This is a genomic window from Halomonas sp. 3F2F (genome assembly GCF_014897805.1).
GTDB lineage: Bacteria > Pseudomonadota > Gammaproteobacteria > Pseudomonadales > Halomonadaceae > Vreelandella.
In genome coordinates this window covers 97,864-148,000 of the sequence record NZ_JABUZE010000132.1, presented here as the reverse complement: position 1 = coordinate 148,000, position 50,137 = coordinate 97,864, and the positions used below count along the sequence as shown (strand labels likewise).

Annotated in this window: 49 protein-coding genes; 36 read left to right on the top strand and 13 right to left on the bottom strand. The window is 54.8% G+C overall.

All coding sequences use genetic code 11. From position 1 onward, the window contains the following. The first annotated feature begins 189 nt into the window (after positions 1 to 189). From queA to secF, 5 genes are all read left to right on the top strand, one after another. A complete protein-coding gene (gene queA / locus INT21_RS14390; RefSeq protein WP_193068538.1) occupies positions 190 to 1,221 on the top strand; it encodes a tRNA preQ1(34) S-adenosylmethionine ribosyltransferase-isomerase QueA in 1,032 nt (343 codons plus the stop codon). Positions 1,222 to 1,285: 64 nt separating this feature from the next. Beyond that, positions 1,286 to 2,404: a tRNA guanosine(34) transglycosylase Tgt gene (gene tgt, locus INT21_RS14385; protein WP_125753431.1), complete on the top strand. Its 1,119-nt coding sequence runs from the start codon at positions 1,286 to 1,288 to the stop codon at positions 2,402 to 2,404. Positions 2,405 to 2,475: 71 nt separating this feature from the next. Next, positions 2,476 to 2,802: a preprotein translocase subunit YajC gene (gene yajC, locus INT21_RS14380; protein WP_009722127.1), complete on the top strand. Its 327-nt coding sequence runs from the start codon at positions 2,476 to 2,478 to the stop codon at positions 2,800 to 2,802. 135 nt (positions 2,803 to 2,937) lie between these two features. Further along, a complete protein-coding gene (secD, locus tag INT21_RS14375; protein ID WP_089039135.1) occupies positions 2,938 to 4,791 on the top strand; it encodes a protein translocase subunit SecD in 1,854 nt (617 codons plus the stop codon). Positions 4,792 to 4,869: 78 nt separating this feature from the next. Beyond that, complete coding sequence (gene secF / locus INT21_RS14370) at positions 4,870 to 5,796, top strand: protein translocase subunit SecF (protein ID WP_038481479.1); 927 nt, start codon at positions 4,870 to 4,872, stop codon at positions 5,794 to 5,796. A gap of 119 nt (positions 5,797 to 5,915) precedes the next feature. Here the strand turns inward: secF and INT21_RS14365 are convergent, their stop codons facing one another. Then, positions 5,916 to 6,710 (bottom strand): inositol monophosphatase family protein, encoded by a 795-nt coding sequence (locus tag INT21_RS14365; protein ID WP_089039136.1) that lies wholly within the window; start codon positions 6,708 to 6,710, stop codon positions 5,916 to 5,918. A 142-nt stretch (positions 6,711 to 6,852) separates the two neighbouring features. Between INT21_RS14365 and trmJ the strand changes: the two genes are divergently transcribed. The 15 genes from trmJ (at position 6,853) to INT21_RS14290 (ending at position 21,258) form a co-directional block, all read left to right on the top strand. Next, entirely contained in the window at positions 6,853 to 7,599 is a 747-nt protein-coding gene (trmJ, locus tag INT21_RS14360) for a tRNA (cytosine(32)/uridine(32)-2'-O)-methyltransferase TrmJ (protein WP_193068536.1), read from the top strand. Positions 7,600 to 7,747: 148 nt separating this feature from the next. After that, the gene (gene cysE / locus INT21_RS14355) at positions 7,748 to 8,701 is read left to right on the top strand and encodes a serine O-acetyltransferase (protein ID WP_193068535.1); all 954 of its coding nucleotides are present in this window, start codon (positions 7,748 to 7,750) and stop codon (positions 8,699 to 8,701) included. Between the two features lie 76 nt (positions 8,702 to 8,777). Then, complete coding sequence (gene iscR / locus INT21_RS14350) at positions 8,778 to 9,245, top strand: Fe-S cluster assembly transcriptional regulator IscR (protein ID WP_038481467.1); 468 nt, start codon at positions 8,778 to 8,780, stop codon at positions 9,243 to 9,245. 31 nt (positions 9,246 to 9,276) lie between these two features. Beyond that, entirely contained in the window at positions 9,277 to 10,443 is a 1,167-nt protein-coding gene (locus INT21_RS14345; protein ID WP_193068534.1) for an aminotransferase class V-fold PLP-dependent enzyme, read from the top strand. A 56-nt stretch (positions 10,444 to 10,499) separates the two neighbouring features. Beyond that, positions 10,500 to 10,826 carry a HesB/IscA family protein gene (locus tag INT21_RS14340; protein WP_193068533.1) on the top strand — a complete coding sequence of 109 codons (327 nt, stop codon included), beginning with the start codon at positions 10,500 to 10,502 and terminating at the stop codon, positions 10,824 to 10,826. A gap of 165 nt (positions 10,827 to 10,991) precedes the next feature. Continuing rightward, positions 10,992 to 11,417, top strand: coding sequence for a nucleoside-diphosphate kinase (gene ndk / locus INT21_RS14335; protein WP_038481458.1), 426 nt, complete (start codon positions 10,992 to 10,994; stop codon positions 11,415 to 11,417). An 85-nt stretch (positions 11,418 to 11,502) separates the two neighbouring features. Further along, complete coding sequence (rlmN, locus tag INT21_RS14330; protein ID WP_089039140.1) at positions 11,503 to 12,687, top strand: 23S rRNA (adenine(2503)-C(2))-methyltransferase RlmN; 1,185 nt, start codon at positions 11,503 to 11,505, stop codon at positions 12,685 to 12,687. Between the two features lie 188 nt (positions 12,688 to 12,875). Next, the gene (pilW, locus tag INT21_RS14325) at positions 12,876 to 13,610 is read left to right on the top strand and encodes a type IV pilus biogenesis/stability protein PilW (RefSeq protein WP_089039141.1); all 735 of its coding nucleotides are present in this window, start codon (positions 12,876 to 12,878) and stop codon (positions 13,608 to 13,610) included. A gap of 39 nt (positions 13,611 to 13,649) precedes the next feature. Then, a complete protein-coding gene (locus INT21_RS14320) occupies positions 13,650 to 14,645 on the top strand; it encodes a RodZ domain-containing protein (RefSeq protein ID WP_089039142.1) in 996 nt (331 codons plus the stop codon). Positions 14,646 to 14,653: 8 nt separating this feature from the next. Beyond that, on the top strand, positions 14,654 to 15,769 hold the full coding sequence (ispG, locus tag INT21_RS14315) for a flavodoxin-dependent (E)-4-hydroxy-3-methylbut-2-enyl-diphosphate synthase (RefSeq protein ID WP_089039143.1): 1,116 nt from the start codon (positions 14,654 to 14,656) through the stop codon (positions 15,767 to 15,769). Between the two features lie 87 nt (positions 15,770 to 15,856). After that, positions 15,857 to 17,152 carry a histidine--tRNA ligase gene (gene hisS, locus INT21_RS14310; RefSeq protein ID WP_089039144.1) on the top strand — a complete coding sequence of 432 codons (1,296 nt, stop codon included), beginning with the start codon at positions 15,857 to 15,859 and terminating at the stop codon, positions 17,150 to 17,152. A 76-nt stretch (positions 17,153 to 17,228) separates the two neighbouring features. After that, positions 17,229 to 17,888 (top strand): YfgM family protein, encoded by a 660-nt coding sequence (locus INT21_RS14305; RefSeq protein WP_193068531.1) that lies wholly within the window; start codon positions 17,229 to 17,231, stop codon positions 17,886 to 17,888. Further along, positions 17,885 to 19,069, top strand: coding sequence for an outer membrane protein assembly factor BamB (bamB, locus tag INT21_RS14300; RefSeq protein ID WP_089039146.1), 1,185 nt, complete (start codon positions 17,885 to 17,887; stop codon positions 19,067 to 19,069). The genes INT21_RS14305 and bamB overlap by 4 nt, the downstream gene beginning before the upstream one ends. Continuing rightward, entirely contained in the window at positions 19,066 to 20,469 is a 1,404-nt protein-coding gene (gene der, locus INT21_RS14295; RefSeq protein ID WP_089039147.1) for a ribosome biogenesis GTPase Der, read from the top strand. The genes bamB and der overlap by 4 nt, the downstream gene beginning before the upstream one ends. Before the next feature lie 174 nt (positions 20,470 to 20,643). Next, a complete protein-coding gene (locus INT21_RS14290) occupies positions 20,644 to 21,258 on the top strand; it encodes a hypothetical protein (RefSeq protein WP_193060753.1) in 615 nt (204 codons plus the stop codon). Here INT21_RS14290 and INT21_RS14285 read toward each other — a convergent pair. Next, the gene (locus INT21_RS14285; protein WP_193085373.1) at positions 21,255 to 22,133 is read right to left on the bottom strand and encodes an ATP-binding protein; all 879 of its coding nucleotides are present in this window, start codon (positions 22,131 to 22,133) and stop codon (positions 21,255 to 21,257) included. The genes INT21_RS14290 and INT21_RS14285 overlap by 4 nt on opposite strands. Before the next feature lie 97 nt (positions 22,134 to 22,230). On the opposite strand from INT21_RS14285, the gene INT21_RS14280 reads away from it, so the two are divergent. Next, positions 22,231 to 23,034 (top strand): M48 family metallopeptidase, encoded by an 804-nt coding sequence (locus INT21_RS14280; protein WP_193085372.1) that lies wholly within the window; start codon positions 22,231 to 22,233, stop codon positions 23,032 to 23,034. Between the two features lie 22 nt (positions 23,035 to 23,056). Next, positions 23,057 to 23,314, top strand: a complete 258-nt coding sequence (locus INT21_RS14275) for a hypothetical protein (protein WP_193085371.1) — start codon at positions 23,057 to 23,059, stop codon at positions 23,312 to 23,314. 81 nt (positions 23,315 to 23,395) lie between these two features. Here the strand turns inward: INT21_RS14275 and aroE are convergent, their stop codons facing one another. The 5 genes from aroE to INT21_RS14250 all read right to left on the bottom strand — a co-directional run bounded on the left by aroE (position 23,396) and on the right by INT21_RS14250 (position 27,890). Next, a complete protein-coding gene (aroE, locus tag INT21_RS14270) occupies positions 23,396 to 24,223 on the bottom strand; it encodes a shikimate dehydrogenase (protein ID WP_193085370.1) in 828 nt (275 codons plus the stop codon). 9 nt (positions 24,224 to 24,232) lie between these two features. Continuing rightward, positions 24,233 to 25,165, bottom strand: a complete 933-nt coding sequence (gene hemF / locus INT21_RS14265) for an oxygen-dependent coproporphyrinogen oxidase (RefSeq protein ID WP_193068526.1) — start codon at positions 25,163 to 25,165, stop codon at positions 24,233 to 24,235. Between the two features lie 73 nt (positions 25,166 to 25,238). Then, positions 25,239 to 25,796 carry an L-threonylcarbamoyladenylate synthase gene (locus INT21_RS14260; protein WP_193068525.1) on the bottom strand — a complete coding sequence of 186 codons (558 nt, stop codon included), beginning with the start codon at positions 25,794 to 25,796 and terminating at the stop codon, positions 25,239 to 25,241. Between the two features lie 81 nt (positions 25,797 to 25,877). After that, a complete protein-coding gene (gene dprA / locus INT21_RS14255; protein WP_193068524.1) occupies positions 25,878 to 26,999 on the bottom strand; it encodes a DNA-processing protein DprA in 1,122 nt (373 codons plus the stop codon). 27 nt (positions 27,000 to 27,026) lie between these two features. Continuing rightward, positions 27,027 to 27,890 carry a peptidoglycan-binding protein gene (locus INT21_RS14250; RefSeq protein WP_193068523.1) on the bottom strand — a complete coding sequence of 288 codons (864 nt, stop codon included), beginning with the start codon at positions 27,888 to 27,890 and terminating at the stop codon, positions 27,027 to 27,029. A gap of 177 nt (positions 27,891 to 28,067) precedes the next feature. Here INT21_RS14250 and def point away from each other — a divergent pair, with 177 nt between their 5' ends. From def to INT21_RS14210, 8 genes are all read left to right on the top strand, one after another. Beyond that, positions 28,068 to 28,580 (top strand): peptide deformylase, encoded by a 513-nt coding sequence (gene def / locus INT21_RS14245; protein ID WP_125745592.1) that lies wholly within the window; start codon positions 28,068 to 28,070, stop codon positions 28,578 to 28,580. Between the two features lie 154 nt (positions 28,581 to 28,734). After that, entirely contained in the window at positions 28,735 to 29,721 is a 987-nt protein-coding gene (gene fmt, locus INT21_RS14240; RefSeq protein ID WP_089039155.1) for a methionyl-tRNA formyltransferase, read from the top strand. Then, positions 29,718 to 31,052: a 16S rRNA (cytosine(967)-C(5))-methyltransferase RsmB gene (gene rsmB, locus INT21_RS14235; RefSeq protein WP_193085369.1), complete on the top strand. Its 1,335-nt coding sequence runs from the start codon at positions 29,718 to 29,720 to the stop codon at positions 31,050 to 31,052. Before fmt ends, rsmB begins: the two co-directional genes overlap by 4 nt. Before the next feature lie 49 nt (positions 31,053 to 31,101). After that, complete coding sequence (locus INT21_RS14230; protein WP_038481393.1) at positions 31,102 to 31,308, top strand: dodecin; 207 nt, start codon at positions 31,102 to 31,104, stop codon at positions 31,306 to 31,308. Between the two features lie 113 nt (positions 31,309 to 31,421). Beyond that, positions 31,422 to 32,795, top strand: a complete 1,374-nt coding sequence (gene trkA / locus INT21_RS14225) for a Trk system potassium transporter TrkA (RefSeq protein ID WP_089039157.1) — start codon at positions 31,422 to 31,424, stop codon at positions 32,793 to 32,795. Positions 32,796 to 32,858: 63 nt separating this feature from the next. Then, positions 32,859 to 34,307: a TrkH family potassium uptake protein gene (locus INT21_RS14220; RefSeq protein ID WP_193068521.1), complete on the top strand. Its 1,449-nt coding sequence runs from the start codon at positions 32,859 to 32,861 to the stop codon at positions 34,305 to 34,307. A 39-nt stretch (positions 34,308 to 34,346) separates the two neighbouring features. Further along, entirely contained in the window at positions 34,347 to 35,600 is a 1,254-nt protein-coding gene (locus tag INT21_RS14215; RefSeq protein WP_193068520.1) for a TraB/GumN family protein, read from the top strand. Further along, positions 35,597 to 36,502: a DMT family transporter gene (locus INT21_RS14210; RefSeq protein WP_089039160.1), complete on the top strand. Its 906-nt coding sequence runs from the start codon at positions 35,597 to 35,599 to the stop codon at positions 36,500 to 36,502. The genes INT21_RS14215 and INT21_RS14210 overlap by 4 nt, the downstream gene beginning before the upstream one ends. On the opposite strand, the gene INT21_RS14205 is transcribed toward INT21_RS14210, so the two are convergent. Continuing rightward, positions 36,499 to 37,260 (bottom strand): tRNA-uridine aminocarboxypropyltransferase, encoded by a 762-nt coding sequence (locus INT21_RS14205; RefSeq protein WP_089039161.1) that lies wholly within the window; start codon positions 37,258 to 37,260, stop codon positions 36,499 to 36,501. The two genes, INT21_RS14210 and INT21_RS14205, sit on opposite strands and share 4 nt — an antisense overlap. Positions 37,261 to 37,470: 210 nt before the next feature. Here INT21_RS14205 and bioB point away from each other — a divergent pair, with 210 nt between their 5' ends. From bioB to bioA, 6 genes are read left to right on the top strand one after another with little or no spacing between them, the layout of a single operon-like run. Beyond that, positions 37,471 to 38,547 carry a biotin synthase BioB gene (gene bioB, locus INT21_RS14200; RefSeq protein ID WP_193085368.1) on the top strand — a complete coding sequence of 359 codons (1,077 nt, stop codon included), beginning with the start codon at positions 37,471 to 37,473 and terminating at the stop codon, positions 38,545 to 38,547. Next, complete coding sequence (gene bioF, locus INT21_RS14195) at positions 38,534 to 39,688, top strand: 8-amino-7-oxononanoate synthase (RefSeq protein ID WP_193085367.1); 1,155 nt, start codon at positions 38,534 to 38,536, stop codon at positions 39,686 to 39,688. The genes bioB and bioF overlap by 14 nt, the downstream gene beginning before the upstream one ends. Further along, positions 39,676 to 40,413, top strand: coding sequence for an alpha/beta fold hydrolase (locus INT21_RS14190; protein ID WP_193068559.1), 738 nt, complete (start codon positions 39,676 to 39,678; stop codon positions 40,411 to 40,413). The genes bioF and INT21_RS14190 overlap by 13 nt, the downstream gene beginning before the upstream one ends. Beyond that, positions 40,404 to 41,183, top strand: coding sequence for a malonyl-ACP O-methyltransferase BioC (gene bioC / locus INT21_RS14185; protein ID WP_193068560.1), 780 nt, complete (start codon positions 40,404 to 40,406; stop codon positions 41,181 to 41,183). Before INT21_RS14190 ends, bioC begins: the two co-directional genes overlap by 10 nt. Further along, complete coding sequence (gene bioD / locus INT21_RS14180; protein WP_089039166.1) at positions 41,180 to 41,905, top strand: dethiobiotin synthase; 726 nt, start codon at positions 41,180 to 41,182, stop codon at positions 41,903 to 41,905. The genes bioC and bioD overlap by 4 nt, the downstream gene beginning before the upstream one ends. Continuing rightward, positions 41,902 to 43,173 carry an adenosylmethionine--8-amino-7-oxononanoate transaminase gene (bioA, locus tag INT21_RS14175; RefSeq protein WP_193085366.1) on the top strand — a complete coding sequence of 424 codons (1,272 nt, stop codon included), beginning with the start codon at positions 41,902 to 41,904 and terminating at the stop codon, positions 43,171 to 43,173. The genes bioD and bioA overlap by 4 nt, the downstream gene beginning before the upstream one ends. A 29-nt stretch (positions 43,174 to 43,202) precedes the next feature. On the opposite strand, the gene INT21_RS14170 is transcribed toward bioA, so the two are convergent. The 5 genes from INT21_RS14170 to INT21_RS14150 all read right to left on the bottom strand — a co-directional run bounded on the left by INT21_RS14170 (position 43,203) and on the right by INT21_RS14150 (position 49,944). Continuing rightward, a complete protein-coding gene (locus INT21_RS14170; protein WP_193068562.1) occupies positions 43,203 to 43,916 on the bottom strand; it encodes an SIR2 family NAD-dependent protein deacylase in 714 nt (237 codons plus the stop codon). Positions 43,917 to 44,093: 177 nt separating this feature from the next. Continuing rightward, positions 44,094 to 45,860, bottom strand: coding sequence for a bifunctional isocitrate dehydrogenase kinase/phosphatase (aceK, locus tag INT21_RS14165; protein ID WP_193085365.1), 1,767 nt, complete (start codon positions 45,858 to 45,860; stop codon positions 44,094 to 44,096). 187 nt (positions 45,861 to 46,047) lie between these two features. Next, a complete protein-coding gene (gene eat, locus INT21_RS14160) occupies positions 46,048 to 47,481 on the bottom strand; it encodes an ethanolamine permease (RefSeq protein WP_193085364.1) in 1,434 nt (477 codons plus the stop codon). 212 nt (positions 47,482 to 47,693) lie between these two features. Beyond that, the gene (gene eutC / locus INT21_RS14155; RefSeq protein WP_193068564.1) at positions 47,694 to 48,536 is read right to left on the bottom strand and encodes an ethanolamine ammonia-lyase subunit EutC; all 843 of its coding nucleotides are present in this window, start codon (positions 48,534 to 48,536) and stop codon (positions 47,694 to 47,696) included. Further along, positions 48,529 to 49,944, bottom strand: a complete 1,416-nt coding sequence (locus tag INT21_RS14150) for an ethanolamine ammonia-lyase subunit EutB (RefSeq protein WP_089039172.1) — start codon at positions 49,942 to 49,944, stop codon at positions 48,529 to 48,531. Before INT21_RS14150 ends, eutC begins: the two co-directional genes overlap by 8 nt. Positions 49,945 to 50,137 lie beyond the last annotated feature (193 nt).

Below are 50,137 nucleotides of genomic sequence, written 5' to 3'. Positions count from 1 at the left end.
GCCAGACTCGAACTGGCACACCCGTAAAGGCGGCGGATTTTGAATCCGCTGCGTCTACCAATTCCGCCACACCGGCAATGGCTGCGCATTATACGTAGATAACCTCACAGGTCAATCACATTGACTGACTTTATCTATCTAAAGCGCTATCCTATGCCGCCTGTTTGACCACTGATAAGAGCCATTTCCATGCAGCGCGCGGATTTTCATTTCGAGCTACCCGACGAGCTAATTGCTCGCTACCCTTCTGAGCAGCGCAGCGACTGCCGTTTGCTATGCGTGGATGGCCAAAGCGGCGCGCTTGAGCATCGCCAGTTTGCTGATTTACTTGAACTACTCGAACCCGGCGACTTGCTGGTATTCAATGATACGCGCGTCATTCCAGCACGCTTGCACGGTCACAAGGCTAGCGGCGGTAAAGTAGAAATGCTGCTGGAGCGCCCGCTGGATAGCCACCGCGGTTTGGCACATATCCGTTCGAGTAAATCACCTAAGCCTGGCACCGAGCTGATCTTTGAAGGCGACATTCATGCGGTGGTTGAAGGCCGCCGCGATGCACTGTTTGAGCTGCGCTTTTTAGGCGACACGCCAATGATTGCGCTGCTTGAAAAGCATGGCCATATGCCACTGCCGCCCTATATCACCCGTGACGATGAGCTGAGTGATCGGGAACGCTATCAAACCGTGTATGCCCGCCGCGACGGTGCAGTAGCAGCGCCTACCGCGGGGCTTCACTTTGACCAACCGTTGTTGGATGCCCTGGCCGAGAAAGGCGTTAACAGTGCCTTTGTGACCTTGCACGTCGGCGCTGGCACCTTTCAGCCAGTGCGCGTCGACAACATCCTTGAACACCATATGCATAGCGAGTGGATTGAGGTGTCTGAGACCGCCTGTCAACAAGTGCGTGACACTCAGGCTGCGGGGAAACGGATCATTGCCGTCGGCACTACCAGCGTGCGCTGCTTAGAAAGCGCTTGCCTGAAAAGTAGCGACGGCCAGATTGCCCCCTACAGCGGCGACACCGATATCTTTATCTACCCTGGCTACGAATGGCGCTGTGTAGATGCTCTGATAACTAATTTCCACCTGCCCGAGTCGACCCTGCTGATGCTGGTCTCTGCATTTGCCGGCTATGACCACATGATGCGGGCATACCGCACGGCAGTTGACGAGCGCTACGCGTTCTTTAGTTATGGCGATGCCATGCTGCTGACCCGCTAAACACGATACGTCCAGCGCCTTAACCGATTATTGACGAGTTATTTAGATGCGAAACGAATGTTTTATGCGCTTTGAGCGCCTAGCCGACGATGGCCGTGCACGCCGGGGGCGCTTGCACTTCCCCCGCGGTACCGTCGAAACCCCGGCCTTTATGCCGGTGGGCACCTACGGCACGGTGAAGGGCATGACACCTGACTCCGTGAAAGAGATTGGCGCAGAAATCATTCTCGGCAACACCTTTCACCTATGGCTGCGCCCAGGCACCGACGTGATTGAAGCCCATGGCGACTTGCATGATTTTGCCCAATGGGACAAACCTATCCTGACCGATTCCGGCGGTTTTCAGGTTTTTTCCTTAGGCGAAATGCGCAAAATTACCGAGCAAGGCGTTCACTTCCGCTCACCGGTCGATGGCAGCAAGGTATTTATGGGGCCAGAAGAATCCATGGCCGTGCAGCGCTCGTTGGGCTCTGACGTAGTGATGATTTTCGACGAGTGCACGCCGTACCCAGCCACTTTTGAAGAAGCCGAAAAATCCATGGAGCTTTCGCTACGCTGGGCGAAACGCTCACGCGAGGCTCATGGTGATTCGCCTTCGGCGCTGTTCGGCATTATTCAAGGCGGCATGCACCCTGAACTTCGCGAACGCTCATTAAAAGGGCTGCTCGAAATTGGCTTTGATGGCTTAGCCATTGGTGGCTTGTCGGTAGGCGAACCCAAAGAAGAGATGATCAAGGTACTCGATTATCTACCGACGTGGATGCCTGACGACACCCCGCGCTACCTGATGGGCGTTGGCAAACCAGAAGACTTGGTAGAGGGTGTGCGTCGCGGCGTCGACATGTTCGATTGCGTAATGCCTACTCGTAATGCACGTAACGGCCACCTGTTCACCTCCGAGGGTACGGTCAAGATCCGTAACGCTAAGCACCGCTTTGATACCCAACCGCTTGATGCTGAGTGTGACTGCTATACCTGCAAAAATTTCTCACGGGGCTACTTGCACCACCTGGATCGTTGTAACGAAATGCTCGGCTCCATGCTCAATACCATCCATAACTTACGCTACTATCAGCGGGTAATGGCTGATTTGCGCGCGGCAATCGAAGCGGGTACATTGACGACCTTTGTGGAAGGCTTTTATGCCCAACGCGGCCTGCCAGTGCCTCCCCTAGCGAATTAATCGCCATCCGCCATTGGCGGGTGGTTTAATCGGTTCACCCATTGAGTTTTCTAACCCAGGAGTTCTCTGCAATGCTGGATTTCTTCATCTCACCAGCCCATGCCCAAGAAGCCGCTGCCGGCGGTGGCATCGCGCAAATTGTCATGCTGGTTGGTTTTGTGCTGATTTTTTACTTCCTGCTGTGGCGCCCCCAGGCAAAGCGCGCTAAGCAGCACAAACAGCTGGTTACTGGCTTGGCCAAAGGCGATGAAGTCGTCATCGGTGGCGGTCTTGTTGGTCGTGTTACCAAAGTTAATGATGAGTTCCTAACGCTGGAAGTTTCTGAAGGCACCGAAGTTAACGTGCAGAAAAATGCCGTTGCTGCCGTACTTCCTAAAGGCACTATTAAGTCCATCTAACGCCTGCATCTCCCCCCTGCCGATCCAGTGCCAGCCACCCCGGCAGGGGTGACATGGTAGCCACGATGGTGAACTTTGCTGTGCGCGGTCTGTCCGTGCACAGCAATTCCGTTTGTAATTGAAGGCAGGGCTTGCATGCTCAACCGTTACCCCCTGTGGAAGTATCTGCTGATACTGGTCGTCCTGGTGGTTGGCCTTATCTATTCGCTTCCCAATTTATTCCCCGCAGATCCCGCCATCCAGGTTAGCGATGCCCAGGGCGACTCGCTGGATGAACGGCAAATATCCCGCGTTGAAGAAGCGCTCATTGATAGCGATATCGGCATTAAAGCCATTGAAGAAACGAATGGCCAATGGCTGATTCGCCTTCAGAGTGATGATGATCAGCTAGACGCCCGCGATATTGCCGCAGATGTATTGGGTAGTGACGCGACTGTCGCACTCAACCTCGCTGACGCCACCCCTGGTTGGCTGCAAGCCTTTTCCGCATCCCCCATGACACTGGGCCTCGATTTACGTGGAGGCGTGCACTTCTTACTCGAAGTAGATATGGATGCCGCCCTTACCCAGCGCTTGGAAGTGAATGCCAGCGCCATGCGTGAACTGCTACGTGGGGAGCGCATTCGCTATCGCAACACCACCATCGACGAGCGTTCACTTTCAATCGCCTTTGGCAGTGCAGAAGACCGCGATACTGCCCGGCGCTTGATCAGCCGCGACTTCCCTAATTTTGAATACAGCAATGAAGGCGATGGTCGTGCTTCCAACCTAGTCATGACGCTCAGCGACCAAACGGTTAACGAGATTCAGGACTATGCGATCAATCAAAACTTAACCACGCTACGCAACCGCGTTAACGAGTTGGGTGTCGCTGAGCCGATGGTTCAACGCCAAGGGCCTAGCCAAATCGTGGTTGAGCTGCCCGGCGTTCAAGATACCGTGGCTGCAAAGCGTATTGTGGGTGCAACGGCAAACCTAGAGTTTCGCCTGGAAGCTCGCAACGATACGCCTGACACGGAAACCGAACGTCTAGAATTCCGTAACGACCCTGCACGCTCGGCAGAGCTGATGCGCGATGTCATTATTACCGGTGATAGCGTATCCAGTGCCAGCAATAGCTTTGATGAAAATGGTCGTCCGCAGGTCAACATTAACTTGGACGGCACCGGCGGTACATTAATGAACCGCGCCACGCGAACCAACATCGGTCGCAATATGGCGGTATTGTTCATTGAACATAAAAGCGAAGATCGCGTAGAAATCGACCCCGAAACGGGCGAAGAAACGATTATTCGCGAGCCCTACGTCGAACGCGGCTTGATCAGCCTTGCTACCATCCAAAGTGCACTAGGTAACAGCTTCCGCATTACCGGCTTAGACTCACCGACTGAAGCTGCTGAGCTTGCTCTTCTGCTCCGCTCTGGTTCACTGGCCGCCCCTATCTACTTTGTCCAGGAACGCACCATTGGACCAAGCCTGGGTGCCGAAAACATTGAACGTGGCCTGCTATCAGTACAAATCGGCTTGTTACTGGTCGTGCTGTTTATGCTGGTGCGCTACAAAGTGTTTGGGGTATTTGCCAACATCGCCCTAGCGCTAAACCTAACGCTGCTCGTCGCGGTTATGTCGATGCTGGGCGCTACGTTAACACTACCAGGCATTGCCGGGATTGTGCTGACGCTAGGCATGGCAGTTGATGCCAACGTGCTGATATTCGAGCGTATACGCGAAGAATTGCGCAACGGCATGTCGATTCAGCAAGCAATCCATGCGGGCTACGAGCGCGCTTTCACTTCTATCGTGGATGCCAACATCACCACGCTGCTGGTAGCGGTGATTCTGTTCTCGATCGGTACCGGCCCAGTGAAAGGGTTTGCCGTTACGCTCTCCATTGGCATTTTGACATCCATGTTCACAGCACTACTGGTAACGCGCGCCATGGTCAACCTGACCTATGGCAGCAAGCCCGTCAAAAAGCTGTGGATTTAAACACATGGATCTAAATGGCATAGATTTGAAAAGCATGGATCTGAACCACGTGCTTAGCCCAGAATTTAAGAGGTGGTAATGAAACCCCTATCACAACTGCGAATCGACTTTATGGGGCGGCGCAACCTTGCGTTTATCGTCTCTGCCTTGATGCTAATCATCTCGATTGGCGCGATTATTTTTCAGCAGCTAAATCTCGGACTGGACTTCACCGGCGGCACCCTGGTGGAAGTGCGCTACGGCGCAGTCCCGTCCTTAGACGCGATTCGCCAATTGCTCGAAGACAGTGGTTTCCAAGACGTGTCGGTGCAAACGTTTGGCGCATCAACAGAAATACTTATCCGCATTCAGCAAGCGTTCGATGCGGATGTCGGTAACGATGTTGTCAGCCTGCTACGTGCCAATGGCGATAGCGTTAATCTTGTGCGGGCCGAATTTGTCGGTGCACAGGTAGGCGACCAACTTCGCGACCAAAGCGGCTTAGGCCTTCTAGTGGCATTGGGCGTGGTGATGCTTTACGTTGCCTTCCGCTTTCAATATAAGTTTGCTCTTGGTGCCCTGCTAGCCTTGCTGCACGATGTCATCATTGTTGTTGGCGTCTTCGCGCTGTTCAAGCTTGAGTTCGATCTAACAGTACTGGCAGCGATTTTGGCCGTTATCGGTTACTCGCTAAACGATACGATTGTTGTCTATGACCGTATCCGCGAGACCATTCGAACATCGCGTATTGATGATATGCCGCAAATCTTCAACGAAGCGATCAATGCCACCCTGTCCCGCACGCTCGCCACCTCTGGTACTACGGTACTGGTGTTGCTGGCGCTGCTGCTATTAGGCGGCGACATGATCGAGAACTTCGCTATTGCGCTGTTAATTGGCATCGTGGTGGGTACGTTCTCATCAATTTATATCTCAGGTGCGTTACTGATTCCGCTCAAGCTTTCACGGGAAGACCTTATCCCCACCAAGAAAGAGACGGACGAAGAGGAAGAAGAGCTGCCGTAAACCAGCAAAAGCAATCCGCAACAAAAAGGCTCTGCCGATAAAATCGACAGAGCCTTTTTAATGCGTGGTCATCGAGCAGACTGTATCAATCGCTTTTACCACTTACCATTTTTACGAACTTAAAAATGCGGTGCCAATTGTTTAATCAAGGCTTTGTACAAACGCGGGCCAGCGGCCATCAGCTGACCTTCAGCGGCCACTGTCGGCTTGCCGTCAGGCGTACCCATCAATGCACCGGCTTCTTTCAGCAATAGCGTTCCCACCTGCATATCTTGCTCTTCAAGTCCCAGAACAAAGACGCTGTCCACACGCCCACAGGCCAGCTCACAAATATCCAGCAGGCCGCTACCAGATGCCAACATGGCGTCTACTTGGGGGGCTAACTGCTGAGTAATGGTCAGGTAAGCTGGCAAATGGCTGGGGCGCAACCAGGTTTCTGGCAGGCTCATCGCTATCCGCGTACCGCTAATCGCGGTAGGTTTGCTTACACGCATGCGCTTATCGTTATGCTGAGCACCGCGGCCGCGGCTGGCGATATACTCATCGTCAGAAAACGGACAGATAATTACCGCGTGTTCGGGGCGATCTTTAACGAGACACACCACTGAGAGAGCAAAGCCCTTACCTGCCACCGCTAAATTGGAATAGCCGTGCATTGGTTCAATTTTCCAGACGATATCAGCGCCTTCGCCTTCACCCGCTTTATGGGGCGTATAGCGGCCACTGAAGCCGTGCAGGGGATACCCACGCTGCAGCTGCTGAACAATGGTGGCCTCTGCTTTGCGAGCGGTGTCTTCTAGCAAGCGGTCGAGGTTAAATTCATCGTGAGCATTTTCAATGCGTTCACGAACACGTAAAAAGTGTTCAACAGCGCCACGCGCAGCGCGCAGCGTAAATTGGACCATAGGATTCATGATCGGGCCTTGTCACAGTGATGTTAAAGAACGGAGGCAGTGGCAGGACTGCTTTGGCGGGCAATTCTAACAGAGCCCCCTCGGGCATGCTATCGACTCATGCTAAACTGCGCGTTTTCCGTACTTGATTACCGAGCCCATTATGCTTGAGCGCATCCGTATTGTTCTTATTGGCACTAGCCATCCTGGTAATATTGGCGGCGTCGCCCGCGCCATGCACAACATGGGCTTAGCCGATTTAGCCCTGGTGGCGCCGCGCTGTGAGGTGATTACCCAAGACAGCATTTCCCGCGCTTCGGGAGCCGACCACCTGCTGCATCAGGCAAAAGTCCACGCCTCTCTTGAAGACGCCGTTGCTGACTGCACGCTTGCGGTGGGCGCTAGCGCCCGTTCGCGCACGCTGCCCTGGCCAATGATTTCCCCACGCGAGCTGGCCGAGCGCCTGCCCAGCGAATGCCAGCCCGACAGTGCACGTGTCGCGCTGGTGTTTGGCCGCGAGGACAGCGGCTTAACCAATGCCGAGCTGCAGCGTTGTCATGCCCACGTGCATATTCCCACCAATGCAGATTTCAGCTCGCTAAACCTGGCTGCCGCCGTTCAGGTGATTGCCTATGAGTGCCGTATGGCATGGCTAACTCAACAGGATAGCGCCAGCACCGCTGAAGAGCCGGATGATGCGCTGGCCACCCATGCCGAACTAGAGCGCTACTTTGAGCACTTGGAGCGCACGCTGATTGCCATTGAATTTCATGACCCCGCACAGCCGCGCCAACTGATGGCGAGATTGCGTCGCCTGTACCTACGTGCTCGTCCTGAAAAAATGGAGATGAATATTCTGCGTGGCATTCTTTCGGCAACCGAAAAAGCGACAGACAAACATCGTCCATAGCGCTGGCCACCGCTGCGGCTTGGGCAACCGAAACTTGAAGTCGTATCGGTGCGCCCCAACATCGTTTTTTTGAGCGCTGCATTGCACTAGGCACTAGCCATATTCCAAGAACTTATGATTGCCGCCCTTTAACGCCCAAGGATCACCCATGTTTCAACGCTTGCGTGAAGACATTAATAGCGTATTCGACCGCGACCCAGCGGCACGTAACTCTCTTGAGGTGCTGACCAACTATCCCGGCCTGCACGCCCTGCTGCTTCACCGCTGCAGCCACTGGCTATGGAAGAAAAATTTTAAATGGTTGGCGCGAACGCTATCGACGTTTTCCCGCTGGCTGACCGGCATTGAGATTCACCCAGGCGCCACTATTGGCCGCCGTTTCTTTATTGATCACGGCATGGGCGTGGTGATTGGTGAAACAGCGCTAGTCGGCGATAACGTGACCCTTTATCAAGGTGTTACCTTAGGCGGCACCAGTTGGAATAAGGGTAAGCGTCACCCTACGTTAGAAGATGGCGTCATTGTTGGCGCTGGCGCTAAGATCCTTGGCCCGTTCACCGTAGGCGCGGGAGCTAAAATTGGCTCTAATGCCGTGGTCACCAAAGAAGTGCCATCCGGCGCTACGGTGGTGGGCATTCCTGGCAAAATCGTTAAACGCGCCGACCCCGATGTCGAGGAAGCGTTAGATGTCGACCCGGCTCGCCGCGAGGCAATTTGCCAAAAATTTGGCTTCGATGCTTACGGTGTAAGCCAGGATATGCCCGACCCTGTGGCACGTTCGATGCAGGCGATGCTTGATCACATGCACGCCGTGGATGAACGCATTGAGCGTATGTGCTCGACACTGCGTCAATTGGATGCCAACTATCGCGACGGCCAACTCCCGGCTCTGCGCGATGAAGATTTCGCCGACATTCTTGATGAAAACGATACGGGCTGCCCAGGGGTTGGCAAACACAGTTCCGAGCCAAAAGCCGACGCCGAGGCGACCGAGACAGCAGCCGCCAGGACACAGCAAAGTGCTCCTGATTCAACGCCTAACTCGCCATCTGATGCAGCGGCTGATTCAACCTCTGACTCAACGACATCGCGCAATAGTTGACCAAAGCACTCAGGATTTCCATAATGGCGTTACATTTGCCGTAAGTGCGCTGAGGTTCAGCGTCGAGGTGCCTGTCATGCGCTTGACCACTAAAGGCCGTTACGCCGTTACCGCCATGCTCGATTTGGCGATAAATACCCCCCAAGGCCCGACCAGCTTGGGGGATATTTCTCAGCGTCAGGAAATTTCGCTCTCTTATCTTGAGCAACTATTTGCACGCCTGCGCCGAGCGGGTCTAGTTAGCAGCGTGCGTGGCCCTGGTGGCGGCTATTTGCTGGCTAAACCAGCCGAAGACATCAGCGTTTCCCAAGTGATTGATGCTGTTAATGAGACCGTGGATGCAACACGCTGCCAAGGGCTTTCAGACTGCCAACAAGGCGACACCTGCCTAACCCATCACCTGTGGTGTGATCTATCAGGGCAGATTCGTAACTTCCTTGATGACACCAGCCTTGCACAACTGATGCAGCGCCCCGATGTTATACGCATTGCCTCTCGGCAAAAGCAGCGCGTAGAAGCTGGCATTCTCGCCTCATCCCCTTAACGGCTTTCACTGCACGTTGGACTCTATGACGATGACCTCCACCCCTTCGCTGCCGATTTATTTGGACTATGCCGCGACCACGCCGGTCGATACCCGTGTGGCCGACGTCATGCAGCGCTATTTAACTGTTGATCAGCTGTTCGCCAACCCTGCCTCGCGCAGTCACATGCTGGGCTGGCAGGCGGAACAGGTGGTAGAGCAGGCTCGCCGTCAAGTCGCCGATACCATTAACGCAGACCCACGTGAAGTGGTTTGGACCAGCGGCGCCACTGAGGCCAACAATCTAGCGCTGATCGGCTACATGCGCGCCAATCGTGAGCGCGGCATGCACCTGGTAACGTCCACCATTGAGCATAAAGCGATAGTGGATACTGCCAACGCCCTGGAAAGCGAAGGTTTTGAAGTGACGTGGCTCACGCCTGGGCGAGACGGGCGTACCACGCCAGAACAGCTGCGCGCTGCCATGCGAGACGACACGGCACTCGTGTCATTAATGGCGGTCAATAACGAATTGGGTAGCATTAATGATATTGCCGCGCTGGCAGAGGTTGCCCATGAGTTCGGGGCTGTTTTTCATACTGATGCGGCCCAAGCTGTAGGACGTATTCCGTTAGATGTGGTGGCGCAACAAATTGATCTAATGTCGCTGTCTGGACATAAAGTTTATGGCCCCAAAGGCGTTGGTGCGCTTTACGTCAAACGCCATCCAGATATACGCATAGAAGCACTTATCCATGGTGGCGGCCACGAGCGAGGCATGCGCTCTGGCACACTTCCGACCCATCAAATTGCCGGCATGGGTGAAGCGTTTGCGCTAATGCAACACCATCACCAGGAAGATCAAGCTCATATCGCCCAGCTACACGCACGCTTCCTAAAAGGGCTAGAAGATGTTGATGGTGTCTTCGCCAACTCTCCGCCGGAAAATGCCGTTCCCAATATTTTAAACCTGGCATTTAAAGGGGTAGACGGTGAATCTCTATTGATGGCGCTGCGCGATGTTGCTGTGTCAACCGGGTCTGCCTGCAACTCTGCTAGCGTTGACCCTTCCTACGTTTTATTGGGAATCGGCACACCGCGCGCCCTTGCACTCTCATCGCTACGTTTTAGTTTTGGGCGTTTCACCACTGACGCCGACATTGATCATGCGCTGACACTACTGCGCCACGCGTTGAGCGGACTACGCTCAACGCGTTAAACGGCTGATGCCACATTTGGCAATCAACCTACCGACTTCTTGAAGGAGGACGCCCGATGGCAACTCTCAATATTACCCCCGCTGCTGCTCAGCAAATCCGTCACGTTCTCGACGAGCGTGGCCAGGGGTTTGGGCTGCGCGTTTCTGTAAAACCTAGCGGCTGCTCAGGCTATAGTTACGTACTCGACTTTGCCGATGACGTAAGCGATGACGAAATTCGCTTTGAAGAGCACGGCGCCAGCGTGTATATCGCGCCAGACGCGCTAGAAATACTCAACGGCAGTGAAGTGGACTATGTCAGCGAAGGGCTGAATCGCTTTTTCCGCTTCAACAATCCCAACGTAAAAGATGAGTGTGGCTGTGGCGAAAGCTTCACGGTCTAAACGTTTAGCGCTGCATCACCGGTATTCATCACCCCCTTGAGGCGCTATAATCGCGGCCACTCGGCAATCGGTAATGCACAGCAGCCCTGCCGACTCTTTTTTCCTGCGCCGCCTCGGCTTTCCGGGGCGGCACTTCTGCTTTATGCCTCTTAAGGAGATTCCACCATGGCAATTGAACGTACTCTTTCTATTATCAAGCCTGATGCCGTTGCTAAAAATGCGATTGGCGACATCATTTCTCGCTTTGAAAAAGCAGGCTTGAAAGTTGTTGCTGCGAAGATGGTTCATCTTTCTGAAGAAAAAGCAGGCGGTTTCTACGCCGAACACAAAGAGCGTCCTTTCTTTAAAGACCTGGTTGGCTTCATGACCTCTGGCCCGGTTGTTGTTCAGGTACTGGAAGGCGAAGGCGCTATCGCTAAAAACCGCGACCTGATGGGTGCTACTAACCCGAAAGAAGCGGCCCCCGGCACTATCCGCGCTGACTTTGCGGAAACAATCGACGCAAACGCTGTCCATGGTTCTGATTCTCCGGAAAGCGCTGAGCGCGAAATTAGCTACTTCTTCGGTAACGACGAAATTTGCCCGCGCTAAACCAAGCGTGCCGCCGATTCAACATCCGTTGCCGGCCATTTTCGCGGGGGCTATGCCCCCGCCTTTTCTCTGAACGCTGACCGCCATGACCACTACCGTAGCTCAACATACGCCTACCTCTCTCTCCTCGACCGAAAGCGAACCTGCCGCCACTAACGCGCCAGAGCGCCAGAACCTGCTGGGCATGTCTCGCGAGCAGATGGAGGACTTCTTTTTGTCGATTGGCGAAAAGAAGTTTCGCGCTGCCCAGCTAATGAAGTGGATTCACCAGGAAGGTAGCGATGATTTTGCTGCCATGACGAATCTATCCAAACCGCTGCGAGAAAAACTGGCTCGGCTGGCTGAGATTCGTGGCCCTGGGGTTGTCTATGAAGGTACCTCCAGCGACGGCACACGCAAGTGGGTCCTGGAAGTAGAAGATGGCAGCTACGTGGAAACGGTGCTGATTCCTGCGGAGAATGGCAAACGCCGAACGCTATGCGTCTCTTCCCAGGTAGGCTGCTCGTTAGACTGCAGTTTTTGCTCAACGGGCAAACAAGGCTTCCAGCGTAATCTGACCGCTGCCGAAATTATCGGCCAGGTTTGGGTCGCCCAGCGTAGCGTAGGCCCGCGCCGCGATACCGCTAATCGTCCGGTGACTAACGTAGTCATGATGGGCATGGGCGAGCCGCTGCTCAACTTTGATAACGTCGTGCCAGCAATGAAGCTGATGCTCGACGACAATGGCTATGGGCTTTCCAAACGCCGCGTCACGCTTTCCACATCCGGCGTTGTGCCGATGATAGATAAGCTTGGCGATGAGATCGATGTAAGCTTAGCCATTTCGTTGCACGCTTCTACTGATGAGCTACGCAACGAGCTGGTACCGATTAACCGTAAATATAATATTCGCGCGCTGCTGGATGCCTGCCACCGTTATCTATCCAAATGCCCGGATAACCGTCAGGTTACCATCGAATATACGCTCATTAGAGATGTGAATGATCAGCAGGAACATGCTGAACAACTGGCGGCACTGCTAAAAGAGCTGCCCTGCAAAATCAACCTGATACCTTTCAACCCATTTCCTAATTCAGGCTACGAAAAGCCCTCACGTAACCAAGTGATGCGCTTTCAGCAATGGCTATACGACCTGGGTTATAACGCCACCGTACGCATCACGCGGGGCGATGATATCGACGCTGCTTGTGGCCAACTGGTAGGAAAGGTGAAAGACCGCACTAAGCGAAGTGCGCGCTATATTCAGTCTGTACAGCTTGATGCGGACTAAACCGCCGTTATCTTGACTTCCGTCGAGTGCGGCGCTTTGATGGACACGTTTTCAAACCGCCACAAGTGCAGCTCTATCAAATGACGATGCATCTGATGATCACTGCAAGATGGTTATTAGAAGAGAGTTATTAGAAGATAGTTATTAGAAGATTGTTATTAGCAGATAGCGACTACAAGAGGGTGTACATGATCGGTCACCGCTGGCGACGTTACCCATCCCGGGTTCACATGCTGTGCGTGCTAGTAAGCAGCATGTTGTTAGCTGGCTGTGCCACGTCAGGTAGCACGTCTTCTCAGGCTGACGATGACGCTGCAGACGCTTACACCCAACTAGGCGTTGCTTACCTAGAACGCGACAACCTAACCCGTGCGCTCAGCGCGCTTGATCGTGCGCTTGAAATTAATCCACGCAATGCCGAGGCACTTCAGGCGCTTGCGCTGGTCTATCAACAGCAGAGTGAAAATGAGCTTGCAAATCGCTATTTTCAGCAAGCGATTAACACCGCACCTTCTTTGACACGTGCGCGTAATAATTACGCGGCGTTTTTATATCAGCAGGGGCAGTTCAACGCCGCTTGCGAACAGTTAGAAATAGCATCTCACGATGCCCAATATGCCAATCGCGCCCAGCTATTTACTAATCTAGGGCAGTGCTATTTGGCAGCCGATAACATTGATGAAGCGCGCAAACGCTTATTGCGCGCAGTGAGCATTGATCCACGTAGCCCGCGTGGATATTTATTATTAGCCGAACTTGAAGCTTCACAGGGCAATTATGGTCAAGCCTGGGAGCCGCTGCAGCGCTATTTGCAGCTGGCCGGGCAAGATCCAGTCGCGTTGGAAATGGCGATCGATATCGCCCACGCCCGTGGTGATCACGCTGCGGCTGCGAACTACCAGCGCTTATTGAATATTGACTAACGGTGCCCTGACCACCTAATTATTGAAGGATGCTCAGCTATGAGCGATACACAATCATACGATAATGTTACGACCTCTAGCCCCATTGCCACACCCGGCGAGCTTCTCTCACGCCAACGCGAAGCACTCGGCGTACCGCTTACCGATGCCGCACGGGCGCTTAATTTACGCCCTGCGGTTGTCGACGGTTTAGAACAAGATAACTACGAAGAAATCCCTGTTGCCGCTTATCGCCGGGGCTATTTACGTGCTTATGCAAAATACCTGGGCATGGATGATCGTCTAGTACTTGAGGCCTACCAAGCTAACCATGGGAGTACAGAGACAGATCGTCGGGTGGCTCCAGTCTCAGTCACCCGGCCACCATCGCGTATTGGTGCATGGTTATTTAAGCTAGTCACCCTGCTAGTGATTGTTGCCTTGATTGCCGTCACGGTCATGTGGTGGCAAAGCCGTGGCGGCAGCGAACCCCCCAGCATGGGGAGCAATCCTTCACTAGAAGAAGGCGGCTCCAGCGATACGCCAGCCGACAATGCAACACCGACTGAACAAACGCTGGCAGCTACCCCTCAGTTGCCTAGCAACGCAACAGCACAACAAACCGGCACAGCTGAGGGAGTCGATGAGGGAGCGGCTAACGCCGCAACGGCTGCCATTGAGTCGGCATCTGAGTCGTCTACGTCTGCCGAAGGGGCAGAAGCTGCTGAGCTCACCGCTGCAGATACCGCTGAACAAGCGGACGCCGCCACTGACAGTGAAGACAACACGGTCGAAACAGCGCCCGCAACAAATCCAAACCTGCTTGAACTTACGTTTAACGAGCAGTCGTGGACTGAAATTTTTGATGCCAATAACCAGCGAGTGTTCGTTGGTCTGCAAACGCCTGGCACCACAGCAAGTGTTGAGGGCGAACCGCCTTTTCGTTTAACTATCGGCAATGCCACCGGCGTAGAGCTGCGCTATGAAGGCGAGGACGTTAACCTTGTCCAGCGCGCCGGTGCCAATAATGTTGCCCGCTTTACCCTGGGAGAGTGACCCGTCTTATGCACGCCCCTTCTCCGATTAAACGCCGCTTCTCGCGTCAAATTCACGTTGGCAATGTGGCCGTAGGTGGTGATGCACCTATTGCTGTTCAGAGCATGACCAACACAAATACGCTGGACGTCGATGCCACCGTGGCGCAAATTCAGCAGTTAGAAAAAGCGGGAGCCGATATTGTCCGCGTTTCGGTACCCGATATGGACGCCGCTGAAAGTTTTGGCAAAATTAAGCAGCGTGTCGATGTCCCACTGGTGGCAGACATTCATTTTGACTACAAAATTGCCCTGCGTGTCGCCGAACTAGGTGTCGACTGCTTGCGTATTAACCCAGGTAACATTGGCCGCGAAGATCGCGTACGTGCGGTTGTTAATGCTGCCCGCGATAATGGCATACCGATTCGTATTGGCGTCAATGCCGGGTCGCTGGAAAAAGATCTACAGAAAAAGTATGGCGAGCCTACTCCCGCAGCGTTAGTGGAGTCGGCCATGCGCCATATTGATTACCTGGATCGTCTTGATTTCCAGGAATTTAAAGTCAGCGTCAAAGCCTCAGATGTGTTTATGGCGGTAGCCGCGTACCGCGACCTGGCTACCCGTATCGAGCAGCCACTCCATCTAGGCATTACCGAAGCTGGCGGCCTGCGTTCAGGTACGGTGAAGTCGTCGATTGGCCTTGGCATGCTGCTAATGGATGGCATTGGCGACACAATTCGCGTATCGCTCGCCGCCGATCCGGTGGAAGAAATTAAAGTCGGCTTTGACATGCTTAAAAGCCTAAGGCTGCGAGCCAAAGGCATTAATTTTATTGCCTGCCCCAGCTGCTCACGGCAGAATTTTGATGTTATTAGCACCATGAACCAGCTAGAAGAGCGGCTTGAAGACGTCATGACCCCACTGGACGTATCAGTGATTGGTTGCGTCGTTAATGGCCCAGGTGAAGCGAAAGAAACCGATATTGGCCTAACCGGCGGCTCCCCTGCCAACTTGGTGTACATCGATGGCAAACCTGCTAGCAAGCTGCGTAATGACCACTTGGTGGATGACCTTGAAAAGCTGATTCGCGATAAAGTACGCCAAAAACAGCAGCAAGAAGACGATATGATTGCGCGCAGCGTTTAAAAAAGCCGAGCAAGCGATACCCAACCTGGAGGCGGGCATAACCTTTTTTCCCCGCCCCAGTGTTGTCTCCCATACAAGGAGTTTTCATTGAGCAAGTCCGCCGCAAAAAAAATTCAAGCTATCCGTGGTATGAATGATTTATTGCCCAGCGAAAGCCCCCGCTGGCAATTTTTTGAAGCCAAGGTGCGTCAGTTGATGCATCGCTATGGCTTTGATGAAATCCGTACGCCCATTGTTGAACAAACGGCGCTATTTGCTCGCTCTATTGGTGAAGTCACCGATATTGTCGAAAAAGAGATGTATACGTTCGACGACCGCAACGGCGACAGCCTGACGCTGCGCCCCGAAGGTACGGCTAGCTGTGTACGGGCAGCGATGGAACATGGCTTGCTGCATAACCAAACGCAACGGTTGTGGTATCAGGGCCCAATGTTCCGCCACGAGCGTCCGCAAAAAGGCCGCTATCGTCAATTTCATCAGGTAGGCGTAGAAACGTACGGCTTTGATGGACCGGATATCGATGCGGAAGTCATTCTGCTTTCAGCGCGTCTATGGCAAGAGCTGGGCTTACTGGAGCATGTGACGCTAGAGCTTAACTCCCTAGGCTCCACAGAGGCGCGCGCGGCCTATCGCGATAAACTCGTCGCTTATTTTGATCAGCATCACGACGTCCTTGATGATGACTCTAAGCGCCGACTCACCAGCAACCCACTGCGCATTTTGGATTCCAAGAATCCAGCGATGGCGGAAATGCTCAACGGTGCGCCGCAGTTGATGGATCATTTGGACGATGAGTCGCGGACACATTTTGAACAACTCAAAGCAATGCTGGATGCAGCAGGAATTGACTACGTTGTTAACCCACGCCTAGTACGCGGTCTTGATTACTACTGCCGTACGGTATTTGAGTGGACGACCACGGCCCTAGGCAGCCAAGGCACGGTATGTGCAGGCGGCCGCTACGATGGCCTGGTCGAACAACTAGGCGGAAAGCCCACGCCAGCGGTTGGTTTTGCCATGGGTATCGAGCGCTTAATATTGCTGCTGGAAACATTAGACCTGATTCCAGAAGAAGCGCTAGGTGGCTGCGATGTTTATCTGCTACCCATGGATGACAACGCTACTATTGTCGCCCTCACCCTGGCTGAAAAGCTCCGTAGTGAGCTGCCAACCCTTAGGTTGCAGTTACACTGTGGTGGTGGCAGTTTTAAAAGCCGTATGAAAAAAGCGGACAAAAGCAACGCACCGATTGCCGTCTTATTGGGCGAAGATGAGCTAGCAGAGCAAGCCGTAACGCTTAAGTTCCTGCGTGATGATCGCGAACAGTTGCGCGTATCTCAGGCTGAGCTCACCGCGACACTGCAAAACCTAGTGCCCCACTAACCTTACTGCCTACTCTCTGGCAGACGAACACTCGCCAGCCGCCCTTGCGGCTGAGCTAAAGAACAGGAGGCCGCCCGTGGCGGAGCTGAGAAGCGAAGAAGAACAGCTAGAGGTAATTAAACGCTGGTGGAAAGAGAACGGAACCTCTCTCATAGCAGGGGCTGTTCTTGCTGCAGCGGGTGTGTTTGGCTGGAATGCATGGCAAAACTATCAAGAAGGCCAAGCAGAAGCCGCCTCCGTGCGTTATCAGCAACTCGTCAGTATGACCGCTGGTAACACTTTGGCAGATGATCAGTTAGCCAATGCCCGTGAGCTCATTGATGAAATCACCAGTGACCATGGCGACACCCTCTACGCAGAGTTAGCACAGCTGCTGGAAGCACGTTTAGCCGTTCAACAGGGCGATCTTGATGCAGCGAAAAGTGCGCTTGAGAACGTGGCTAGCGACTCCTCTCGCCGCTATGTGCAAAGCCTTGCATGGCTGAGATTAGCGCGCATTGAGATTGCAAACGGCAATCCACAAGCCGCCCTGAGTTTGTTAGATGAGTCGATTAGCGATGCTCTGGCAGCTCAACAGGCCAACGTGCGCGGCGACGCTTACGCTGCGCTAGACCAAACAGAACAAGCGCGAGACGCTTGGCAAACTGCGCTAGAACTGGCTCAAACCCAGAATCAGCCGCTTTACGGCGTACAGTTCAAGCTTGATGATCTCGGCGTCGAAGAGGTGACACAATGATCATGACCAGTCTTCCCAAATCGCTATTTTCAAAGCCTTCTGTGCGCATTACCGTCGGAGCCGTGGCACTCGCCTTGCTAGCAGGCTGTGCCAGTAAAGGCGAACCGGCTGACTCGCCTAAAGAGCTGCGTAGTTTTACAGCAACCTCAACGCTTAATGAGGTATGGGACAGAGACGTAGGCGATGGTCTTGGTCGTGCCCGTTACCCCATTGCTCCGGCTCGTGAAGGCGACAGCGTATTTGCTGCGGATGCCAATGGATTGGTCGCCGCCTTTAACGCCAATAACGGCAACCGCGAGTGGGAAATCGAGCTGGATACGCCTATTTCAAGCGCGCTTAACGCCATTGCAGGTCAAGTCTATTTAGGCACCCGTAACGGTGAAGTTATTTCCCTGGATCAGCGCGACGGTAGTGTCAATTGGCGCTCACGGGTTTCCAGTGAAGTGCTGGCAGCACCTCAAGCGAATCAACAGCTACTACTGGTGCAGAGCGTTGACGGCCAAATCACCGCGCTCGACCGTGTCACTGGCGAGGAGCGTTGGGTATATGCCAGCTCACAACCTTCGCTCACCCTTCGTGGTACCGGCACGCCAATGGTCATTGATCCTGTAAGCTTTGTTGGCTTTGCTAACGGACGACTAGCAACATTAGACAACCGCAATGGTCAACCACTGTGGGAGTTACAAATTGCTACTCCCCGCGGACGTAGCGACGTCGACAGGTTGGTTGATCTTGCCGGTCAGCCAGTAGTAACGCCTGATGGTCGACTTTTCGTTACTAGCTATAACGGTAGCGTTGTCGCTTTAGAAGCAACCCGCGGTGGCGTTCTATGGGAAAGCAACTTATCTAGCCGCCATACGCCTATTTTGGTAGGTAACATTCTGCTAGTGGTCACTGATGATAGCCACGTCGTTGGCCTGAATGCCGACAACGGACAGGAAGTGTGGCGTAACGATGACTTGGAAGACCGCCGGTTAACAGCACCTGCGTTTGCAGATGGCCGCGTGGTCGTCGGTGACTTCGAAGGCTACGTTCATCTACTTGATGCCCGCGAAGGCACGTTAGTAGGCCGTACGCGCGTGCACAAATCTGGCATCAGCGTGCGTCCTGCCACTGAAGGCAGCACCATTCATGTCCAGGCCAATAATGGTCGCCTGGAAACCCTGGAAGTAACTCCATGACACCCGTCATTGCTTTAGTCGGTCGGCCCAATGTGGGCAAATCGACGTTGTTTAACCGCCTAACCCGCTCACGCGATGCGCTCGTAGCGGACTTTCCTGGCCTTACCCGAGACCGTAAATACGGGAACGGAATGCTAGGCGGCAAAGCGTATACGGTGATTGATACCGGCGGCATCAGCGGTGACGAAGAAGGGATTGATGCGGCAATGGCCGAGCAGTCCCTGGCCGCCATTGATGAAGCCGATATTGTACTGTTTCTAGTAGACGCGCGCGCAGGGCTTAACGTGGCTGATGAAGCCATTGCGAACCATCTGCGCGTTAATCAGAAAAAAACCTGGCTGGTGGTCAACAAAACCGATGGTTTGGAAGAGCATTCGGCCATGGCCGACTTCTGGACTTTAGGGCTTGGCGACCCATGGCCGATTGCTGCCGCCCATGGCCGCAATGTCTCACTGCTCATTGACACAGTGTTGGAGCCGTTTCCAGAACGCGATCCTAGTATTCCTGGGGACACGGGCACGAAAGGCATTCGTATCGGTGTTATTGGCCGTCCCAACGTGGGTAAATCCACATTGGTTAATCGGCTGTTGGGCGAAGAGCGCGTTGTTGTATTCGATGAGGCGGGCACTACCCGCGATGCGATTGAAATCCCGTTCGAGCGTCGTGGTAAGCCCTACGTATTGGTTGATACTGCGGGTATTCGGCGGCGTAAGAACGTTCGCGAGATTGCTGAAAAGTTTTCCATTATCAAAACCCTGGATGCGATCAAAGAGTGTCACGTCGCCGTGATGGTACTCGATGCGCGCAGCGGGTTAGTTGAGCAAGATCTCCACCTGCTTGATTACGTGCTAACCACTGGCCGCGCGCTGGTGCTGGCCATCAACAAATGGGATGGACTGGAAAGCGACGCAAAAGAGAAAATGCGCGCAGAAATTAAGCGCCGCCTGGGCTTTGCTGAGTATGCCGAGATGCATTTTATCTCCGCCCTACACGGCACCGCTGTGGGTGACCTTTATCCTTCGATCGAACGAGCTTTCAATGCCGCGAACGCTCACTGGTCGACCAACCGATTGACCACTCTGCTTCAAGATGCGGTCAGCCAGCACCCGCCGCCCATGGTAAACGGCCGGCGTATCAAACTGCGCATGGCACACCAAGGTGGTAGCAATCCGCCTATCATCGTCGTGCATGGCAATCAGACTGAATCACTGCCGGAAGCCTATCGCCGCTATCTAACCAACACCTTCCGTAAAGTGTTGAAGGTTCGCGGTACGCCAATGCGCTTTGAGTTCCGTTCAGGCAGCAATCCGTTTGACCACATGGCCGGGGCAAGCGATAAAGAGAAAGCCAAAAAACGCGAGCTCAACCGTACTAAAGAAGCACGTAAAAGCCGCCGTTAATGCTAGCTCATTGATCTATCAAACGCCTGCTGACCTTCATCAGCAGGCGTTTTGGTTGATGGCCCCCATTATCGAGTAATTTTGCTTGACTGCTATCCGCACTAGCCCTCACAAATAGCCGCGTTTTTCGGCAATCGCCACTCATACCTATTGCCCTTCTTAGGAGGGATATTAATGCACTACGCAATTAAACGCGGGCGCGGCTTGCTCTTGCTGCTGATGGCAAGCTTGCTAGCAGGTTGCCTTGCCCTGCCCCAAACAGGCTTATTTGCCTTTCGCTTGGCGGTAACATCGCTGGGCATTGAAGAGGTGCGTATTGGCCCTTATAACGTGCAAGCAGGGCTTGATACTAGCGACCTGACAAGTTTGCTTGCGTCTAGCCTTGGCGCTGGCAGCTTGCCCGTCCAGGCCACCTTAGCGATGGGCCTTGGCCTACCCACCGGTATGCCCGCTGTTGAGATGTCTGGTTTCCGTTGGATGCTCGATATGCCGGGGGTCGATCCAGTGCAAGGCCAATATCAAGAGGATGTAACACTAACATCAGGGGCAGACTCAACGTTACGTCTACCGGTATCGTTTGACATCCTGGCTACCGACACCCAGCGTATGATGCCAATGCTAGAACTCGCCAGTCAGTTAGCCACCCAGGGCTCACTACCGCCTGGCAGTGAGCTTGCTATCACGCCAGGAGACCTGCGTGGACTGGGTATGACATTACCTGCAGGGCTTTTAACGCCGACCATTCGCCTGAACGTAGGCGCCGACGGCCAGTTAACGCCTGTGCGTTAAGCCTGACGACTTCCTCCATGAAGCCGTTTGCGGCCCACCCACTGGGCTGCAAACTGCCAAGCCGTTCGGCCACTGCGCCCTCCTCTTAGCGTGGCAAAACGAACCGCTTCTGCCCGTGCGGCCTCGCTCCAATCCTGCTTATCACCAATACGAGCTACCCAGTGCTCACAGACCTCTAAGTAAGTCGCTTGGCTGAAAGGATGAAAACCTAACCATAAGCCGAAGCGATCCGACAACGAGATCTTTTCCTCAACAGCGTCACCGTGATGTAGCTCTTCACCCACAAGACGCGTACCGCTATTGTCGTCCATGGATTCCGGCAGTAAATGGCGGCGGTTAGAAGTGGCATACAACAAGACGTTTTCCGGCGGCCCCGTTAAGGCGCCGTCTAAGACGCTTTTTAGCGCCTTGTAAGCATCGTCATTGCCTTCAAACGAAAGATCGTCGCAATACACCACGAAACGATGTGGCGTATCGCGCAACTGCTCTACCAATATCGGCAGACTACCCAAATCGTGGCGATCCACTTGAATCAAGCGCAGCCCATCATCCGCCAACGAGTTAAGTAGCGCGCGGATCACCGATGACTTCCCGCTGCCACGTGATCCCCACAGCAAGCCATGGTTAGCAGGTAGCCCCTGCAAAAATGCACGGGTGTTATCGACTAAGGCTAATTTTTGACGCTCGATGCCTAACAGATCATCCAGTGTCATCGTGTCGCGCGGTGGCACGGGAACCAAGCGACCATCTAACGGATGGCGCTGCCAAATAGCCGCCACATGCTTGTCCCAATCCACCTGGGTCGGTACAGGCGGCAACCAATGTTCTACGTGGTCCAACAACCGCGTTAAGCGGTGGCTCAATTCAGCATCCATGATTGTCCTCAGAGTGCGTTATGATATGAGTTGATTTACCACTGACAGTGGTTATCTTGTGTGCAAAGATCCCTACTCGTCTATAAGGAAACCGCTTATGCGCTGGCTTCGTCCCTTGGCTGTTGCTGCACTGTGTGCTGCTGTCGCAGCATGCTCCACGTCACCTACCGGTCGCTCTCAGTTGCTGCTGCTTTCAGATGATCAGCTTAATCAAATGGGCCAGCAAGCCTTTGCGCAGTATCAACAAGATATTCCCACCGCAGGTCAGGCAAGCCACCGCTATGTACAGTGCATCGCAGATGCCATTGTAGAAGTATTGCCAGCCGAACAGCGTAATCTTGATTGGCAAATCCGTGTCTTTGAATCTGAACAGCCCAACGCCTTTGCGCTGCCCGGTGGCTACATGGGTGTGAATACGGGCATGCTTGATATCGCCACCAATCAAAACCAGCTTGCCTCGGTTGTCGGCCACGAAATTGGTCACGTCATTGCGAATCATGCCAACGAACGCGCCTCAACAAAAAGCGCAACGTCACTTGGTTTATCGGTGCTTGCCAGCACCTCAGGCATGCAAACTCCTGGTGGCCAACAGCTAATGGGGGTACTGGGGATGGGAGCGGAATACGGAATTGCGCTGCCATTCTCCCGTCGCCACGAAAGTGAAGCCGACGTTATCGGTCTCCAGTTGATGGCTCAGGCAGGTTTTGACCCACGAGAAAGCGTTACCGTTTGGGAAAATATGCAGGCGGCCTCCGGCGGTGGCGCTCCGCCCGCCTGGATGTCGACGCACCCAAGTGAAGGCCAGCGCATCGAAGGGCTTCAAGCCAGCATGAATAACGCCATGGCAAGCTACGAGCAGGCACGCAATAACGGCCGCACCCCCAACTGCCCACGCCCCTAAGTACCTTAATATTGAGGTTTGAATGATTCGACTTGGTTTATTGCTGCTTGTCTTGCCGATTTTAGTGTTACTCGGCGTCTATTTCTGGGAGCTTGGTGACGTACGCGCTTGCCAGCTCGACGGGGGGCACTGGGACTACCTGACAAATGCGTGCCGTGACACACCGCAGCCCTTTGTATCGTGGCTTGAGCGCTCACCGCTGCTGGTCAACGGCGGTATGCTGGTCTCTGTGGCTGGTCTCGTTATGTGCATGATTGGCTTTTACACCAAATCTCGCTAAACACGCGAGAACACAACCAGCATTAACCAGTAAAGGCAGCCGCAAGGGCTGCCTTTTCTTTGTTGAGCACTCGAAAGCTAGCTAGTCACTGGCAACGTTCAACGATTGCCTTAACAGCGTGCGCACCGGGGCGGTTTCAGGCCGCAGGTTACGCCATAAAAAGAAAGATTCGGCGGCTTGCTCTACCAGCATACCCAGGCCATCGAGCAACTTGGCGCCGCGTGGCCCTGCCCACTGCAAAAACACCGTGGGTTCCGAGCCATACATCATGTCGTAGGCCCAAGCACCCTGGTTAAATAAGTTATCCGGCAGCGGCGGCAAATCACCAGAAAGACTGGCACTAGTGCCATTGATCACCAAATCAAACTGGCCTTCTAACGTCTCAAATCCACCGCCATGAAGAGTGCCTAAGTCGGCAAATGCGTCTGCTAATTGGACGGCTTTTTCCGCCGTTCGATTGACGATAACAACGTCACGAGGTTGCTCGGCAAGCAACGGCTCAAGCACGCCACGCACTGCACCACCGGCACCGATCACCAGCACGCGTTTATCCTTAATGGGTACGTGATGGTATCCAAGGTCACGCACAAGTCCAATGCCATCCGTGGTGTCACCGTAAGTACGGCCATTGCCGCCGACAATTAGTGTATTCACTGCCTGAGCACGCTTGGCGCGGTGGCTCAGGGTATCGCACAGCGCAAAGGCATCGCCTTTGAACGGGACGGTCACGTTCGCCCCTCGACCACCCGCTGCCACAAACTCTCGCCAGGCACTGACAAAACCTTCCACCGGTGCAAGTTCGGCGGTATAGGTCATAGGTTGCTGAGTTTGGTTAGCAAACTCTTCGTGAATTAATGGCGACTTAGAGTGCTTAATCGGGTTTCCAAAGACACAGTAACGGTCGGTCATACAGGCTCCTTACACTTTACCCAACTGGGTGGCTTCGGCTAGCCAATCGCGTGGTACCAAGTAGTCGTGCAATTTAGCCTCTCGGCTGCCCTCGGGCGGTGTAAATGCGTACTCCCAACGGGCTAGCGGCGGCATCGACATCAAGATGGATTCGGTGCGCCCGCCGCTTTGCAAGCCAAACAGAGTGCCCCTATCCCACACTAAGTTAAATTCCACATAGCGGCCACGGCGATAAAGCTGAAAATCACGCTCTTTTTCACCCCAAGCATCACCCTTACGGCGCTCTACAATCGGTACGTAGGCGTCCAGAAAGCTGTCGCCCACCGCACGCTGAAAAGCAAAACAGTCGTCGAAACTGCCTTCATTTAAATCATCGAAAAACAGTCCACCAACACCACGTGTCTCGTCGCGATGCTTAAGATAGAAGTACTCATCGCACCATGCTTTGTAGCGCGGATACACCTCTTCGCCAAATGGCACGCAGGCAGCCTGGGCAACCCGATGCCAGTGCACAACATCTTCAAACACCGGGTAGTAAGGCGTTAGATCAAAGCCGCCACCAAACCACCATACCGGCGCTTCACCCGTTTTTTCAGCAATAAAGAAACGGACATTTCCGTGGCTTGTCGGCACATTAGGATTTTCAGGATGGAGCACCCAGGAAACACCCACCGCATGAAAGCTGCGTCCGGCTAGTTCCGGTCGTGCAGCCGTCGCCGAGGGGGGCAACTGAGCCCCGTAAACATGCGAGAAATTAACACCACCTTTCTCGAAAACAGCGCCTTCTTCGATGACCCTTGAACGTCCGCCACCGCCTTCTTCACGCTGCCAGCTATCTTCTTTAAATGTCGCTTTTCCATCAGCAGCGGCAAGCCCGGCGCACAACCGTTCCTGAAGATCCAGAAGGTAATGTTTAACGTCGTCTAGGTGCTCGTGAGCCACAGTAACTCCAAAGAGGTTGGGTATAAGTGTGATTGGTAAGTAGTCAACGGCAGAGACAGCTCAAGGCGCTTCGCTATGAACGCATTACTTTGCCCGTCACCAGGTCTTTGATAGTGCTGGGCTTTGCGTTTCCTCCAAGCTCACCCGCGACAATCGCGGCGACCTCCTCACCGAAAATGGTCGCGACTTCGTCAGCGCTCATGGCGGGTGGGTCGCCCGCGCGATTAGCGGAGGTAGAGACTAGCGGGCCACCAAAGGCCTCACAGAGCGCCTTCATCAGCGGATGGTCGGTCACCCGCAGAGCCACACTCTGATGGGCACCGCGCACTAAACCGTGACTACGGCCATTGTCAGGCACTAGCCAGGTATTAGGGCCAGGCCAGCTGGCCGCTAAGGGTGCATGCAGCGCAACTGGCAGTTGGTTTAGCCAAGGCTGAAATTGCTGAATATTCGCAGCAACAAGAATCACCCCTTTGGCGGGATCACGCTCTTTCATACGCATCAAATGCGCTAACGCTTCATCGTTATCTGGGTCACAGCTCAGCCCCCAGACTGCTTCGGTGGGGCAGGCGATAACGCCCCCCTCTTTTAATGCTCGTACCGCCTCTTTAACCTCAACAGCCGATTTCATAGATGCTCCTCGTTACAAACGCGGCCCCTCATCACCTGAGATTGATACATCTTCAGTAGATGAAAAACGGTTACTTACATCCTACCATGGCCGCGTCAAACGCACCCAGCCGCCCGCTTGCTGCGCCACTTTGCCATCAAGTTCCAGCATCAATAACCGTTGTTGGCATTCACTGACCGTAAGGCCCGCGCTCTGAACCAATATATCAATTGGCGTTGGCGTTGCGCCCAGCGCGCTTAGTAGATTGTCCTTAGGCTCATCGTCTTCGATAGGCAAATCAAGGCTTGCGTTGTCAGCGATAGCACGTGGACCGGTTGGCATATAGCGTTCAGCCCAGTGCTGCAACTCTTCTAAAATATCGTCTACATGACGCACCAGCGTCGCACCGCTACGTAATAACTGCAGGCAACCACGAGCCTGCACGTTATGTAGCGACCCAGGCAGTGCAAACAGCTCACGGTCTTGTTCAAGGGCTAATCGTGCGCTTACCAATGAGCCGCTCTTCTCAGTCGCTTCGACCACTAACGTACCTAATGAAAGGCCGGTCACAATTCGGTTCCGTCGAGGAAAGAAGGCTGGCCGAGCAACGGTTCCTGGCGGATGCTCGGATAATAACAAGCCTCCTGGCACGCTACTTAGCTGCTCATGTAAATCACGGTGACGGGGCGGATAAATGACATCAACGCCACAGCCAAGCACCGCAATCGACTGCCCACCTGCCGCTAACGCTGCGCGCTGCGCGACCCCATCAACCCCGAGAGCCATACCGCTGACGATGCACCAGCCACGATTAACAAGCTCTCTGGCAAACGCCTGAGCATTACCGCTTCCTTCAGCAGTGGGACGCCGAGTGCCCACCATAGCCAGTTTTGGGCCATCTAGTGCACTAAGATCACCTTGTGCCCAAAGCACCACAGGTGGGTCCGGCAATTGATCGAGCAACTCAGGCCATGCGGGATGATTGCGATGGAGCAAATGGCGATTAGGCGCGGCCGCCAGCCATGCGAAGGTATGGTCGACAGCCTGCTGCAACGGGCTTCGCTCTGGCTGCGCTAACCAAAGTCGCAGAGCACTCGCGGCATTGCTGGGCAGCCCAGCAAGCCAGCCATGGGGCCATTGAGGCTGTTTGGCGGCCAGCGCTGCGGTGCGAAGCGCCCCCATACCCGGTAGCTCATTCACCACTAGCCACTCCTTGGCATCCATACCTATCCCCTGTCAGTTGTGTGGCGTTTAGCGTACTGGCGCGTGTATCCGGTCTCCAACCGCTAAAACGTTCGATGCCTGCATCACCAACGCATAGCTCATCAGGCTATACGGCTTTACCACCATGACTCTTCCCGCCTCAGTGGCGGGTAGTTGCAGAAGCTCCTGGCTACGCGGGTCATTAACAAGTTCGCCCTGCTGGCCAACATGTAATACATGACCGGGCTGCAAGCCATCCTGAGTACCAATATCCAGTGCCACTATTTGTAAGCGTCCAATAAAGCGCACTCCGCCAGGTACCGCAATAATCTGGCCAGCGACATCGTTCAACGGTAAACGAGGCTGAAAGCTATTTTCTGACGACTGAGATTCAAACAGCGGGGCATCAAGCGGCAGCAAAATATCGTTATTACGCACTTCCTGGTAAGCACTGAGTACTTCTAAGCGGGCAATATCTCCCTCACTGCTGAGCTGGCGCGCTTCGCCAATATTGATTAACTCCGTACCCAACGGGGTACCCTCAGCGGAAACATAACGCTCGCCCGGACGATAAATACCTAAACGCGCGTTGGACGGTAGTACGCCGCGCGCATACAGCGTATCGCCTGCACCACTCATCAAGCGTTGATTCTCACCGCCCACGACGTAGGCCAGTTCCCGTATAGGCGCGCCTGGCTCTACGACGCGATGCTCTCGCAAAAACGCCCGGATCGTTTCCATCGGCAGCGGCGCCATTGCCTGTTGCTGAGGAACGGCGCGCATTTGGGGAGAAAGCTTTACCACCCGCTGCGGAGATTCCCACGCCAATGCGGCGGTCGTCATAAGCGTCAAACATGCCAACGACGCGCTATAATAAAGAAACCTTTTCGCCACTGCCCTTTTCACCACCATCCTGTGCTCTCTTGTCAGTTATGGGTGAAGCCGTTGAGGGGAGCTGCATGGCGTTGTACGTGCCCAGGAACGCTTACAGCATGATATAGTGGCCGATAGTAAAGCACTTAGGCCTGCCAACACAGGTGGCAAGGCCTGCTCATATTAAAGACTCAGCATAACGGTGATTGTAACGCCATGGCCAAACTTCCTATTCTCGAATTCCCCGACGAGCGCCTGCGCACCAAGGCTGCACCGGTGGAAACCGTTGACGATGAGGTCCGCCAGCTCGTCGACGATATGTTGGAGACCATGTACGACGCGCGCGGCATCGGCCTTGCAGCGACACAAATCGATGTTCATCGACGTGTCGTAGTAATGGATGTCAGCGACGATAACTCGCAGCCGCTCGTACTTATTAATCCGCGCTACGAGCCGATTGGTGACGAAAAAGAGCCGCTTTCTGAAGGCTGTCTATCCATTCCCGAATACTACGCTGAAGTCCCGCGCTATTTAAAAGTAAAGCTGAACGCGCTAGACCGCAGTGGTGAGCCCTACGAGCTAGAAGCCGATGGCTTATTAGCCCACTGCATTCAGCATGAGTATGACCATTTGGAAGGCGTGCTTTTTGTTGACTACTTATCACCCCTAAAGCGTGACCGAGTGATGAAAAAGATGCAGAAACGCCACAAGCTATTAAACGACGCATAAACCAACCTACGCCGTGTTATTGCTGGCCGAGCTGACACGCTGCAAACGCACAGAATGTTATTGCTGGTGCGTTGTAGCGTTGCTTCTCGGCCTTTATTTGTTTCCCCCACGGCACACGATTACTTTCCCCCTTCAATGCTAGGTAGTCATCACCATGTCACAGTTGCGCGTTGTTTTTGCTGGCACGCCTGATTTCGCCGCTTCAAGCCTTGCTGCCGTGCTCGAAAGTCAGCATCAAGTGGTAGCGGTCTATACTCAACCTGACCGCCCAGCAGGCCGCGGGCGCAAGCTCACCCCCAGCCCCGTCAAGCAGCTCGCTGTTGAGCATGGGCTACCTGTCTACCAGCCCGTCAGCTTAAAAGGCACTGATGCCCAAGCGGAATTAGCAGCATTGAATGCCGACGTAATGGTTGTCGTTGCTTACGGGCTACTACTGCCACAGGCCGTGCTCGACATTCCCCGCTTAGGCTGCATCAACGTGCACGCATCGCTGCTACCACGCTGGCGAGGTGCCGCCCCCATCCAACGCGCTATTGAAGCCGGTGATAGCGCATCAGGCGTCACCATTATGCAAATGGATGCGGGCCTGGATACCGGTGAGATGCTGTATGAAGTTCGTACGCCGATCACCTCGCGCACCACGGGCGGGGACTTGCATGATCGGCTGGCCATTCAAGGGGCGAATGCGCTGATTAACGTGCTGGATGCGCTGGACAGCAACGATTTAAAAGCAACACCTCAGCCTGACGAGGGCGTCACCTACGCCGCCAAGCTCAGCAAGGCGGAAGCCGAGCTGGACTTTCATCAGCCCGCTGAACAACTGGCGCGCAAAATCCGTGCGTTTAACCCGTGGCCAGTGGCTTGGTGCACGTTAGGCAATGATCGCTTACGTTTGTTGATGGCCAGTGTTGAACCAGGTGAACAGCCTCCCACTACGCCCGGCACACTACTCCAACATGGCGAGGATCACCTGCGCATTGCCTGTGGCGAGCAAGGCCAAGAAGTACTGTGCGTTAGCCATGCCCAGTTACCTGGTGGTAAAGCGATGGCCGTGCGCGACCTGCTTAACGCCCGTCAAACCCCGCTTACCGTCGGCGCACGCCTTGGGCACGCCGCCGCTCATCAAGGAGTTAGTGAATGAGCCAGAATCGCCCACCCAAAGGCGGCAGCGGCCAGGAAGTTCGCGCCGCGGCCGCCCGCGCGCTAGTCCCTGTTTTGACTGACCAAGGCTCGCTAGCCGGGCTAGATGAGCACAGTGTGATTGCCCGCGACCGCAGCCTGTTAAAAGAGCTGTGTTACGGTACTTGCCGACGCTTGCCGCGCCTGGAAGCGTTGGCTGGCGCACTGCTCAAGCAGCCTTTTAAAAAGCGCGATAGTGATGTTCACGCCTTGTTACTGGTAGGAATCTACCAGCTGCTTTATATGCGTATTCCGGCCCACGCGGCGGTTGGCGAAACCGCTGGCGCCGCTCGCCTGCTAGGCAAAGAGTGGGCCACCCGAGTGCTTAACGGCTGCCTGCGCCGCCTCCAGCGTGAATCCGAAGAGCTTCAAGCCGCTGTTGACCTAGATGAGAGCGTTGCCCTGGAGCACCCGCCCTGGCTGCTTAATGCGTTGCGCAGCGCTTGGCCTGAACAGTGGCGCGCCATTGCCGCAGCGAACAATGAACCAGGCCCCATGACGCTGAGAGTCAATCAGCACTACAACGACCGTGAAGCCTATTTACAACAGCTGACTGAGCAGGGGTTAAGTGGGCACCTATGCCTACACGCGCCGGATGGCATTACCTTGGATGCACCCTGTGATGTCTCCATACTTCCCGGCTTTGAAGAAGGTCATGTCAGCGTCCAAGACGAAGCGGCTCAGCTTTCTGCCGCACTGTTAGGGCCTGCATTAGCCCCCCGTCCAGGCGCCCACGTTCTCGATGCTTGCTGTGCGCCTGGCGGTAAAACTGCCCACCTATTAGAGCAGTTTGATATTGCTCTGACGGCCATTGATAGCGACAACCAGCGCCTAGGCCGTGTAGACGATACACTGAACCGCCTAGGCTTAACGGCAGAACTGCAGCACGCTGATGCTACCCAGCAAGACTGGTGGAATGGCGCGCCTTTTGACGCGATTTTGCTTGATGCGCCCTGTTCTGGCACGGGCGTTATTCGTCGTCATCCCGATATTAAAAAACTGCGCCGTAAAGAGGATATTCGCCAGCTCGCTAAGCTACAGCGCCAACTGCTGGATAATCTTTGGCCACTACTCCGCCCAGGCGGTACCTTGCTATACGCCACCTGTTCAGTGCTGCCCGAGGAAAACGCTGAGCAAATCAAGGCATTTCTTGACCGCACGCCCGATGCAAAAGTCACCACGCCAAATGACGTGGCCTGGGGCGAACCAAGCGGCCAAGGACGTCAACTGTTTCCCGCGCAAAGCAGTCATGATGGCTTTTTTTATGCCAGACTAGAGAAGCGTACTGCTTAATATACCGCCCCTACCGGGGTGGTGAACCGATGACAAGGATGGAGACACTATGAGTACTCACACTTATAAGCATATCGAGCTAACCGGTTCTTCTGAAAAGGGAATTGAAGAAGCTGTGCAAAGTGCCCTCGCCAAAGCATCAGAAACCATTCATAACTTACGCTGGTTCGAAGTCACCGACACTCGTGGCCATATCGAGGACGGCCGTGTCGCTCACTGGCAGGTCACGATAAAAGTTGGCTTCACACTCGAGTAATCCCTACCTGCTTTTCAACGGCGGCTGGTTTACACTGGCCGCCGTCTTTATTGCAGCGCACATATCTCTTGCCGAGAACGCGCTGGCGCTTACAACGGAACCGATGCTTAGCAATGAAAATCATCATTCTCGGCGCCGGCCAGGTCGGCGGCACCTTAGCGGAGCACCTTGCCCGCGAGGAAAACGATATTACTGTCGTCGATACCGACGGCGCGAAACTGCGCGAGCTGCACACTAAACTGGATATTCGCACCGTGACGGGCGCGGCTTCGTATCCCATTGTGCTGCGTCAGGCGGGCTGTGAAGACGCCGATATGTTGATTGCGGTGACCAACACCGATGAAATCAACATGATCGCCTGCCAAGTCGCCCATACCCTGTTTCGCACGCCTACCAAAATTGCCCGCGTACGCTCAACCGCCTACCTCACCCGTAAGGGATTGTTTGCCCACGAAGCGATTCCTATTGATGTACTGATCAGCCCTGAACAAGTAGTCACGGATCATGTTCGCCGCCTAATTGAGCACCCCGGTGCGTTGCAGGTGTTGGAGTTTGCCGGTGGTTTGGTGCAGCTGGTGGCGGTCAAGGCGTTCTATGGTGGCCCGTTGGTGGGACAGGATTTAGCCTTTTTAGCCAAGCACATGCCCAATGTGGAAACACGCGTGGCGGCAATTTATCGCCGCAACCGACCGATTATTCCCCGTGGCGATACGGTGATTGAAGCCGACGACGAGGTGTTTTTCCTGGCCGCACGGCGTGATATTCGCGCGGTAATGAGCGAACTACGCCGCGTTGAACGGGATTTCCGGCGGGTGGTGATTGCTGGTGGCGGCAATATCGGTGAACGCCTAGCCGAACACTTGGAGCACAGCCATCAGGTCAAGATTATCGAGCACAGTTTAGAGCGCTGTACTGCGCTTTCCGAGCGGCTTGACCGAACAGTGGTGCTACACGGCAGCGCCACCAGCAAGCGGCTGCTGGAAGAAGAGAACATCGAAGACTGCGATATCTTTTGTGCTCTGACCAACGACGACGAGGTCAATATTATGTCGTCGCTGCTGGCCAAACGCTTGGGCGCCAAGAAGGTACTGACGCTGATTAACAACGCTGCCTACGTGGACTTGGTTCAGGGGGGCGAGATCGATATCGCCATTTCCCCCCAGCAAGCAACCATCGGCAGCCTGCTTACCCACGTCCGCCGCGGCGATATTGTCAATGTACACTCACTGCGCCGTGGCGCTGCGGAAGCCATCGAGGCGATCGCCCACGGTGATAAGCAGTCGTCCAAAGTGGTGGGCCGGACCATTGCTGAGATCAATCTGCCTGAAGGCACCACCATTGGTGCCATTGTGCGAGGCAAAGAGGTCATGATTGGCCATGGGGATGTGATGGTAGAGAGCGGCGACCACGTCATTCTGTTCGTGATTGATAAGCGGCGCATTCGTGACGTGGAGCGGCTGTTCCAAGTGGGATTAACGTTCTTCTAGGCAATGGCCTTCTAGGCAACGCTCTTCAAGAAAACAGGCCACCGCTATGAGGCAACCACTGCTATGAGTTTGCGGGTCATACTACGCATTTTAGGGCTACTGTTGATGCTATTTAGCCTCACCATGTTGCCACCCATGCTGATATCGCTTTGGTTTCGCGACGGTGTTTGGCACGCTTTTATGAGCGGCATCGCCATTTCAGTGATAACGGGCTTACTGCTTTTCCTACCCAATCGCCGCGCCCATAAAGAGCTACGAATTCGCGACGGTTTTATTATTGCGGCGATGTTTTGGACCGTACTGGCCCTCTTCGGCTCGCTACCACTGATGCTGTTTGGTGAAGGCTCGCTCGGTGTCACCGATGCGGTATTTGAATCGTTTTCCGGACTCACCACGACTGGTGCAACCGTCATTACTGGCATCGATTTTCTGCCAGAATCCATTCTTTACTATCGCCAGCAGTTGCAGTGGTTAGGCGGCATGGGGATTGTAGTGTTAGCGGTGGCCATTTTGCCCACCTTGGGTGTCGGGGGAATGGCCCTGTACCGTACTGAAATTCCTGGGCCGCTAAAGGATTCAAAGCTGACGCCGCGAATTACCGAAACCGCTAAAGCACTGTGGTACATCTACGCAACGCTAACGCTGGCCTGTATGGTCGCTTACATGTTGGCGGGGATGAGCTGGTTCGATGCCTTGGGACACAGCTTTTCGACCGTCGCTATTGGCGGATTTTCGACCTATGACGCCAGCATCGGCTACTTTGACAGTGCCGCCATTGAGCTGATTTGCGTTGGCTTTATGCTGATCTCAGCATTCAGCTTTAGCCTGCATTTTATTGCTTGGCGTGAAAAGCGCTTGCTGCACTACTTTCAGGACCCTGAAGCGCGCTTTTTAATGATATTTCTTGCTGGGTTAACCACGATCACCGTGATTACTTTGTGGCTCACGGACACCTACGACGATGTTGAAGGTCTGAGACACGCGCTCTTTGAAGTCGTCTCTGTCGCCACCACTGCGGGCTTTGCAGTTGCCGACTTTTCAGGCTGGCCGGGTGCGTTACCGTTTCTATTATTTGTCGCCGCCTTTGTAGGTGGTTGTTCCGGATCGACGGCGGGCGGCATGAAAGTAATCCGCATTATTCTGATCTTGAAGCAGGGTATGCGTGAAGTCATGCGCCTTATTCACCCCAACGCAGTGATTGCCGTTAAAGTGGGTAAAGTTAGTGTTCCCGACAGCATCGCCCAGGCGGTATGGGGCTTTTTCTCAGCCTACGTCATGCTATTTTTCTTGATGCTGGTGGGCGTTATGGCAACAGGTGTTGACCAAGTTACCGCTTGGTCAACCGTTGGTTCTACACTGAACAATTTAGGCCCAGCGTTGGGCGAAGCTAGCAGCCATTACGGCGACTTGCCCAGCCTAGCCAAGTGGATTTTGGTGCTCGCGATGCTGCTGGGCCGCTTGGAAATTTTCACGGTACTTGTGCTATTTACACCCGCCTTCTGGCGTCGTTAAACACGTATCAATGCTTTCTATTCAAATTGAGACACATTAATGATCCATGACGATGCAACACCGCTGGCGCAAGAACCCAACGCGCAGCCTAAGACCAGCGGCCCGTTAAAAACCGTCACCGTTGGCGGCACCCGTTATACCCTGCTCGGCACCGCTCACGTCTCTGCCGAAAGTGCCGATGACGTTCGCCAGTTAATCAACAGTGGCACTTTCGATGCCGTTGCCATTGAGCTATGCGACGCACGTCATCACAGCATGGACAACCCCGATGCCATGGGGGAACAAGATCTTTTTCAGGTATTTAAACAGGGCAAAGCGGGCATGGTAGCGGCAAGTCTGGCGCTTGGTGCGTTTCAGCAACGGATTGCTGAGCAGTCAGGCATTCAGCCTGGCGCTGAAATGCGTGCGGCAGTAGAAGAGTGCCGTACCCGCAAGCTGCCTTTAATGTTGGTCGATCGTGACGTTGGCATTACATTAAAACGCATTTACCGTAATGTCCCCTGGTGGCAACGTTTCTCGCTATTTTCGGGGCTAATTGGCAGCGTTATGTCGCGCCAGGATGTTTCCAAAGAGGACATCGAAAAGCTCAAAGAAGGCGATATGCTGGAAGCCACTTTCAGCGAATTTGCCGCCGAATCAGAAGCACTCTATACCCCGCTTATTCGCGAACGCGACCGCTATATGGCACTGCGTTTAGCTGAAGAAGCGCCGCCTGGGCGCTATCAAAACGTGTTAGTGGTGCTGGGTGCCGGGCATTTAAAAGGCACCGGTGAACACCTGGAAGCACCGCTTCCTGAAAACCCCACCACTGAGCGTGAATCGCTGGAGGCAACACCGCCACCGTCTAAACTCTGGAAAGCTGCCCCTTGGCTGATTACCGCGCTGGTTATCACCGGTTTTGTGATCGGCTTTTCGCGCAATACTGAGCTTGGCTGGCAGTTGGTCATTGAGTGGTTTTTAATCAATGGCATTTTATCCGGCGGCGCGACGATAGCAGCCCTTGCGCACCCTGTGACGGTGATTGCCACCTTCTTTGCCGCCCCACTGACCTCGCTTAACCCCACCATTGGTGCAGGCTTTGTCGCCGCGGGGGTCGAACTCTATATGCGCAAACCGAAGGTGCGCGACTTTTCGACACTGCGCCATGATGTCACCGAGCTCAAAGGCTGGTGGAAGAATCGCGTCTCCCGTACGTTGCTGGTGTTTATTTTGGCAACATTAGGCTCTGCGGTGGGTACCTGGGTAGCAGGCTTTAGAATTGCCGGTGCACTGTTCGGTAGCGGCACCGCGTGAGTACGATCAAACAAGCGCCATGGCAAGCTGATGCATTGCTATTGCTGGTAACGGTGGTAGCCGCTGGCGGCTGGATTTTTTCTAAAGAAGCGTTAGCGGGTATGCCGCCGTTGCTGTTTATTGGTACGCGCTTTTTACTGGCAGGACTGATACTCCTACCCTTCGCCTGGCCTGCCCTAAGGCGCTTACCCGCGCGTAGGATAAGACGCGGCGTACTGGTAGGCTGTTTGTTCAGCACCGCGATGGCCTTCTGGATTCTGGGGTTAAATTACTCTGACCACCTGGGCGAAAGCGCGTTTATCAACAGTTTGGGAATTTTGCTGGTACCCGTTGTAGCACGGTTGCTGTTTGGCGACCGTCCGCCACGCTCTACCTGGATCGCCCTGCCGGTAGCGCTACTGGGCTTTGCCCTCCTGTCGCTAAACGCAGGGTTCAAAGTAGAAGCTAGTCAATTGCTAATGGTCTGCGCGGCGCTCTGCTTCGCGCTACTGATCAACGTCAATACTCGCGTGGTGCGCAACGTGCCAGCGCTACCGCTCACCACACTACAGTTGCTCTCGGTGGGCAGCGTACTGACCTGCCTATCCTTGTTCGCCGAGGATCAGCCGCTAGCGCTCAGCCCCTCAATTCTGGGCTGGTTTATGGCCAGCGTGCTGCTGGCAAGTTCGCTGCGCTTCTTTCTGCAAATCAAAGCCCAGGGCATGACCACACCTAGCCACGCGGCAGTTATCTTAATGCTTGAAGCCGTGTGGACCGCCCTATTCGCCGCATGGTGGTTTGGCGAAACCATGACCCTGCTACAGCTGCTTGGCTGTAGCCTGATTTTTACCGCCCTGTTGATTAACCGCTGGTACTGGGTACGTAAAGTGATGCTTCGCTGGCTACCGGGTGCTCAGCGCTAACCCTTGCGATCTAATAGCCGCTGCATGGCAGCGGTTGGTTCAGCAATTTTGCGATAGTAACGGCTTTCAGCGTAGCTATCGTTAAATACATCAAAGTAATCGTCTAGCACATCAGCGGCATTTTCATCACCACTTTGGCGCAGCAGTTCAATGGCAACTTCTGCCGTACACAGGTGCGCTTTTGAGGCGGGTTTGCGTAACCGATAGCGTGTTTCCCGCTCAGTGCGCAGCGGTAGTACCGGCAGCGCATCCAGATAAGGACTCTTGCGGAACATTCGCCGCGCTTGGCGCCAAGTGCCATCTAAAATCACAAATACCGGAATACGCGCCTGCTGCTTTACAGCGTGCACAGCATTAATGTCCACCACACGGTCCGCGTAGTCGGGCTGGTCATCTGGGAAGATCACAAAAGGCGCGTAGCGCGGATCTTCAAGCAGCGCGGCTAACTCTTCGTCCGGCGCGGTGCGGTACCAGGTAAACACTCTGGTTTGCGTCAGCACATCGCCAATTAACCGCCCCGTATTGGTCGGCTTGTAGTGTTCTATAGAGTGGGTCAACAGCCATACCTGGGCGGTGCTATCCGCTTTCACCTGATAAGGGCACAGACAGTTGAGCTCAGGAAGATTGCACCCTTCGCAGCGTGTGACAAAACTGCCCCGTGCTTTAAATTCACGCCGAGGTGGACGCGGATGCCCCGTAGCAGGGTCGTAGTCAGTCAATGAAGAAGACTCAGGGGGCTGTGACGTAGCGTCGGACATCCGCGCTCCAATTTATAAAGGGCGATTAATAAAGGGCGATTAACAAAAGACGGTTAACAAAGGGCGCCGAGTATAAAGCAGCCCGGCCACCATGACGAACTCCAGCTCTCTAAAACCACTCGTAGTAAACCAACATACTTTGAATAGTTGACACCAAAAGCGTAACGCCGCTAGAGTCTCGTCAACTTTCAAAAGAAAAAAGGTTTACCCGTGACCGCCACCGCTTTCAATACCGCCGCCCCGCGCCACGACTGGACGCTGGAAGAGATTAATGCGCTGTTCGCGCTGCCCTTCAACGACCTGCTATTTAAAGCTCAGCAAGTGCATCGCGCCCACTTTGATGCTAACGCGGTGCAGGTCTCGACCCTGCTGTCGATTAAAACGGGGGCTTGCCCGGAAGACTGCAAATATTGCCCGCAGTCCGGTCACTACAATACCCAGCTCGAAAAAGAGAAGCTGCTGGAAATCGAAAAAGTCGTTGCCCAGGCCAAGGCCGCCAAAGAAGCCGGCGCTAGCCGTTTCTGTATGGGCGCGGCATGGCGCAGCCCGCGGGACAAAGATTTACTGCTGGTCGAAGAGATGGTTCGCCAAGTAAAAGCGCTGGGGCTGGAAACCTGCATGACGCTAGGTATGGTCGACGGTGATCAAGCCAACCGTTTGGCGGCTGCCGGGCTGGATTACTACAACCATAACCTGGATACCTCCCCCGACTTTTACGCTGAAATCATCACCACCCGCACCTTCAGCGACCGCCTGGACACCCTGGCCACCGTGCGTGAAGCGGGCATGAAAGTATGCTCCGGCGGCATTTTAGGCATGGGCGAAGGCGCGCAAGACCGCAGCGCGCTGTTACAGCAGTTGGCGAAGTTATCACCGCACCCAGAATCCGTGCCCATTAATATGCTGGTTAAGGTACCGGGCACTCCGCTGGAGAACGTCGAAGACTTGGACCCACTTGAGTTTATCCGCGCCATCGCGGTGGCGAGGATTATGATGCCGCAAAGCCATGTGCGGCTTTCCGCTGGCCGCGAGCAGATGAGTGAGTCGACTCAAGCACTGGCATTTTTGGCGGGAGCCAACTCGATCTTCTACGGCGACAAACTGCTCACCACCGGCAATCCTCAGGCAGACCGCGACCGCGCGCTATTTGCAAAATTAGGCCTGCACCCAGAACGCCGTGATACCTGCGAAGATGAAGCCACTCACACCGAGCGACTCACCCAACAAGCTCAGCAGCGCGCCCAGGCAGAGCGGGCAGCAGCACTGGCGGTAGATGCCAGTGTCTGACGCGTGGCAGCAGCGGCTAGCCAGCGCCCGTCAGCAGCGTGTTGATCAACAGCGCTGGCGGCACCGACGAGTGAATACCCTTGGCACGCTGGACTTTGCCGGCAATGACTATCTCGGGCTGGCTCATGATCCACGCGTGCAAGCTGCCCAGGCAGAGGGTGCGCGCCGCTTTGGCGCAGGCGCGGGCGCGTCGCACTTGGTCAGCGGCCACTTGGAAGTTCACGACGCACTGGAAGACGCCCTAGCCGAGTGGACCGGACGACAGCGTGCACTACTGTTTTCCACTGGCTATATGGCTAACCTTGGCGTGTTGCAGGCGCTCGCTGACCCGCACACTGCCCTCTTTCAAGACCGTTTGAACCATGCCTCGCTACTCGATGGTGCAACGCTAAGCGGCGCTCGCTCGCGACGCTTTCATCACCGCAATAGCGCTGATCTTGAACGTCTGTTGGCGCGCAGTTCCGCCCCCCATAAGCTGGTGGTCAGCGACGGCGTGTTCAGCATGGATGGCGACGTTGCCGATATTGCCACCCTTGCCCACGTCAGCCAGCAACACAACTCCTGGCTAATGATCGATGATGCTCACGGTCTGGGCGTGTTAGGCGCTAACGGCAGCGGCTGTGTGGCAGGTTTTGATAGCCAAGCGGTGCCTATTTTGGTGGGTACACTGGGCAAAGCACTGGGCACCGCTGGCGCGTTTGTGGCCGGTGACGCGGCGCTGATTGAGCACCTCACCCAGTTTGCTCGCAGCTATATCTATACCACGGCCCAACCCCCCAGCATTGCCGCAGCGACCCTGGAAGCGCTGGCTATCGTGCAGCGCGAGCCTGAACACCGCCTACAGCTTACGCGCCATATCAACTATTTTCGCCAGCAGGCCCAAGCGCTCGGGCTGCCCCTTGCCGACTCCCATACACCTATTCAACCGCTGTTACTCGGCAACGAGCCACGCACCATGGCTTGGGCGGCTAAGCTCGCCCAACGGGGTATTCACGTCGGGGCGATTCGCCCGCCCACGGTACCTAATGGTGCCGCACGGCTGCGTATTACGCTGAGTGCCCGCCACACTCCAGGCGATATTGATCGGCTTATTGAAGGGCTGAACGCCTGTCAGAGAGAGGAAGCAGCATGTCCCGCCTAGACGCCCCACAACGTCTGGTGCTGCTGTCGGGCTGGGGGATCGATCAGCGCATCTGGCAGCCGCTGGACACCTACTGGCCTGCCCATACTGATGTACACACGGTGGACTGGCCGGGCTATGGCGATACCCCTGCCCTGGCTGAACCGGCCACCCTTGATACCCTTGCCAGCGCCATGGCCGACCAACTGCCCAGTAACGCTGTGTGGGTTGGCTGGTCGCTGGGCGGGCTGTTAGCCAGCGCGCTGCTCGATAAGCTGCCTGCGCCACGCGGCCTTGTGCTGATTGGCACAGGCGGTCAGTTTTGTAGCGATGACGGCGTGAGCAAAGCCGAGCTTGCCAGCTTTCAGCGCGCCTTTAGCCGCGCCCCCGACGCCACCTGGCGGCATTTCTTACGCTGGCAAACCCAAGGCGAACCTAACGCTCGCCACGCCCACCAACAGCTACGTGCCATGTTGGGTGACACCCCCAACGCTACTAACAGCACCCTATCCCAAGGGCTTCACTGGCTTGCCACTCTGGATAACACCCAGCGTTTGCAAGAGGCGCCCTGTCCGGTCATTCAACTAGTGGGCGAGCACGATCCGCTAGTAGCTTCCAGCACCCGCGCTCAGGCGATTAACCTTGCCCACGCAGGACACTGCCCGATGCTTTCCCAACCTGCTCAACTAGTCGCGACCATCGCTTCCCAGGCCGCACTGGTCGCCAAGGAGCACGTATGTACCTAACGGCAACGCCAGCGCCAAACTGGCAGGCAAAAGTCGCCCACGCTTTCTCTCGCGCGGCACCCCGCTACGATGCGCTGGCCAGCGCTCAGCGCCAGATAGGGGAAACGCTCTGGTCATCGCTTCCGCCGAGTGCCGACAACATACTCGACCTTGGTTGCGGCACCGGTGTCTGGACACAGCGACTAGCCACTCAATTTCCCCATGCCAACGTCACTGGGCTGGATATTGCCCCTGGCATGCTCGCCCATGCCCAGGCGCGCTATGGCCATCATATTCGTTGGCAGCAAGGCGATGCCGCCGCGCTGCCTTTTGAGCGCAGCACCTTTGATCTGGTCTTTTCCAACCTTGCCATCCAGTGGTGCCGCGATATCGATGCGGTGATGCGCGAGCTTCAACGAGTGCTGTCCCCTGGCGGCCAAGTGCATCTCACGACGCTCTTACCCGGCACGTTGGCAGAAGTCGCCTCTGCTTGGCAGCGCCCGGAGGCATTACTGCAGACACCGAATGCCCTGACACTTGAACGCGCCGTTGCCTTAAGCGGCTTAACGCTGGTTGATCGCATTACCGAGTGGCGGCGGTTTTACTACCCCGATCTCACTACCGTCATGGCTTCAATTAAGGGGGTAGGCGCCCAGGTGGCGCGGCCCAAGGCACGTCTTACCCGCCGAGACCTGGTCGCCGCCCGCCAGCGTTTTGAAACGCTACGTGAACCCCAAGGGCTCCCCGTTAGCTACCACTGCCTCACTCTGCGCTTGGAAAAATCACCATGACCGTCTATTTCGTAACCGGCACCGATACCGATGCAGGTAAGACCCTGGCCACCAGCGCACTGCTGTGCGCTGCCAAACAGCAGCAGCTCAGCACGCTGGGGCTTAAGCCGATTGCCTCTGGCAGCCACATCACGGCGGATGGGCTGCGCAATAGCGACGCCTTGGCGCTACAACAACAGAGCGCTCCCCCCGTCGATTACACCACCGTTAACCCGTGGGCGTTTGCGCCCGCTATTGCGCCGCACCTGGCCGCCAGCGAGGCGGGGTGCGCTCTTAACGTCAATAGCGTAGTGGCCTCGCTTACCGCCACCCTAAACGACATGCCGCGCGATTTAACGCTCATTGAAGGCGCTGGCGGCTGGCGTGTGCCACTCAATGAGCACAACGACTTTTCCGATATACCGCGGATGATGCAGCTGCCCGTTATTCTGGTCGTGGGACTAAAGCTTGGCTGTCTTAATCATGCGCGGCTTACCGCGGAGGTGATCGCTGCCGATGGCCTACCCCTTGCGGGTTGGGTCGGCAGCGTAGTGGACCCTGAGTTCGCCGCTGATACAGCGCGCTTTGAGGCCAATATCGCGCTGCTTAAAAACGCCCTTAACGCGCCATGTCTAGGCATTATTCCTCATTTAGCCACCGCCGATGCCACCCATGCGCGCCACGCGCTTTCACTATCTGCACTGCTCAACACCTCAGTTTTGAATCAGGAAGCCGCTCTATGAGTTCTCCCGTTTGGCACCCTTACGCCCACCTCAAAACACAAGCACCCGCCCCTAAAGTGGTCGGCGGCAGCGGTAGCCATTTCACCCTGGAAAGCGGCGAGCAACTGCTCGACGCGACCTGCTCCTGGTGGTGCATGATTCATGGCTATGGCCATCCACGTTTAGTCGCGGCCATTCGTGAACAGGCAGGCGAGCTATGCCATGTCATGCTCGGAGGCCTCACCCATAATCCCGCCGACCAGCTTGCTCGGGAGCTCGTGCGCATCACCCCTGACGGTCTTAATCACGTGTTCTACTCCGACAGTGGTTCAGTCGGGATGGAAGTGGCGATGAAAATGGCCCTGCAGTACCAGGTGCTCATCGGCCACCCCGAAAAGTGCAAGATGCTTTCGTTAATGAAGGCCTACCATGGCGACACCACCGGCTGTATGGCGGTATGCGACCCTGAAGAAGGCATGCACAGCCTGTTCGCCAGCCTGCTTCCCCAACACCACTTCGCTCCCGCGCCCACCGCACCGTTTAACGCCACACCGGAACAGGTAGCCGACGATTTAGCGGCGCTGCGCGACGTACTGGCGAGCCATCACCATGAGATTGCTGCCCTGCTGATGGAGCCGTTGTTACAGGCAGCAGGCGGGCTGAATATGACCTCGCCTGACTACCTGCGCGGCGCACGGGCGCTATGCGATGAGTTTGGCGTGCTGCTGATTTTTGATGAAGTGGCCACCGGTTTTGGCCGCACGGGTAAGCTGTTTGCTGCCAATCACGCTGACGTGACACCAGATATTATGGTGCTCTCTAAAGGACTAACCGGCGGCTATCTAGGCCATGCAGCAACCCTAGCCAACGACCGCGTTCACGATGCATTTGTTGGCGACAGCGCCCACCATGCCTTTATGCACGGCCCGACATTTATGGGCAACCCGCTGGCCTGCCGCGTCGCGCTGGAAAGCCTGCGCGTGTTTGAAGAGGAGCACTACCTGGACAAGATTGCGACTCTCAGCCAACAGCTTAGCCGAGCGTTAATTGACGACTCTGCGCTGAACGCCCACCCAGACGTGGCCGATGTGCGGGTGCTGGGTGCCACCGCAGTGATTGAAGCGCACTCCGCCGAGACGCTGAAAGGTGTCGGGCAGTTCGCCCGCGAGCGAGGTATGTGGCTGCGCCCAATCGGCCGCTGGCTTTACACCATGCCCGCTTATATCGCCACCGACGCCGAAATAACTCAGATTACCGACGTAATGAAGGCATGGTTTTTGAAGCGATAGCTCTTAAAGCAATAGTTATTAGAGAACACTCAAGGCAGCATCAAATTGCCCTGTTTGCGCCACTGGTTGACCAAGGCAGGAACGCCTTCACCTGCAGTGGTGTTAATCGCTAGAACGCCCGGCGGTGTTAAGGCATCCGCGTCGGGGTCGACCAGCGCACACGGGGTATCCAAATCAATATACGATAGCAGCGATGCTGCGGGCATAACCGCCAAAGACGTGCCCACCACCAGCAAAAAATCCGCCTGGCTAACAAGTTCACAGGCGTCTTCAAACAGCGGCACCGACTCACCGAACCACACTACATCTGGGCGCAGCTGGCTGCCTTTGTCGCAAATATCTCCCAGCGCAATACCGCCTTTCGGCAGTGGATAGCGCAGCCGCGCATCCACTGAAGAGCGCGCCTTCAAAATCTCACCATGCAGATGCAACACATCACGCGACCCTGCACGCTCATGCAGATCATCAATATTCTGCGTAACCACGCTGACTCTAAAGCCATCTTTTTCAAGCGCCGCCAAGGCTTTATGGGCAGCGTTTGGCTTGGCCTTACGAATTTGCTCCCGGCGCAGATTATAAAACTCCAGCACCCGCTGAGGATCTCGCTGCCAGCCCGCAGGCGTGGCTACCTCTTCGACTGGGTGGTCTTCCCACAGGCCATCGCTGGCACGAAACGTTTTAATGCCACTCTCGGCGCTAATCCCTGAACCGGTAAAAACCACTAGGTGCGGTGGTGCTGTCATGTTTTCCTCGACTAAATCACTGCTTACTGTTTCACAAGGAGCCTCTTATTAATGTAATGAGCGCAGGCCAGACAAGGCAAAAATCAACGAAAAAGCGCAGTTTACGAGTTGTAAATGAGCATTTTAAGGCGATTTTTAACGCAGTATGGCCAAGCGCAATAGTTAATCAGAGGTTACTTAATATACCAGCTGCCCTATAGTCCCCGCGAAGCGCTGCTTATTACGATATGGGTAAACATCAATCACCCGACCATCGACAATGGCCTGCTGTAGCTCCAACCAGTAATCGGGATCAAATAACTCCGGATGCTGTTGCATAAAAATACCGCGCAGCTCCGGGTTGGCAAACATAAAGGGGCCGAACTCCTCGGGGAAGATATCGTTGGGGCCAACGTAAAAACTCTCCCCACCACCTCCCTGAAAGTCATTGCCATACGATTTGGGCATGTGCCGAAAGCGACACTCCGTGAGATAGCACACCTCGTCGTAATCGTAAAAAATCACTCGACCATGGCGGGTAACACCAAAGTTTTTTAACAGCATATCGCCCGGGAAGATGTTCGCTGCTGCCATCTGTTTAATGGCGTTACCATAGTCTTTGAGCACCATCACGCGCTCGTCCGCGCTGCACTGCTCCAGATAGATATTCAGCGGTGTCATCATGCGCTCGGTATAGCAGTGCTTGATTATCACCTTGTCATCTTTCAATGACACAGTAGACGGCGCTACTTCTAGCAAGTGCTCTAAACACTCTGGCGCAAAGTGATCCTGACGCACGATAAAATTCGAGAACTCCTGGGTATCAGCCATACGCCCAACACGGTCATGGCGTTTCACCAGGCGGTATTTCTCGCGCACTATCGCGTGGGTGACCTCTTTGGCCGGATCGAATTTATCTTTAATGATCTTAAACACGGTGCGAAAACTAGGTAGCACAAACACCGCCATCACCATGCCACGCACACCAGGCGCAATGACAAACTGATCCTCACGCTTGGCCACTTGCAGGTTTAGGGCACGGAAAAATTCGGTTTTGCCATGCTTAAAAAAGCCAATCGCGGCATACAGTTCGCCTTCAGGCTTATGGGGCATGAGCTGTTTTAAGTAATGAACAAACTCCCCAGGCACCGGCACATCGACTTGGAAGTAGGCACGGGTAAACGAGAAAATAATCGAGACTTCATCGGTCTCGGTTAGCACGGTATCCAGGTGCAGGCAGGGGTCGCCGCCCTGCTGCTCGCCAAACCCTTCACCATGTAGAATAGGTAACACCAGTGGCACCTGCTCACCGCCACCCAAAATGCGGCCGACTAAGTAGGCCCCTTTATTACGGTAAAAGACGCTTTTCAACAGCTCTAATTGAGCGTCTTCTGACTGCAAAATAGCGGCGGGAAGCAGGGTTTCTAATAGGCCTGCAGCTAGTCCAATATCGCGCTCCAGATCAGCAAAGGCGTTATCAAATGGTGCCTCTTCAAGCGCCCAGGCAAGCGCTTGAGCCCAATCGCCATTGACGGAATACTGTCGACAAAGCTCAATTCCAGAATGGTGCGCAGCATCTTCTCGGGAGCTGTACACAAACATCCAGTCATTGCGAATATGGCGGTGGTGGAAAATCGAGCAGAATAGTGAGTTAAAAAATGTCTCGGCCAACTCGTAATCCAACCGCTGACTAATCAGCTGCGCATAGTGCTCACGTGCCTCCCGCCAGGTCTCACAGTACGTAAGCGCCTCATGATCAAACGTACGCTGCAAACGTGTCAGCGTATCGCCCACTTTCTCTTCATAAAGGTTAATCCGCGCCGCTGAGGCTTGCTGGGCATCACGCCACGCCGCATCACGAAAACGCCGACTGGCGTCAAAGGTAATCTGCTTGAAGCGTGCTCGGTAGCCATCAAATCCATGCAGAATAGTGGCCGCTAAACGATACGCGGGAGAGTGCTTCATGGCGGTGCTCCTGATTATTTCTCCCAGCTTCGCGTAACGGAGCACTACATGCGAGAAGACCTTGGTGGGTAATCCGCATGTTTAAGAAAGCAGCTGGCTGTTTTAGCACTCATCATAAAAAAGCCTCTGGGCCATTGGGCACAGAGGCTTAAACTGCCTAGTCAGCCTAGGCGGTTAGGATCAAACATTACAGCTTGGCAGCAGTTGGCACCGGCTCGTCAATGTCTAGTTCTTCCGGGGCAGCAGTCACCAGCGCAAACTCCTCTTCAGCGGTTTTCGCCACCAGCTTATTCTTGCTGTAAAGGAAGTAGTACGCTGCACCAGCAATGAATAGAACGATGGTGTAATTAAACGCGCGGGGGTCGAAAGCATAGACACCGGTCAGCGCGACGAGGGAAAGCACTAACGCAACGCCAGAGGTCACCACACCACCGGGTGTTTTATAAGGGCGCGGCAAGTCAGGCTGTTTCACTCGCAATAGAATGTGGCTGAGCGCCATCAATGCATAAGAGAGCGTCGCGCCGACAACGGCCATCCCTAGAATTAGATCACCCTCGCCGCTAAGTGAGACCAAAAAGCCAAATACACCAGGCACAATCAGCGCCAGATAAGGCACTTTACGCTCGCTGGTCAGTGACAGTGGTTTTGGTAAGTAGCCCGCACGAGAAAGCGCAAACACCAAACGGCTGTAGCCATAGATAATCGAGAAAAATGACGCTACCAACCCCGCAAGGCCCAACACATTAACCAGCGTGGCAAGCGTTGGGTTGCCCGCAACGTTAAGCGCATCGACCAGCGGCACCCCACTTTGACCAATCATTTCGGCTCCCGCCGCGCCGGCCAGTAACACCACGACCAATAAGGCGGTAAATAGCAGGAACAGCATCGCAGCAATAATCCCTTTAGGCATATCCCGCGCGGGGTCTTTGGCTTCCTCTGCCGCTAGCGGCACGCCCTCAACCGCCAAAAACAGCCACATCCCAAACGGCAGTGCGGCCCAAATACCGTACCAACCATAGGGCATAAAGGTGCTCGCACCGGCTGCATCGGTGGGCGCAATATCAAACAGATTCGCTGAATCGAAATTGCCGATCAGCGCCACTGCCGTTGCCAAAATCGCGAACACGGCCAGCCCGCTAATCACCATCATCACTTTTAGCGCTTCACCCACGCCTGCTAGGTGAATACCGATAAACACTGCGTAGAACAGCAGGTAAACCAGCGGCCCATTAATGCCCAGCAGCGATTCAACTGCCGAGCCAATGAAAATCACGATCGCAGCAGGCGCAAGCGCGTACTCAATCAACACCGCAAGCCCGGTTAAATAGCCACCGGCTGGCCCCATCGCTTGGCGAGCAAAGCTATAGCCGCCGCCAGCGGCTGGAATCGCTGCGGACATTTCAGCCAATGCTAATACGAGTGCCAGGTACATCATCGCCATTAAGCAGGCGGCAATGGCAAAACCACCCCAACCCGCTTCAGCAATACCGAAGTTCCAGCCGGCAAAATCACCGGAAATAACATAAGAAACCCCAAGCCCTGCTAGTAATAGCCAGCCCGCGGTACCTTTGCGCAGCTGGCGCTTGGCCAAATACGCTTGATCGACAGAAGGTTGTGTCATTGTCATGCCCTTTTCAGTGTGGAACGCAATCGTTGTCAGCGGCGTGCCGAGTCGGGGTGTTGGTTCCATATTGTTGTTAGGAGTTTTTTAGGAGCGTTTCTATAAGTGCTTGTTATTTATGTACTGTTATTACTCTTTTTAATTACTATTTAATTACTCTGTTATCTATATGGCGCTGCTTATGCATAACGCTTCGCTTCCTGTGCCGCTTATTAATCGGCCACCAGGAAGTTTTGAGTTGTCCCCCCTGTTGCACCGTCTAATACGCTGTCCTCGCTACGATCTTTCAGTTGCACGCCAGACAGTTTCCGCTGACGGGCTTCGGTTAATAGCAACAACAACCGCCGTGCGGCCTCTTCCGGTTTGAGCCCTGCTGGGCGCACGTTTGAAATGCAGTTGCGGCGGTCATCCTTTAAGCCCACTTCTGGTTCCCAGGTCATATACAGCCCGAGGCTATCTGGAGAGCTTAAGCCTGGGCGCTCACCAATCATCACCAGCACGGCATCGGCATTAAGCAGCGCGCCAACCTCATCACCAATCGCCACGCGGCCCTGCTCTACGATGGTTAATGGCGCGAGCTGCCACTCCCGCTGATCACTCTCCAAGGCGCGATACAGCGCAGTAAGAAACGGCTCGCTGTTCTGCTGTACTGCCAGTGCGGAAAGTCCATCGACAATCACCACCGCTAAATCGAAGCGCTGGCCACATTGCGCCGCTTGTTGCAGTTGCTCTCGCGAAGCGTCGTCAAGACGACGGCCATAATCCGGACGCTGCAGATACATGGCCCGGTCTACTGCATGGCTATGCACATGAATAGGTGTCTGGTTCAGGCTCAGCGCTGTCGTTAACTCATCGGCCAGCGCGTCGCACTCAAGGGGGCAGTGAACGGCATCCTGGGCTTGGGCATGAGCCAGTTGAAACGCCAATAGCTGATGCGTGGGCAGACTAATGCCCGCTCGTCCCAGCCCAATGCGAGCATCGGTAAATGCCCTCAGCCGCTCCCATGGGTTAGCGATCACCATCGGTGGGGCTTTTTTCGATTCATTATCAGACATCGCGAGCAGCCTCCGTTGGCAGGTGGCGCAGGCTATTAGCGAAAGCGGCAGGTAGTTGATCATTTAACCGATAGGAGGAAACATCTTGGAAGATTTGCATCTTCGCCAGCCACTGCTCGAACTCCGGGGCGGCCTTCAACCCAAGCACGCGCCGTGCGTAAAGGGCATCGTGAAAGGACGTGGTTTGATAGTTGAGCATGATGTCGTCAGAGCCAGGGATGCCCATCACAAAGCTACAGCCCGCCACGCCTAATAGCGTCAGCAGGTTGTCCATATCATTTTGATCGGCTTCAGCGTGATTGGTGTAGCAAACATCACAGCCCATGGGCACGCCTAGCAACTTGCCGCAAAAGTGGTCTTCCAGTCCCGCCCGGGTGATCTCTTTGCCATCGTACAAATACTCAGGGCCAATAAATCCCACCACCGTATTCACCAGCAGCGGATTAAACTTGCGCGCCACCGCATAGGCGCGGGCTTCACAGGTTTGCTGGTCTAAACCATGATGAGCGTCAGCGGAAAGCGAGCTGCCTTGCCCAGTTTCGAAATACATCACGTTGCGCCCAACTGTACCGCGGTTCAGCGTTTGAGCGGCCGCCTCGGCTTCTGCCAGCGTACTCAAATCAAAGCCAAAACTGCGGTTGGTGGCTTCGGTACCGCCAATGGATTGAAAAACCAGATCTACCGGTGCGCCCTGCTCAATCGCTTCGAGCGTGTTAGTCACATGAGTGAGCACACAGGATTGGGTGGGTATTTCATATTTCTGAATGACATCGTCCATCAGGCGCATTAGCTTAATGCTTTGGGCGACATTATCAGTAGCAGGATTGATCCCAATGACCGCGTCGCCACTGCCATACAGCAAGCCATCCAGAATACTGGCGGCAATCCCGGTCACGTCATCGGTAGGATGGTTGGGCTGCAAACGCGTGGATAACCGCCCCGGCAAACCAATCGTATTGCGAAATGCGGTCGTCACATGGCACTTCTTGGCGACTAGCATCAAATCTTGATTGCGCATCAACTTGCTAACAGCGGCGGCCATTTCAGGGGTAATGCCAGGGCGAGCCGCGGCTAACACATCGCTGGTGGCATAGTCGGATAGTAGCCAGTTACGAAAGTCACCCACGGTTAAATGCTTCAGCGGCGCAAATGCAGCAGCATCGTGCTCATCGATGATTAAACGAGTAATTTCGTCTTGCTCATAGGGGACCAGCACATCATTCAAAAATGTGGTAAGCGGGAGCTCTGCCAGCACCATTTGCGCCACTACCCGCTCTTCTGCTGATTCTGCAATGACCCCTGCCAAGCGGTCGCCAGAGCGTGGCGGCGTGGCCTTGGCCATTAATTCCGCCAAGCCATTAAAGCGATAGCGGCGGCTTCCAACAGTTGTGTGATAGGTCTGCGCCATGGGACCTTCCTTTTTTATATTTAAAAGTGGCTTTTTCTATAACTACGGTTTCTAAAACTACGGTTTCTAAAACAATGGCGCCGAATGCGCGTTGAGGAACAGAATTTGCTTGTTTCCACAATAGCGCTATCACTTAATGGGGAGTATCGAGTTTTGGCAAACCTGTCATACTTATAAAAATATTATTAAATAC

Bases quoted from the DNA above. Each gene is read 5' to 3' on its own strand.
- queA (WP_193068538.1), top strand. From the start codon at position 190: ATGCAGCGCGCGGATTTTCATTTCGAGCTACCCGACGAGCTAATTGCT.
- tgt (WP_125753431.1), top strand. From the start codon at position 1,286: ATGCGCTTTGAGCGCCTAGCCGACGATGGCCGTGCACGCCGGGGGCGC.
- yajC (WP_009722127.1), top strand. From the start codon at position 2,476: ATGCTGGATTTCTTCATCTCACCAGCCCATGCCCAAGAAGCCGCTGCC.
- secD (WP_089039135.1), top strand. From the start codon at position 2,938: ATGCTCAACCGTTACCCCCTGTGGAAGTATCTGCTGATACTGGTCGTC.
- secF (WP_038481479.1), top strand. From the start codon at position 4,870: ATGAAACCCCTATCACAACTGCGAATCGACTTTATGGGGCGGCGCAAC.
- INT21_RS14365 (WP_089039136.1), bottom strand. From the start codon at position 6,710: ATGAATCCTATGGTCCAATTTACGCTGCGCGCTGCGCGTGGCGCTGTT.
- trmJ (WP_193068536.1), top strand. From the start codon at position 6,853: ATGCTTGAGCGCATCCGTATTGTTCTTATTGGCACTAGCCATCCTGGT.
- cysE (WP_193068535.1), top strand. From the start codon at position 7,748: ATGTTTCAACGCTTGCGTGAAGACATTAATAGCGTATTCGACCGCGAC.
- iscR (WP_038481467.1), top strand. From the start codon at position 8,778: ATGCGCTTGACCACTAAAGGCCGTTACGCCGTTACCGCCATGCTCGAT.
- INT21_RS14345 (WP_193068534.1), top strand. From the start codon at position 9,277: ATGACCTCCACCCCTTCGCTGCCGATTTATTTGGACTATGCCGCGACC.
- INT21_RS14340 (WP_193068533.1), top strand. From the start codon at position 10,500: ATGGCAACTCTCAATATTACCCCCGCTGCTGCTCAGCAAATCCGTCAC.
- ndk (WP_038481458.1), top strand. From the start codon at position 10,992: ATGGCAATTGAACGTACTCTTTCTATTATCAAGCCTGATGCCGTTGCT.
- rlmN (WP_089039140.1), top strand. From the start codon at position 11,503: ATGACCACTACCGTAGCTCAACATACGCCTACCTCTCTCTCCTCGACC.
- pilW (WP_089039141.1), top strand. From the start codon at position 12,876: ATGATCGGTCACCGCTGGCGACGTTACCCATCCCGGGTTCACATGCTG.
- INT21_RS14320 (WP_089039142.1), top strand. From the start codon at position 13,650: ATGAGCGATACACAATCATACGATAATGTTACGACCTCTAGCCCCATT.
- ispG (WP_089039143.1), top strand. From the start codon at position 14,654: ATGCACGCCCCTTCTCCGATTAAACGCCGCTTCTCGCGTCAAATTCAC.
- bamB (WP_089039146.1), top strand. From the start codon at position 17,885: ATGATCATGACCAGTCTTCCCAAATCGCTATTTTCAAAGCCTTCTGTG.
- der (WP_089039147.1), top strand. From the start codon at position 19,066: ATGACACCCGTCATTGCTTTAGTCGGTCGGCCCAATGTGGGCAAATCG.
- INT21_RS14290 (WP_193060753.1), top strand. From the start codon at position 20,644: ATGCACTACGCAATTAAACGCGGGCGCGGCTTGCTCTTGCTGCTGATG.
- INT21_RS14285 (WP_193085373.1), bottom strand. From the start codon at position 22,133: ATGGATGCTGAATTGAGCCACCGCTTAACGCGGTTGTTGGACCACGTA.
- INT21_RS14280 (WP_193085372.1), top strand. From the start codon at position 22,231: ATGCGCTGGCTTCGTCCCTTGGCTGTTGCTGCACTGTGTGCTGCTGTC.
- INT21_RS14275 (WP_193085371.1), top strand. From the start codon at position 23,057: ATGATTCGACTTGGTTTATTGCTGCTTGTCTTGCCGATTTTAGTGTTA.
- aroE (WP_193085370.1), bottom strand. From the start codon at position 24,223: ATGACCGACCGTTACTGTGTCTTTGGAAACCCGATTAAGCACTCTAAG.
- INT21_RS14260 (WP_193068525.1), bottom strand. From the start codon at position 25,796: ATGAAATCGGCTGTTGAGGTTAAAGAGGCGGTACGAGCATTAAAAGAG.
- dprA (WP_193068524.1), bottom strand. From the start codon at position 26,999: ATGGATGCCAAGGAGTGGCTAGTGGTGAATGAGCTACCGGGTATGGGG.
- INT21_RS14250 (WP_193068523.1), bottom strand. From the start codon at position 27,890: ATGGTGGTGAAAAGGGCAGTGGCGAAAAGGTTTCTTTATTATAGCGCG.
- def (WP_125745592.1), top strand. From the start codon at position 28,068: ATGGCCAAACTTCCTATTCTCGAATTCCCCGACGAGCGCCTGCGCACC.
- fmt (WP_089039155.1), top strand. From the start codon at position 28,735: ATGTCACAGTTGCGCGTTGTTTTTGCTGGCACGCCTGATTTCGCCGCT.
- rsmB (WP_193085369.1), top strand. From the start codon at position 29,718: ATGAGCCAGAATCGCCCACCCAAAGGCGGCAGCGGCCAGGAAGTTCGC.
- INT21_RS14230 (WP_038481393.1), top strand. From the start codon at position 31,102: ATGAGTACTCACACTTATAAGCATATCGAGCTAACCGGTTCTTCTGAA.
- trkA (WP_089039157.1), top strand. From the start codon at position 31,422: ATGAAAATCATCATTCTCGGCGCCGGCCAGGTCGGCGGCACCTTAGCG.
- INT21_RS14220 (WP_193068521.1), top strand. From the start codon at position 32,859: ATGAGTTTGCGGGTCATACTACGCATTTTAGGGCTACTGTTGATGCTA.
- INT21_RS14215 (WP_193068520.1), top strand. From the start codon at position 34,347: ATGATCCATGACGATGCAACACCGCTGGCGCAAGAACCCAACGCGCAG.
- INT21_RS14205 (WP_089039161.1), bottom strand. From the start codon at position 37,260: ATGTCCGACGCTACGTCACAGCCCCCTGAGTCTTCTTCATTGACTGAC.
- bioF (WP_193085367.1), top strand. From the start codon at position 38,534: ATGCCAGTGTCTGACGCGTGGCAGCAGCGGCTAGCCAGCGCCCGTCAG.
- INT21_RS14190 (WP_193068559.1), top strand. From the start codon at position 39,676: ATGTCCCGCCTAGACGCCCCACAACGTCTGGTGCTGCTGTCGGGCTGG.
- bioC (WP_193068560.1), top strand. From the start codon at position 40,404: ATGTACCTAACGGCAACGCCAGCGCCAAACTGGCAGGCAAAAGTCGCC.
- bioD (WP_089039166.1), top strand. From the start codon at position 41,180: ATGACCGTCTATTTCGTAACCGGCACCGATACCGATGCAGGTAAGACC.
- bioA (WP_193085366.1), top strand. From the start codon at position 41,902: ATGAGTTCTCCCGTTTGGCACCCTTACGCCCACCTCAAAACACAAGCA.
- INT21_RS14170 (WP_193068562.1), bottom strand. From the start codon at position 43,916: ATGACAGCACCACCGCACCTAGTGGTTTTTACCGGTTCAGGGATTAGC.
- aceK (WP_193085365.1), bottom strand. From the start codon at position 45,860: ATGAAGCACTCTCCCGCGTATCGTTTAGCGGCCACTATTCTGCATGGA.
- eat (WP_193085364.1), bottom strand. From the start codon at position 47,481: ATGACACAACCTTCTGTCGATCAAGCGTATTTGGCCAAGCGCCAGCTG.
- eutC (WP_193068564.1), bottom strand. From the start codon at position 48,536: ATGTCTGATAATGAATCGAAAAAAGCCCCACCGATGGTGATCGCTAAC.
- INT21_RS14150 (WP_089039172.1), bottom strand. From the start codon at position 49,944: ATGGCGCAGACCTATCACACAACTGTTGGAAGCCGCCGCTATCGCTTT.